This is a genomic window from Aporhodopirellula rubra (assembly GCF_014192335.1).
Taxonomy (GTDB): domain Bacteria; phylum Planctomycetota; class Planctomycetia; order Pirellulales; family Pirellulaceae; genus Rhodopirellula; species Rhodopirellula rubra.
Genome location: NZ_JACHXU010000008.1, coordinates 1 through 57671, shown reverse-complemented (window position 1 = coordinate 57671; position 57671 = coordinate 1). Strand labels below are relative to the sequence as shown.

Genomic DNA, 57671 nt, shown 5'->3' with positions numbered 1-57671 from the left:
TCGAGAAAATCACTCCGTCCGGTCACGAAACTGACCACAGAAATCAGGAGGACCGTCTTGGTACCGAACATGTTGAGGGCCAGCACACGGTCGAAAACCGTCGGTCCCAGCGTGGCGCGAACCAAAGCCAAAATCATCGTTAACAACACCGCAAACGAGGTTGCCATTAACACGCCCGACGTCAATTCACTCGGCAATAGATCCGGCGACATCAGGATTCTCCTTGGCCAGATGTGTTTGGTTGGGACTCAACAGAATCGTCATCGCACTCGTTGGCAGCGGCGTTTTCGCATCGCTCCAGGCGACAGACACGTTCACCCATCTCGCCCGCCATGTCGTCGGCAGACTCATCCAGTGAAAGCCCGTGAACGAGAATATTGTTGCCTTCCAGGCGTACCGAAACGGTGCCCGGGGTCAACGTGATCGAGTTGGCGAAAATGACTCGCCCGATTTCACTTTTTTGTTTCGCAGGAACCAAGATCAGGTTTCGCCGCAGTGGCATCACGGGAGACAAAATGATTCTCGCGACGTTGATATTCGACGTCACAATCTCCTTGGCTAACCAAGGTGCATACAGCAAGAATGGTCGCAAACCGAGATGTGCCGGGGCACCCTCTTCATCGACGATTTTCATTCGCGATGAAAGCCACAGGCAAAATAGGCACGAAGCCGCTCCTAACCCGATCAGGAACGGGTTGTCAAAATGCCCTGACCACAGCAACCAGTTGGCAACGAGGGCGACAAGAAGAGTTAAGGCGTATTTCACGTGCGAAGCATTCAATCCTTTGATAGACGCATGTCGAGCAGCCTGTCCTCAGGATGCCCACATTTGTTCGTCGGGCATAGCCTATACCGCGTTCCGGAATCAAGACAAGTCGGGCAATTTGTATGATTAACACCACCTTCTAAGCTTTAATCGTGACTTTGTATCTACTGAACTACCTAGATTGCCGAACCTGCCAACAAGACATCGCGGACCCTCGCCACCTGCCGGGTTTTCAATGAACTAAAATGGGCAAGTGGCGGTGACTTTCCGCTCTCGTTCTCTCCACCCCTGTCTCTGCAGCCAACACGCGAACCATGATCCGAGTGGACTCAATCCTCTTCTCGAACGTCTCGACCGCAATTCAACGTACTGCGAACCTGACCGGCGGTGCGGTGCGTGGCTTACCCGGTGGGAATGTGATCGAGGGACTCAAGGGCATCAATTCGTTCAATTCGGAATTGGCCGAAGCACAGAAGGAATTCAACCAAGGCCGCGCCCAGTCATCGTTGCAACGCGTCCGCCAGATGGAGATGACGTTTAACGGAATTTCTGGCCGTTGGAATTCGATGGTCGGATCGATCATCGCTTCAGCACGACAAGGAAAAGTGAACCTCTCTCTGCAAAAGCTCAATGAGGTCAAAAACGCCCAAGCCAAAATGCAGCAACTCACTGGCCCGGTTAATAAAACGTTTCGAGATTTGATCTCAGCCCTGGATCATGCCGTTTCCAACGAAGGACACGCGTCCGATGGCGAGACTATGTCAGATGACGATGCACAGAGTCCGTCATCGGGGACGAGCGAAGACCCGAATCAAACGACAGACGAAAATTCGTCCACGGCGAGCGTGCCCACCCCGCCCGAGACGCCTGACCCCAATCTTCTCGAACGATTTGCCGAGAAGTACCAATACGGTCCAAAACTGAAAATTGAAGCGGGTGCCGATCGAAAGGCACGGATCCGGCCCAAAATTGAAAGCGGTCAATTCTATTTCATGAACGGAATCGATCCGCCCGGTGTGGTCCGTGTTCGCGAGGTCCAACGTCAGTCGATTGTGATCTATGATTCGAGGCATGCGGCGGAAGCGTCCATCGACGCCGCCGAACTCAAGCGGCTTCTCAACGCCGGTATCTGGCTGTTAGAGCCAAAGTAATCATGGCCCGCGACGCGTCGGTGTGGACGGCTTTGGTATATTGCATCAACTGTTTGCAGATGGCAATTCTCGAACACCTGTCCCCACACCTCTTCGCTGAGCCTTCCACGCATGGCCAAAAAGTCTACTTCCCCAAAGTCGGCCGTTTCGGTTTCTAAGTCAAAAGGCAATCCAGATACTGCCGATGCTTCGTCCGTACTAAGGCAGCCCGCCGAATTGGCGTTTGCGGACGAGATCGACGCCCTCATTCGCGCCGAGAAAGATCCTTGTCCGGCGGGATGGAGGATGTCGCCACGGAGCGTTTTGACCTACATCATTGGTGGCAAAGTCGGCTCGCGAACGATTCTTCCAAAGTATGTCGGCAACGACCGTGTCGTGCAGATCGCCATCTCGACACTCGTTACCGATCGCGCGCTGCTTCTGATCGGCGAACCCGGTACGGCGAAGTCCTGGCTCAGTGAGCACCTCGCTGCTGCCATTAACGGTGACAGCACCAAGGTTATCCAGGGCACCGCGGGAACCACTGAAGAACAAATTCGTTACACCTGGAATTATGCGATGTTGATCGCGCATGGACCTAGCCAGGAAGCACTGATCAAAAGCCCGATCTACCGGGCGATGGAACAAGGCAGCCTTGCGCGGTTCGAAGAAATCACGCGATGTGCCTCGGAAGTTCAAGACGCAATGATCTCGCTGCTTAGCGAGAAACGTCTTTCGATTCCCGAACTTTCGACGGAACTGCCGGCAGCGAAAGGGTTCTCCGTGATCGCAACGGCGAACACGCGTGACCGAGGTGTTAACGATATGTCGGCAGCATTAAAACGACGTTTCAACATTGTCGTATTGCCAACGCCGGCAAAGATGGAAACCGAAATTGAGATCGTGACCAATCGCGTGAAAGAGTTATCGGCCGACCTCGCGTTGCAGGCCGAACTGCCTAGCGAAGATTCCATCGAACAGATTGTCACGATCTTCCGTGAACTCCGCGAAGGGCAAACGCTCGATGGTAAGAACAAAGTCAAAACTCCATCGGGTGTCCTGTCTACCGCCGAAGCGATCTCACTACTCACCGGCAGCATGGCGTTAGCGGGTAACTTCGGCGATGGCAGTGTGTCACCCGGCGATCTCGCCGCCGGATTGCAGGGAGCGATCGTACGGGACGAAGAAAAAGATAAACTCGTGTGGGCCGAGTATCTGAAAAACGTCGTCAAGAAACGCGGTTCGGCGTGGCGTCCGCTTTACACGGCGTGCGAAGACCACAATGGCTAAACGCAAATCGACCTCGCCGCGATCGACTGCGAAGACGACGAACCCAAACTCGGCGAGTATTGAGGCGACACGTCCGACCATCTCACGCGATCGTATCCACGTTTTCGGCGTGCGGCATCTCTCACCCATGGCAGCTCGCGATTTGCGCGACCTGCTCGACGAAGTGCAACCGACGATCGTGTTGATCGAAGGGCTGCATGACGCAACCGATCTGATTCGCGATATCGTACGCAAAGAAACACGACCACCGATCGCGATTCTCGCGTACACCGAATCGGTTCCGGTTCGGACGCTCGTTTATCCATTAGCCCGCTACAGCCCCGAGTATCAAGCGATTACCTGGGCCGATGATCACGATGCGGACGTACGTTTCATCGATCTGCCGTCGCACGTGTTTTTGGCACTGCAGCCTATCCGAGTACCTGCGATTGCACCGGAGGAACCCGCGACGTCGGAAGAACATTCAACACCGGCTGATGACGACGCAGACACAGATGAAACGAGCGACGCCGATTCGCCTGCACCCTTCGAACATACCAAAGGTGTGTATGAACGAATTGCGGAGTCCGCCGGGGAGTCCGATTACGAGGCGTACTGGGAACGTCGATTCGAACATCTCGACAATTCAGGGGCCTATCGGACTGCCGCAATGGCTTTTGGCGAACAGCTTCGAGACCTTCGAGAAGATCACCCCCGGGAGAACGCGGAAAACTTGATCCGAGAGTCTTTCATGCGGCGGTGCATCGACGAGGCGTTGGCCGAGGGACACCAACCCGAAAAAGTTGTTGTCATCGTCGGTGCATTTCATGCCAGCGTGCTCGGTGACGAACATCCGTCAATGACCGACGACGAACTCACGAGTTTGCCGAGTTTGAATGCGAAACGAACGTTGATGCCCTATTCGTATTTCAAACTATCTTCTCAATCAGGTTATGGCGCGGGCAATCACGCTCCCGCCTACTACGAACTGCTCTGGGATTGTCTCAATTCGCCATCACGTGTCGAGGCTGATCAAAAACACCGTGGCGTCGATGATCTTGCCGCGGGCTATCTCACGCGAGTCGTTCGGGAGCTGCGAAAATCGGGAACGCATCGCAGTACCGCCGAGGTGATCGAAGCGGTTCGACTGAGTCGGATGTTGTCGTCACTCAAGCAGGGAACAGCACCGGTACTTGAAGATTTACGAGATGCCGCCGTGGCGATCATCGGTCAAGGTGATCGTGGTGTTTTGGCGGAACCGATGGCACGCGTTGAAGTTGGGACAGCAATCGGAACCCTCCCAAAAGGGGTCAGCCAAACGTCGATTCAAGACGACTTCAATCAGAAGATTCAATCGCTGAATTTGGAAAAGTACCGTTCAACGGTGAAGCAGGACTTGTCTTTGGATCTAAGAGAGAATCGACGGGCAAAGACGGAGGCGTCCGCGTTCTTGGATTTGAACCGATCGACTTTTTTGCATCGACTCGCACTACTGAATGTTCCTTTCGCGACATTGCAAAACACACGGCAAGCCTCCGCGACCTGGGGCGAGTCGTGGCAATTGCAATGGTCACCCGAAGCGGAGATCGCTCTCGTTGAGTCTGTCTTGATGGGCGAAACCGTCGAAATCGCCGCGGCCTATCAACTTCAGCAAGGGATCGAAAACGCCTCGACCGTTGCCGAGGCGGCCGCGCTCGTGAAAGTCGCGAGCCGATGCGAAATGTTGCCTGGAATGTTGTCTGCACGAGGAAAATTGCAGGAGCTCGCGACGCAGTCCGCCGCGGTTGCAGACACCGCGGGAGCCGCTCACGAACTGACGACGACGATCCGATTCGGTGACGTACGGCGGCTCGACACCGCTCCCCTGTTGCCGTTGGTGGAGGAGCTATTCGTTCAGTCGGTGTTAGGTTTGATAGCGTCATCGGTTTGTGATACCGCCGCGGCGCAAAAATTGATGACCGCAATGGATCAACTCAACAACATCGCACTCGAGTTTGATGAACGGGTGGATGAAGCGTTGTGGATCGATCGGTTACGCGAACTCGCGCGGCGTGACGATCGCAACGCACTGTTGTCAGGCTACGCGTGCGCGATCTTGCTCGAACGTGGCCAGATGGACAACGACGAACTATCGCGAGAAGTTTCCCGCAGGTTGTCGCCTGGAATTCCAGCCGACCTCGGGGCGGGATGGTTCGAGGGACTCTCGGGACGTAATCGGTATGCGTTGTTAGCTCGCCAGTCGATGTGGTCTCAATTAGCCGAGTACGTTTCGCAGCTCGACGAAGAACAGTTTCGCCGCAGCGTCGTGTTCTTACGACGAGCATTTGGTGGTTTTAGTGCGAACGAGAAACGAACCATCGCCGAAAATCTGGGAGATCATTGGGGGATCAGTGCCGAGGAAGCGACGGACTTGATGCAGTCTGAACTCAGCGACGATGAACAAAATGCCTTGGAGGAACTCAATGAGTTCGACTTCGACGAATTCTAACGAGATCAATGAACAGGTCCGGCGATGGCGATTGGTGCTCGGACAGTCGGCAGATGAACAACTCGGACGCGCATGCGGGGGTGCATGTCCCGCGCTGTCGGAAGAACAAATTGCAATGGATGAGGCGCTCGCGGCGATCTATGACGAGACCGGTGAGGACGCTGATGGGCAGCGTTCCGCGGGACTCGGTGGTTCGTCACCACGACTCGCCAAATGGCTCGGTGACGTGCGAACGTACTTCACCGAGGATGTCGTGTCGGTGATCCAATCCGATGCGATCGAACGAAAAGGGTTGACTCAACTGCTGTTCGAGCCCGAAATGCTTAAAAACGTCCAACCCAACGTGCAGTTAGTCGGAACGTTGATGTCCCTGCGAGGTCAGATTCCCGAACGTACCAAAGAGACCGCGCGAATGGTCGTCCGTGCGGTTGTCGACAAAATTAAATTGGACCTCGATCACAAAATTCGCCGCGCCGTGACGGGAGCACTTAATCGAGGCGAGCACTCCCCGATTCCTCACGCCGATTCGATCGATTGGAAGTGGACGATCGGTCGCAACCTGAAGAACTACAATTCGCAGCTCGGCAAATTGATCCCCGAGCGGGTTTACTTTTTTTCTCGGGCCCAACGGCGACAAAGTTGGACGGTGATCGTCGACATGGATCAAAGCGGTTCGATGGCCGATTCGGTTGTCTATGGCGCCGTTGTCGGTTCAATTTTTGCGAGTTTGCCTGCGCTCAAAACCCACGTGGTCGCCTTTGATACAGAGGTCGTGGACCTGACCGAGCAATGCGGTGACGATCCCGTCGACATGTTGTTTGGGGTGCAACTCGGTGGCGGTACTGATATCAACAAATCGGTCGCGTACTGCGAACAATTTATCGAGTCGCCTCGCGAGACTCTGTTTATTTTGCTGACGGATCTGTACGAAGGCGGCAATCAATCCCAACTCGTCCGTCGACTCGGTGAGATGGTTGGTTCGGGAGTGAAAGTCCTATGCTTGCTCGCGTTGTCGGATTCGGGAGTTCCGAGCTACGACGCGGGCCTCGCGAGAAAGCTCGCCGACCTCGGAATTCCTTGTTTTGGTTGCACACCTGATCGCATGCCGGAACTCGTCGCCGGTGCCCTGAGAGGTGATGACCTGTCGAGCCTTGCGAGTCGATTGACCGCGGATGATTGAGATGCCGGTACGAAAAAGCCATCGTGTCACGTAAGTAAAACGATGGCTGATGAGTCGAGCGTAGCTCTATCCGATAAAGTCGCACCGCTCTACCACGACATTCGCCTGCCTCGATGCGTTTTGTGGTGCCCTCTCAATTCAGTGTTGAGTTGGGTTCAGTTTTTGCTTGGTCTTGCGGTGCCTCGGCGGCGTTTGGGTTGGTCGTCCAATGTTTGTTGGGCAAGCTCGATAAAGCTGTCCGTCTGCTGCTGCCAGACTCGTTCGAGCTCTTGAACTTTCTCAGGCATCTTTGACGCAAGGTTGTTTTGTTCGGCGCGATCCGACGTCAGGTCGTACAGTTCCCAGGGCTCACCTTTGGAACCGACCAACTTCCAATCTCCAACGCGTACTGCACGGTGCCCGTCGTGCATCCACCACAAACTCTCGCGCGGGATCGTTTGATCGACCGCGAATGCTGGCAGCAGACTCTTTCCTGGGAGGTTGGGTATCTCGGCGCCGTCCGGTCGTTTGGGTGTTTCGATTCCTGCGATTTCCAGTACGGTGGGAAGGACGTCGATGACGTGTGCCGGTGTATGCCGCAGTTCATTGGCGGACGAAATCCCACGAGGCCAATGGGCGATCATGGGAGTGCTAACGCCGCCCTCATGCACCCAAGTTTTGTGACGACGGTGGGGTGTGTTGCAGGCACTCGAAAATCCTGGACCGAGACACAGATATGTCGCGGCGCTGCCGGGTGCTGCATTGGGATCATGGCCACCGTTTCGAACCATGATTTCAGCGCTCGCACCGTTGTCAGAAGCGAAAAGGATCAAAGTGTTGTCAAACGCATTCATCACTTTGAGTTGATCAATGATGCGACCAATCTCATGGTCCATCCGATCGATCATCGCGGCGTGAATCGCCATTTTGGTTGCTTGGAATCGTTGCTGCGACTCACTCAATTCGTTCCACGGCAAGGGACGATTGACTTCGTCAGGACCGAGTTTTTCCATCGCATCGGGAAATGCGTATGGTGGGCCAAGATCGGGTTCGATCGGTGCCAGCGTCGTCGCGGTGATGCCCAGCTTTTTTTGACGTGCGAATCGCGATTTTCGCATCTCGCCCCAACCGTCGAGATAAGAGTCGCGATACTTTGTGATGTCTTCAGGAAGGACGTGCAACGGAAAGTGCGGAGCGATGAAGGCGACGTAATGGAAGAATGGTTTGTCTGCATGATTCGCCGCGTGATCCTGCAAGCAATCGATCGCATGATCAGCGGTCGCAACCGTCGTGTAGTAACCCTCTTCATCAGCCGGAGCCTTCACCGGAACGTCATCAATCAAGTTGCCGTTCGACGTGAAATAGTTACCTTGGTTTCGTACATCCAGCGAGCGATCAAAACCTGCGTTGAGCACTTTCCCGTCAATGTGCCATTTGCCACTGTGATAGCTGCGATAGCCAGCGGGGCTCAAATAGTCGGGCAGCAATTTGGCCCAACTCTGTCGCACGCCTCCCGCACCACCGCGGACGCCGGGCAACGCATCGCGATGGATCTGTTGAGCGTAGTAGCCGGACAATAAAGAACTGCGAGTCGGCCAACACCTCGCCGTGTTATAGAATTGCGTGAATCGCAGGCCGTGGTGGGCAAGTGAGTCGAGATGAGGGGTCTCGATCTCGCCACCGTAGCAACCGAGGTCTGAGAATCCCATGTCGTCGGCGAGGATGATCACAATATTGGGAGGAGTATCGCTCGCCGGAGACGCCGCGACAGGGCCACGACAAACGCCGACCGCCGAAATCAACAAGGACACAATGACAAAAGCGGGTTTCATGTTGTTTATCGAGGTAGAGGATCAAGTGGGAACCGGTGACGGACATCTCAGTTCTGACTGACGTTCGAGTCGCCTGTCCGAACAGTGCACTTCGGCACGCATGTCTACAGACGGGTGGTAAGACGAACGATTTCGTCTGAATCTTCCTTCGTTGTATCACGTACCGATGGGTCCATAAAACAATAGTCCGTTAGCCTCGATTCTAAAGTAGAACCGAGGCGAAACGGAAAACTGCTATCCAAGACTAACCGTTGATTCTTGGTTAGCGTTTTTAGAACTCTTCATCGATGATTTCTTTGGAGGCATGAGTTCCCAATGCACCCCAAAGCCCAAACGGGCTTTGACTGCCTGGTGTCTCGAGGTCCGTTCGTGCTCCATGAATACCGACATGACCACTGGCGCTATTTCCAACCTCGATGGAGTCGGTGATGAATTTCACCGCGCCATCGGTCATTAACACATGGCATCCGCCTTGATGGCGACTGCTCGGAGGGCAAATGCCTTCATAGTGGGGCGTTCGGATACCGAGACGCAACGAATGCCGCGAGTTGGCCTCAGATCAACTCATCGAGCTGTTTGGTGAGGTCGGCAAAGTGATCGAGTGTTGTCTTGACCGCGGCTGGTTGAGTCATGTCGACACCGGCTCCCTTGAGGAGATCAAGAGGGTCTTGGCTGCATCCACCGCGAAGGAAATCGAGGTAATCGTTGAGTTCCGCTTCGCCGCCACCGAGCACCCGGCGACTCAACGCGACCGCGGCACTCAGACCGGTTGCGTACTTGTAGACATAGAACGCACGATAGAAGTGCGGGATGCGGAAGCATTCGAGTTCCAACGCCTCGTCGACCACAAATTCAGGGCCGAAGTAAGCATCGAGCAATTCCCGATAGGCTGCACGCATCGACGCGACCGTCAGCGGTTCTCCTGCTTCGGCCATCTCGTGAGTCCGTTTTTCAAACTCGGCGAACATGGTTTGCCGGACAACGGTCGCTCGCAGTCCGTCGAGTTCGTTGTTGATGAGGTAGGCTCGTTCGGTGTCGTCGGTCGCTTTTTCGAGAAGGTGTGCCGTCAATAGTTGTTCGTTGAACGTGCTGGCAACTTCGGCGACGAAGATCGTGTAGTTGTAGTACTGGAACGGTTGATGCGACGCCGAATACCAGCTGTGCATCGAGTGCCCGGCTTCGTGAGCGAGCGTGAAGACGTCATTGAGAACCTCTTCTTTGAAATTCATCAGAATGAACGGGTCGCCGTCGAACGATCCGCAACTGAATGCGCCACTTTGTTTGCCTCGGTTCGGATATCGGTCCGACCAACGGCCCCGCAGTCCGCTTTCGAGGGTTCCGACATACTCACTGCCCAACGGCGCGAGCGATTCCAAAATCACTTCGACGGCCTGATCCCACGTGTGATGCTTCTTCACGTCCGAAAGGATTGGCACGTAGGTGTCGTAGTGGTGAAGATCAGTCAGACCCATTTTGCGCCGACGGACGTCGAGGTAGTGGTGTACGGCGGGCAAAGAATCTCGTACCGCCGAAATCAAATTGTCGTAAACGGTTGTCGGCACGTTGTCGGGGAACAGCGACGCTTCCAAACTGCTTTCGTAGTTACGTGCTCGGGCGTAGTAGACGTCCCGTTGAATGCTGCCGGCGAGCGTCGCGGCGAGCGTGTTTCGATGGTTATCGAAAACATCGTAATATTGATCAAAGGCCGCTTTGCGGATTTCGCGTTTCGGGCTTTGTAAGAACTGGCTGAATGTCGCGTGGGAGAGTTCGATCGTCCGTCCGTTTTCGTCGGTCAGCTCACCAAACTTCAAGTCGGCGTCATTGAGTTGACGAAACGCGTTGCCCGCGGCACCCGACATTTCGCCCTGCATGGCGAGCAGTCGTTCTTCGCGATCGGTGAGAGTGTGCGGCCGGTAGCGCACGATCCGTTCGAGTTGCAGCTTAAAGTCGGCGAGTTTCGGGTCCGCGAGAAACTTGTCCATCGTTTCGGGTTCGATGGCGAGCAGTTCGGGCCGCACGAAACTAGCCGCCTGCGACGCTTTCATGACGAGGTTTTGAAAACGCAGCTTGCGTGCTTGATGATCACTGTCCCCTTGGTCTTCGCTCGTCCGCAGGAACGCGTAGGTTCCTAACCGTTCGGCAACCCGGTCGACTTCGAGATCAAAGGTTAGAAATTCGAGCAGCGTGTCGACACTCTCACCCAATCGACCCTGGTACGTTTCGAACCGATCGATTTGGCCGGCGACCTTGTCGAAGTCCGCCTGCCAACCTTCATCGTTTTCATAGAGGCTAGACAGATCCCAGCAATCTTCGGCGGGGACTTCGCTTCGCAAAGGTAGTTTGGTCGTGGCGGCAGTCGTGGTCATGTTAGCAATCCATTGAAAAGAGAGTGGGTTCGATCGAAAGCGTTTGAGAGCTTTCGTGACGGGTGAGTTGGTTCGAAAGACGTCGAGACTTTCCCTAGCTCGCGGTTCGCATTTTTTCGCGAATCGCGGTAACGATTTCTTGAGGGACAAACTTGGCTAGATGCTCATCGTCGTCGCTAATCATCGCAATTTGTTTCAACAACGAACTGCTGACGTGAGCGAACCGTTCGTCTGCCATCAAGAACACGGTTTCGATTGCGGGATCGAGTTGCCGGTTGGCCATTAACATGGTGAACTCGCCCGCAATATCGGTCAGTGGACGAATGCCCCGGACCATCACACCCGCGCCGAGTGATCGCACAAAGTCAACGGCAAGGGTGTCAAACGTTTTGACACTCACGTTGGGCAGGTCACGCGTTACCATCGATACCAGATCAACGCGTTCGTTGATGTCAAACATCGGGCGTTTGTCGGCGTTGATACCAATTCCCACGGTCAGCGATTCGAAGATTTTCGATGCGCGTTCGATGATGTGCAAATGACCGGACGTGATCGGGTCGAACGAACCCGTGTACACGGCCGTTCGGTGGGAGAGCCCGTCCGGACCATCGGTCGGCTCGCCGGGACGCGCGTCATTGGTGGAATCAGGCAAAGGATCGGGTCCGTGCAGGTTGTGGTTTAGTTTGAAATGAGATCGGTCAGCCGTTGTAAATCGGCGTCATCATTGTAGACGTGAACGCTGGCCCGTACGCCCCCGCCTCGACAACTGAGGACGACGCCGTTTTCGAGACCGCGTGAACGGAAATCGGCGGGCGATTCGCCTGGGACTTCGAAAGTCACGATTCCGCTGCCGTGGGTTTCGGGGGGATCGTTTTTAAAAAGCAATTTCCCGCCTTTTTCGGCGATAAGTTGCCTGAGCCGGGCCGCCCGTTCGAGCACGCGGTCACCGATCGCAGTGGGGCCGTGGATCCGGCCAACCTGGACAAACATTTCGAGCGAGGAGGCAAACGCCATTAATCCTGACATGTTTGCCGAACCGGTTTCAAACCGCCCTGCGTCATCTCGCAGATCAAACGTGGCACCTGAGAACAAATGTGCGTTCCGGACACTGGCCCATCCGACGTTTTCGCATCGCAGTGTTTCGAGGTGCCGTCGGCGGATCACCGCCACCCCCGCGCCTTCGGGACCCAGCAACCATTTGTGCCCGTCTGCGGAGAGAAAGTCGACGTCACACGTTCGCAGGTCGAGCGGATAGATGCCCAGGCCTTGAATCGCGTCGAGGAACACGAGCACGCCGCGTGCGTGTGCTTCCTTGACCAGTCGATCGAGATCGATGCGGAAACCGCTCGCGTAGCCGACCCAGCTAACTGCGATCATTTTAGTGTGTTCATCAATCGCCGCGATTAAGTCATCTACTTCGACGTGACCGTCGCGCCGGGGAATGGTCTTCACCGAGACCCCGCGGTCAGCGAGGTTGAGCCATGGGAACCGGTTACTTGGGAATTCGCCCTCAGGCAAAATGACGTTGTCCCCCTTTTGCCATGGGTATCCATTGGCGACAAAATTGATGCCGGTGGTCGTGTTGGGAACCAAGGCCACTTCATCGGAACGGCACTGAATCAGTTCCGCTGTTAGCGTGCGAAGAGTTTCGACCTTCGCGGACCAATCGAGCCAGTGAACGTCGCCACTGTTCGATGCCGCCTCCGTGAATTGGCGCAGCGTTTGAGCAGCCGGTTCGCTCAGCGGGGCAACCGCCGAGTGATCAAAATAGGCCCACTGTCGTGCGACCGGCATTTGGTCTCGCCACCATGACCAAACGTCATCGAGTCGCGAAGGACAGGTCGTGGACGTCGATGTATCCCTCACGGCTTGCTTCCGATCATCATGCCCAAACCGATTCGGCTGGCGGCAATGAATGTGAATTGAATGTTCTCAAAACCGGCGTCCTTCATTCGTTGTTCTGCGACCGGAAGTTCAGGGACATCGCCGTCACTGGTTTGAATTTGCATTCGCAGGACTTCGAGTGATTCGGCGAGCATCGGTTGATGAGGACCTCGGAACGAATCGATCACGATCAAACGCCCACCGGACTTCAAACTCGCCATCGCGGTATCGAGAATCTTTCGAATTTGCGATGGATCAAATGCGTGTAGCCGTTGGGCGATCACGACCATATCGTAGGTCGTGTCGGGCAGAGAAACGCCGGGCACGTCTCCAACGCGTGTTTCGAATCGATCCGTCAAACCGATCGAATTCGCGGTCGCCGAAGCGGCAACCAGTGCCGCTTGGTTGTCGATCGCGGTGACGCGCATCGCGGGTTCGCGGAACGCCATCGCGGAACTCCACACGGCTGATCCGCAGCCGAAGTCGAGCAATTCGATCGATTCGTGTGGCTGTTCGTCAGGCAATGCTCCGTTGCCCTCGAGCGCCGCAGGGTCGGCTGGGCTGGAACCCAGGTCGAGAATTTCGGCGACCTGCATCGCTGCGGGAGTGTGAACCCACTGAGTCGCGGCGATCGCGTCGAACCTCTTTTGAAGTTTGGTGGTGATTGGGGAATCGTTCGGCGTCGTTTCGTCGGAGGGCGTGTCCGAAGGCGAACGTCGCAGTGCATCGGCGAGCCCGTTCCAGGTCACGTCTCCGAGATCCGCGTCGTACTGACAGAGCAGCCGTGCGGTGGATGAGAGTGCGTAGTCTTCCTGGTACTGCTCGATGATTCCGACGGCAATCAAGGACTGGATCAACATGAAGACGCGTGATTGCGGGATCTTCAAATTTTCAGCCAACGTCTCGACTGTTTTTTGACCCTCGGCGAGTTGATCGAACAAACCGATTTGTCGCGCCGCACGCAGAATGTGCGAGGTCGCGTTGATCGTCATGAGTTCTTGATAGTGATCAAGTGTGCGATCTTGATTCGACATGGATGGCGGTGATTGGGTAGATGAGGAAGAATGCGTACCGGTTTCAGTTTACGATATGACGGTCGCGTCAATAACCAGGGCGAATCGGGCGAGGTGAATCGCTCATCGAGAACTTAAAACCCTTCCCGGGAGACATCGACCTTTTGCGGTGATGTTCAGCATGGGAAACCCCCTGGATTTGGCCCAGGCGGACGTCCGGGGAACGGTCACGAACGTCTCTGGGTACCGGACGCTCTTTCGTTCCCAGCCGAGCAACCGCATCGAGGTCGGGTATTTGGTTCGTGCGGAAACCGACCGCGCCGTTGGATGGCGGGTGGTCGGTGAGCATGACGAGAATACGGAGCGGCAATCAATACTCGGTGGCAATCAATCAACAACGGCCGCTATCGCGAGAGCCGACGTTGGTCGAGCCAATGGCGTACTCATTACGTTGAATGTTACCACTCTTCGCCGCGGAGTCGTGCGATCTCCATCGCATCTTTGTCGCCGCGACCGGACAGGCAGATGACGAGGTGTTCCTTCTCAGACATCTTCGCGGCGGCCTCGATGGCTTTGGCGACGGCATGTGCCGTTTCGAGTGCACACAAGATACCTTCGGTGGTCGCCAGGCGTTCGAATGCTTTCATTGCCTCGTCGTCACGGCAGCCGATGTAGTCGACGCGATGCGTGTCTTTCCAGTAGCTGTGCTCGGGACCCACACCGGGATAGTCCAAACCGGCGCTCATCGAATGCACGTCGCAGGTTTGACCGTCATCGTCTTGCATGACGTAGCTGTAACTGCCATGCAGCACACCGGGGCTGCCGTAGGAAAGTGGCGATGCGTGATCACCGGCTTGGCTGGATCGACCGCCAGCTTCCACACCGATCATTCGCACGCCTTCGTCTTCGACAAACGGGTAGAACATCCCGGCGGCGTTGGATCCGCCACCGACGCAGGCGACCACGCAATCAGGAAGCCGTTCAAAACTGTCGCGGCATTGTTCACGTGTTTCGCGGCCGATGACAGATTGGAAATCGCGTACCATCATCGGAAACGGGTGGGGGCCGATCACGCTGCCGATGATGTAGTGCGTATCTTCGACCGATGACATCCAATCCCGCATCGCTTCGTTGACTGCGTCACGCAGGGTTCGTGACCCGCTCTCGACTGGTGAGATCGTTGCACCCAGCAATTTCATGCTGAACACGTTTGGTTTCTGACGACGGATGTCTTCGGCACCCATGTAGATCGTGCAGGGCAATCCGAAGTGGGCACACGCGGTCGCGCTGGCAACGCCATGTTGTCCGGCACCGGTTTCTGCGATCACGCGGGATTTGCCCATCCGCAGCGTGAGCAACGCTTGGCCGATCGTGTTGTTGATCTTGTGAGCCCCGGTGTGATTGAGATCTTCACGTTTGAGCCAGATTTGAGCACCGCCGACGCTGTCGGACAACCGTTTGGCGTGGTACAGCGGGCTGGGGCGGCCGACGAAGGTTTTTAGCAATCCGCTGAGTTCGCGTTGGAACTCGGGGTCCTTCTTGGCGGCTTCGTACTCTTCCGCAAGCTGATCGAGTGCCCGGGTGAGCGTTTCGGGCACGAAGCGGCCACCGAATTCCCCAAATCGGCCGTTGGGATCGGGAACGTGGGCGGTTGCGGGAGTGTTATCCGAAGCGGACGAATCGGCAATACTCATCAAATCTCAATCAGGTAAATAGGGATGCACCGGAAACAACCGATTGTCACTGGAGAAGAAAACTTGGTCAACGCGACGCAGGCTCGGATCTCGTGTTTTCAGCCTCAAACAATCATGGGGGTCGACTTCAGTGGTGCGGCGCAGGCGGGCAAAAATGCTTGGATCGCGGAATTACAGGTCTCCGAAGACGACGGGAGTCCCTCGCGGACTCAACCGCTCAAACTCGTTGATCTGCAACCGCTCGGACGGGCCGCGGGCGACCCGGCACGCGATATCGTGTGCAAATACCTGGCCGAAAAAATTCTCGAAAGCCGGCAAGCGTTGTGGGGAATGGACTTTCCATTCGGGCTGCCCATCGAACTCGGCCTCGGTGATTGGGAGGATCAGATCCGGCACGTCACCGACTTTGAGGGGGATGCCCAATCCTACGGTCGACATCTCATCCAGATCGCACGTGGTCTCGGCGATTCGATGCACATCCGACGGGCGACCGATCAGGAGACCCGAACCCCGTTTGACTGTTACCACTATCGAATCATCTATCAAACATTTCACGGAATGCGGGACGTATTGGCTCGGATCGCTGGCGACGCCCAGACACTCGTCCTGCCGTTTGATAGCAAACGTTTGGACCGCGGCGAACTGCGAGTGTCTGATGTCCACCGGATCGTGCTCGAAGCGTGTCCCTCGTCGACGTTGTGGCAGATGTCGCTGCCGCGTCAGAAGTACAAACAACCAGGAGGCAAACCGCCGGATGAAGTTCGCAGGAAAAATCGACGCGCGATCCTTGCTGCACTAACACCGACGGTTGAAATCTCTCCGTATCGCCGCAAAGTGATGATGGACAATCCTGGCGGCGATGCCCTCGATGCGGTACTCGCGGCGGTCGGTGTTTGGACGGCGTGGTATCGCGACGATCATGTTAAGATCGCCGAACATCCCCGTTACCGACTCGAAGGGCGGGTCTATTGTTAGTATTTTCGCAGACGAATTCTCCTATCTAGCATTGGTGGAACATGTCAACGAAGTCCGTCCCGCTGGCGGAAGCCGAGCAAATGAAGTGGCCTGTTTTTTCAGTCGCCCAATCACGCGAGGTCGATCGAGTTGCCATCGAACAGTACGACATCCCCGGAATCGATTTGATGCGAAACGCGGGCAGTGCCTGTGCGGATCGTCTCCTGAGCGAACTTCCCGGCGATTGTCCGACCACGCTCATTTTGGCGGGTGCGGGCAACAATGGTGGTGACGGCTACGTGATCGCTAAATGTCTCGCGTCAGCCAACCGACCTGTGTCGGTGGTTTCGTTAGTCGACACCGACAAACTGTCCGGCGACGCCAAACAAAGTCATGACGATGCCATCGAGGCCGGGGTACGGGTCGACATCGCTAATGCAGACGCGATCGTGGCGAGAATCAAGAACCACGAAGGGATGATTGTTGATGCTTTGTTGGGGACGGGGTCCAAAGGCGCCCCACGATCACCTTTTGCCGAGGCGATTCGGGCAGCGAACGAGACTCATGCACCGACAACCCATCGGCCCAGTCGGGTGGCGATCGATATTCCGTCTGGCCTCGACGGTGACAGCGGGGAACCTTCTCAACCAACTTTTCGAGCCGAACTGACACTCACGTTTGTGACTCCGAAAATTGGCATGAGTAATCCGGCCGCGGCGCCTTATTTGGGCGAGTTGGAGGTGATCGATATCGGGATTCCTGACGCGTTGAAACGGCAATTGGGAATCCCCGGATAGCCAGCTGATCGGATACTGCTAGGCTGTTCGTGGAAATATTCGACAGTCGCAGTTGCCGCTCCGCAAAACCAATTCTCACCGCTCAACCAGACAAAGAAATCGTTCACGTGGACAGCGTTCGCAAACTCGTCAAAGATCACGAACTTCATTCTCTCGGCAAATGGATTTTGCTTGCCTCCCTGGTGGGGATGGTCGCGGGTTTGGGGGCGATCGTTTTCGATGTTGTTGGCCAGAGCGTGACGCGATTCACGTTAACACAGTTTGCCGGGTACACACCTCTCGAAGCGGCGGGCGAGCATGCCCGGTTTGAGCACGCCCCTCACACGTTTTCGCCATGGATTTTGGTCGCGGTGATGACGATCGGCGGACTCGTGTCCGGCGTGATCGTGTACACGTTTGCTCCCGAAGCCGAGGGCCACGGAACCGATGCCGCGATCGACTCTTTCCACAACAAACGCGGCAAAATGCGGGCTCGCGTCCCGTTGGTGAAGACGATCACGTCCGCGATCACGTTGGGGACTGGCGGATCGGGTGGCCGGGAAGGGCCGATCGCGCAGATCGGCGCTGGCTTCGGGTCGTGGTTGGGTACCACGATGAAGTTGTCCAATCGTGAACGACGCATCATGTTGGCGGCCGGCATGGGGGCCGGGATCGGCGCCATTTTCCGCGCACCACTGGCTGGCGCCGTGTTCGCCGCCGAGATCCTCTACAGCGATGCGGACCTCGAAGCGGACGTGTTGGTGCCCGCGGCTGCGGCCTCGGTCGTCGCCTATAGCGTCTACGTTCAGTCGTTGCCCACGGAGATCCGATTCATTCCGATTTTCGGATCGCAATTGCAGCACAGTTTTGTCTCGCCTTTGGAACTGATCGCCTACGTCGCGCTGGCGATCGTGTTGGTCCTTGTGGGGATGCTCTACGTCAAGTCGTTCTATGGCACGCAGAAGTTGTTTCAACAGTTACCGAGCGTGCCTCATGTTCGGCCCGCGATTGGTGCAGCGTTGGCAGGGTTCATTGGGATCGGATTGCTGCAGGTATTCAACGGGGACCAGGCCATTCTCGGCGTGCTGGGAACCGGGTATGGAACGTTGCAGGTGGCCGTTACGTCGGCCACGCAGCTCGGAATTCCTCTGTTAGTTACAGTGGCCCTGGCCAAAATCGCGACGACGTCTCTGACGATCGGTTCGGGTGGATCCGGTGGTGTGTTTGGACCGTCCATGGTCATCGGAGGATGCTCCGGTGCAGCGGTTGGTTTAACGTTTCAGGCCCTCTTTCCTAACGTCGTGACCGAACCGGAAGCGTTCGCGGTTGTCGGCATGGCGGGTTTCTTCTCAGGTATCGCCCGGGCTCCGATTTCGACGATTATCATGGTCCGCGCGCTGACAGGGGATTACGGATTGTTGTTGCCGACCATGTTGGTTTCAACGTCCACGTTCGTGATGAGCCACCGGTTCCGTTTGTATCAAAAACAAGCTCCGACGCGGATGGATTCGATGGCCCATCGCGGCGACTTTATCGTTGACGTGCTCGAAGGATTGCAGGTCAAAGATATCTACCAGCGAGATCGCAAGGTCACGATGATCCCCGAAGGAATGACTGTCGAGGATATCGTTCATCGTTTGGCGTACAGTAACCAGCACTATTTTCCGGTCGTCAACTCGGATCAGAAAGTGGTGGGGATTTTCAGCGATAACGACGTCCGTGCGTATCTCTACGACGAGAGCCTTTGGAAGTTGGCAGTCGCTCGTGACGTAATGACAGACAATTTCATGTCGGTCGCGCCCGATGATGATCTCAACACCGCGTTGCTTCGCTTCACGTCACATGATCTTGATGAGTTACCGGTGATCGATCACGCTCGACCGGGCGTTCTGCTCGGGATGCTCCGGCGACGAGAAACGATCGCCGCCTACAACCAACGTGTCATGGAACTCAAACGAGAGTCCAAAGAAGAGGAAGACGTTCCCGCTTCCTAGGCACCGACCTCGTGTAGATACGAAAAAACGACCGCCCAGAAAAATCTGGGCGGTCGCTTCGTGACAATCTACCTTGGTGGGGAAAGACCTCGACTCGGTGGTTTAATACCGGGTCGTGTATTGGAAGTAGAAGAAGTCGGCATCGAAGTCGTTATCCAACGTCAAGCCTGCTGGTGCCGTGGTCGTCTTGTAGTAGTCGCCACCCATGAAGTGTGAATAGCCGAGCAAAACGTTGTTACGAGCATTCAAGTTGATATTGAACAACAGGTCGATCTCGCTACCAAGGTCTTTCGAACCGGCCGGGTTGGCAGCGGGGTCATTGTACGGAGTCATTACGACGCTGTATGGCGTGGTGGCTTGATCCATCCGGAAGTAGTGATACCACAGGATCATCGATACCTTCTTGTTCAACGGCGTTACCGTCAACACGTTGAAGTCGTGTAGGTTTCGGCGACCGAACAAGTCCATGAAACCATTGTACTTGTGAGCGAGTGGATAGAGGTGATCGTATCCACCGTCTGCACGCTGAACTTCGTTGGGATCGTCTTCTCCTGACGCCCAATCGTAATAGAGCCATACGGTTGGACTGAGGTGCTTGGTTTCGATCTTACGTCCCAAACCGGCGGTGATGAATCCCGCGCTGTGGTCGTTGGGAGTTTCGTCTTCACCAAACTGGTAGGCACCTTCGAATTCATACAACGTGCCGCCGTCGGTCTTACCGCTAATGCGACTGCCAGCGGTCTGATAGCTGTACCCGCGGGTACGGTCATCCGAGCCGAGCCAGTAGGCGTCCACATTGCCCAAGGCAGTGTTTTTGCGAGTTGCGTATGCACCGTAGAACTGGATGTCGTAGTTCGCTTCGTCGGCATCGTCCGGTTGCACTGGAACGAAGCCAGTCCAGAAGGCATCGATCGAAGTGTCGCCGTACTGATACATTCCGCGTACGCCTTCAAACGTTCTGCGGGTGTTGGCCCAGTCCAAAGGCGACACGGTACGTTGTGCACCGAATAGCAGTTCTTGACGGCCGACACGCGTCGTCAATTTGCCAAGGTCGCCATCGTACAGCTTCACATCGACGAAGAGGTTAAGGATATCAGCGTCTTGTTCTTCAATCGGCCGCGGTGCGAATTGTTCGCCCATCGATTCGGCGTTCAGCATTTCACCGTAGACGCGGATGTTGTCGCATACTTCCCAGTCTGCATACAAACGTGTCCGTGAGAGCCAGAAATTATCGTCACGTCCGGTGATTCCAACGCCGCGGTGATTGCGTTCGTTGTGATAGCGATAACGCGTTTCACCACCAAGGTCCAATTTGCCAAATGGCGTTTGGAGATTCTTAAAGTTGTCTGCGAAAAAGCTCGGACCGGCGTAATACGGATCATTCAAGTAGGAGAAGTCGTTGGCGTAGAAGACGCCCGCATAAGCGGACTTCATCTTTGCCATCGCAGCTTCTTTCTTCTTTGCAACGCCTGCTCCTGCGTTGCAATTGCATGCAGGTGCGGGAGCGTACGATACGGCTGGCTGCTCAACGTAGTAAGGTTCCGACATCGGAACGGGTTGAGCAGGTGCAACGCTCTCAGATTGCTCGATGACATCCGAGACGACTGCGGCTTCTTCTTCACCGGCGGTTTGCAAAATGACCGGTTCGAGTCCGTATTCGCTGATTTCTTGCGCCTGAACGGCGTCCGCGGAAAATCCGGCGATTGCCATAGTCGACAATGCTGCGAAAATCATTCGCCGTCGGCGGCTGATTGAGGAGACCATCAATGGAGTTCCTTCCCTGCAATGGGTGTTAAAGGCGATAACAAACCTCGCCGCCTGAGGAAACATGGGCCGGATTACCGGAGTGGGGTGCAGCGACCGGCCAACGTTTTGTCGAGGTATTTTTGGGCGTTACGATTCACTTGACGAGCATCGCCAATGAGAGAATCGTGTGGCCTACGGTTTGAGATATCGTCTTCTGGAATACCGTGGTTGGTCTAAAAGAATGCCTCCACTGTATTTTTCCCTTAAGACGGCCATGCGGAATCGCATGAAGCGAAAGAACCGGCAAAGTCACCTAAATTGGCGTGAAGCTGTAGCGATTGCGCAGAGATTCAGGTTTATCTTCTGTGCGATCGAGTCAACCGGAATGTGACACTCAGTGCTCAAGATGATCGCAATCGAGCGATCTGAGCGCATCAACGACTCGGTCCCGCGTCGACTGGTCAACAGCGGACCGGTGATTGAGGCAAAATTGTGTCGATTGCGCTAAATTCGACGGTCCAAATGGGTTCTGCTAACGCGATCTCACGACAGACGTGTGTGTCACACAGACCCACGGCGGCAATTACCGATACAAACTCATTGCAACGACCGCTTCAGAGTGGCTACTGACTCGGCGTGAGTGCGATGATTGATTGGGACCGATTCCTCGCTGAATGGGCGCGCGGAGTGAAACGAATCGGATACGGAATGTTTGCGAGATGCTTATCGCATTTCCGTTTTTGTTGGAGCCAACGTCACCGGATGGTGGACCGCGTTCTAGCGAACGAGAGATACCTATCGAGTGCCCAGGTCTTTTGCGGCGATGCTTTAGCCGCTTAGTCCGGGATAACGCTGTTGAAGCTCTCCGCGAGCTTGAGCGGCTCGGTCTGGTTTGCCCACCTTCGTCCACAGTTCAGCGAGTTTTTTGAGTGCCTCAGCGTGTTCGGCGGCGTGCATCGAATACATCAACTGAGTATGCAGGTACGCGAGCAGCGCACCTTCATCGTCGCCTAGTGCTGCGTAGCTTTCGCCCTGGGCGTTGTAGATCGTTGCGGCGGTCTGCGTGTCCGTCGGGTTTAGATTCTTAATCAAATCGTTGACCATCTTGATTGCGTCATCGCCTTGTCCCTTTTTGGCATTGACGACGGCGATGGCGGCCTTGGCAAGTGTTTGTAATCGCTTTTCCTCAGGGCTGTTCGGTTTCAGGCCGGCGACTTTGCTCAGGTCTGATTCCGCACCCTCGAGGTCTCCTTCGGCGACCTTGACCACGCCGCCTTGGTAGACCGATTCGATCTGCAGGCTTCGGGATGGGCTGTTGCGTAGATACCCATAAAACTGAGCCGCTTTTTCATGGTTTCCCAACGCTTTGGCGAGATCTCCGAGCAGTCTCATTGCCGGGTAAAAGTGCCATGAATCTGAATTGTTTTTTGCAAACTCGATTGCGTCCGCGGTCGATTTGTTGAGATCGCCTTGTCCCGCGAGCGCCATCTCTCCTTGCGAAAGCACGAGATAGAATTGCGCATCGGCTTTCATGAATTCGCGAGGCATTTTTCCCATGTCGAGTTGTTTGAGTTCGTCAAACGCTTGATCGTACTGACCGTCCATGACGAGTTCACGGCCTCGGGTGAGTTCAGCCGGGTCACCTTGAAAGAGCAATCGACGCACGTCGCTCGATGGGAAGGATTGTTCTCTCCCCCCCACCGTCATCACGATTTCGTTCTTCGTGATGTCTTTGACTTTGCCGATCACTGCCTCGCCATCGTTGCGATACAAACGATCGGTCTGTGCGTGAACCGTGTTAGCAAAAGCCAGCGCCACGATCAAAGAAAGGGGAACAATTATGTGTTTTGAAAAAGGGGTCATGGATGCCAATTTCTATTTGTAATTCGACGTGTTTGATTGGGAATGATGGTTGAGCCGCGTGTGTTCCCGAGAATCATCCAGGAGCCGCAGCGGGTGCCGCCGCAGGAGGTGCCTGAACAGCGGGAGGCGGCGGCAGGCCATCGGGATCTTCGCCTAAGTCGACCTGGATTTTTTTCAATAGAGCGTTGAATTCGCGATACTGGTTCGGCCCACCCATGTCAGGATAGAGAGCAGCGAGGCTGGTGATATCGCGGGCCGCTTGCTGAGTTAGTTTTTTGTCGTTGGCGGCTTGGGCCTGTTTGAAGCGGCATGACGCGACGTGGTAACGTGCCGTGAAAAAACGTTCGCGAAACGCGGGGTTACGCTGCGTCATTTGGCTAATTTTTCCCCAACCCCAGATGATGCCTTTTTTACCGCCACCGAGTGCGGCTTTGTACGCACTCGCTCGATACTTCGGCGCCAACGTCGCGGCCCATTGTTCATACGCCAACGCCCCTTCTTCCTGGGCGTCAATCATCGTCGGCTTCTTCGTCAGGATTTCGCGAAACTCGGTCAACGCAGCCGAATACTCACCCTGCAAACGCAGTGATTTTCCCAACATGAAAGGGACAGAATTGGACGCGTCTGGTTTTTGTTTGAGCGTCTCGAAGGTGGTGATGGCAGTCGCCAACAAATCCGCGGACTGACCTTGCGCTTTGACTTGACCGGGTGGGATCGCGGACTCGGCCATTCCTAGCATCGTTTGTCCGACCCACAACAACGTGATGTCGTCTTGGGCGATAGATGCGATTCGCGACAGGAATACGTTGAAGGCGGTGATAAGCTGTTCCTGTCGAGCCGGAGGAGCACTCGCGATCTGATCCTGAATGTCGGAGGCGAGTGCTCGAAAGGTACCAACCAACTTTTTCTTGCCGGCTTCGTCTGCTGCCGTTTTTTGCAGTTTGTCGATCGCGTCAGAGGCTCGTTTGAGCAGCTTCTCTTGATTTCCGCTGGACGAGGTCATTTGACCCACGACGGCTTGTAACTCGGTTCGATACAGATCGAACAGGAAATCGTCGGAGGGTGCATCGAGTTTCTGGAGGACGGTGATCGCACCGTACTTAGGATGATCGAGTGCCTTAACCGCTTCCACCGGTTGATCTTGTTTGAGGCGGACCTTCGCCAGAACGACGGCCGCTTTCATGGCCTCTTCGCCGACCAAGCCACCCGAAATTTGTTCGAGGCCCGCGGTGAGTTCTTTCGAGGCGATGGTCAAGTATTTGTCAGCTTCGTCGGCTTTCTCTTCGCGCCGAAGTTTGAGTGAGTCATTCCAATACAGTTGTCCGAGTAGCCGTCGGAACTTCGCCTGTTCCGGACTGTCCGGCATCGCATCGATCAATCGTTTGGCCTCGGAAAGATCTCCCTTTTCCATCGCCATCACGATGGAAATTCCTTGGGCGGAAGCCGCCTTAGGGTTGTCTGGCCATTTTTCAACCAGGAAGTCACCGAGCTGTTTGATTTGGTCGACCCAAAAGTTATCACTGGTCCCTTCTGTTGAAATGATTTGTTGAGCGGAATTTAACGCGATTAACCCACCGCTCAATCCGGTCTCTGTCCCAGGGGCGAAATGTGCCAAGAAGTTTCCGACGACGAAGCTATCTCGATAGTTCTGATTTTGTAGTAAGAGGAACGCGAGGAATTGACGGGCTTCGTTGATCTGAACCGATTCGGTGTCTGGTCTGATCATCGATAATCCCCGGCGCAGGATCACGATGCCGGTTTGACGAGCGGTGGAAATCGTCTCTTCGAGCGATTTGAGTTGATCCGGTTTTCCGCCTTGTTTCTTCAGCGACTCGAGTTGTTCGGAGACGGTTTGAACGGTTTGGAAGACCTGACGTGCCGCACCGAGTGCGTCGTCAAAGCTCTTGGGATCGTCTGCCGTTGGCATCTCGGCGATTTCGTCAGGTGCGGCGGCGTCGATACCGAGTTCGGCGAGTAGATCGATTACCGCGTCTTCGTGAGTTCCGGGAATCTTCTTGGCGTGTAGCAATAGCTTGCGTGCGTCGGAAACCGCACGTTTGCGTTCGTTTGGTTTAGTGTTTTTTTTGTCATTGTTTTTTGCGAGGTGGGCTCTCGCGAGCGCGACGCGGAGGTCTTGCGCAGGTTGCGTTCGATCTTCGTTAGGGCGTAACGTTCGCTCGATTGGCGCACCGATGTTGATCGCCTCGGCGTAGTCATTTTTTTCATCGGTGAGGATCAAATCGATCAGTTCCGTAGCGGCCCCTATCTTTGCTTCCCGCAGTTCATCAACGTCTGCTTGTTCGAGCATTCTCGAAAAGCTGTCGTAGGCTTGGTCACGCTTTCCGAGGGTTTTTTCAACACGGCCGCGCGAGTAAAACGCCGTGGCGCCCTGAACATAAGAATCATATTTCTCGCTCAGGTCGGTGTAGATCTGCAACGCATCGTTAAGCTGCTTGGTGGCGTCCTTTGCCGGATTCTTGAACGTCTCGGCCGCCATCAAACGGGCCTCACCCGCGTTGTGCTGTGCCATCAAAAATTCAAACCGATATTGGTCGCGCAGTGCCGCCTTCTCGGGATCTTTGTTGGGATCGATTTTCGCTCCCTGCATCTTCTGCAGTTCGCCCTTGAGTTTCTCGATGATGCTGTCGAACGTGTCCGCCGCAGCTTGATAGAGTTCTCTTGCTTTGCGCCGACTCGTGTCATCGACATCTCCGATCATGAACTGGGATGCACGGAACATCCGTAGTTTTCCTAGCTGCGATCGGGCTTCGGAGGCTCTCTCGTTGCTAGGGTGATTCTTGAGGAACGATTGGAGTTCCGTTTCGGCGTTTGAGAAAAGTTCGTCACGACGATCGACCGAACGGGCAGCGACGGCCGAATCGATATAAGTTTGTGCCTTTTCGAGTGGAACGGTCGTCAGGAACGCCGAATCCACACCGGGGTACTGATCGAGCCGATCCAAATAGGCAAGTGCCATGTCGTAATAACCAACTGATCGAAGTTGGTTTACGAAATCGGACGCGGCCTCCCCTTCGGCCCGCGCGACGACGCTTCCCATCAATCCACTCAATACCAATGAAATTGCCAAGGGCAGAAATCTACCCCTCTGCCGTGGCGGCTGGAGTGGGGACGTTTCTGAGCGAGCCAAGTGGTGCGATGGCAGCATGGGGAGCTATTGCAGAAGAGTTGAGTCGGAGGGTTGTCGCCATGTCGAGCGACACTCCTCTAGGGTAAAGTGCGGGTAGCGGACTAGCAACCTTTTGAGAGGTTTGCATTCGAGTAGTTTGCCAATACGGTGGCCCGCTTTTTTTAACCTTCCATGGCCCATTAGCGATGCGAATCCCCAGTGAACTTCATGGCGAACCTCTCTATGGCAGGACGCGAAATCGCCAGCCAGGTCCTCCGGCGAGACAATCGTGGCGACGTGTGATTCGATTGACCATCGTGTTGGCACTCGTTGTGGTTGTCATGCGACAAGCTTCGCGGCCGGGGGTCTACCAGGTGTTTTTTCCAGAAACAGCCCGTCAGGTAGCCGTGGCCCCTTCTGGAAAAATGAAGGAGTCGACACGACGACTAACCGCCAACGGGGCGTCGTTCCAACCCGGGTCAGAATCTGCGTCAAATGAGCAAGCCGCAACCGAGTCGAACACAACGCCTGATAGATTGACGCCGGAAGTGCGTCAACGGTTCGAGCGTTGGGTGAATGCGAAGTCGGAGGATGAATTGACCGCGACGTTGGCTTCGTGGTTAAAAGGTGACAAAATGGCGGCCGAAGACAATGAAGGATCTGTCGTGGATACCGAACGCGAGGCAGCGTTTTTGGTACTCACGATTCAGCAAAAATTGATCGAATCGGCGAAAGACGGAACGGTTTGGCGGGCTGCCGATGGGCCTGCATTGTTGGCGACGCTCGCGATGCATCGGTCCGAGGGTGTTCGCCGTGACGAGTTGTTGCCGATCCGGACACCGGCGGCCGTCGCTGGTGTGTTGCCTCTGCTGCAACAACCAGAGGTTTACCGCGGTGATCGTTTGATCGCACGCGGAGAAATCGTTCGGATCGAGAGAGTCGCCGCGCCCGATAACGTGTACGGACTGGAAAGGTATTGGAATCTTTGGCTGCTGCCACTTGATGCGAGTCGCCGGCCGTGGATGGTCGTTGTGGCGGACCTTCCAAAAACGTTTGATGCTCTTTTGTCGATTGCCGACCACGACCATTCAGAATCCAGTGCTGATTCCGATAAGCAAACCTTTCCCGTTGGTGCACCGCGACCGATCGTGGAGGTCGAGGGTGAGTTCATCAAACGGTTGTCGTATCAATCCGAGGCCGGTGCGGAGCTGACTCCGGTGATTGTTGGACACGTTTCCTCCTACCTTGCCAACGGGAACCCTGTCATGAATGCGGCAATTCGTGCTGCCGATCCATCGACAAGAACACGCGAGGACCAGGACGAGGAAATTCCGTTGTGGTGGATCGTTGCCGGTTCGGTCACGGCCGGGTTGCTGTTTTCCGTTTGGGTGATGTGGCGAACCGCGGTGTTGAATCGACAGCTTCGCGAGCGCCGTCGCCGAAACGAGGTCGTGTTGAGCCTTCTCGTCGTGATCGGATCCATGGCGGGCGGTTCGCATTTGTCGGCACAGTCGTTGGCCGATCTCTTGCCTGGCTACGATCAGCAGCGAATGAAGGACATCGCACGTCCAGCACAACCGTCGCTCGATGATCCTGGAATCAACATCGACGAAATTGCAAAACTCGTTTTCCGGATGGACCGGCTCAGTGATGCGGTTCTGCAAGAGCGGCTCAGAAAATCCGAGTCGCTTGCCGTGTTGGGTGATGCCGTCTCCGTCGATGAAGCAATCGTCGATTCGCGGTCGTTGACGGTCAGCTCAACGTTGCAGGAATATCTCAATATCGATTGGATTGAGATGGTGGAGCTCTCTCCCATCGACGGAGTTCCTCGTGTTCTCCTGGCACGCTCGTTTGCGAAGGCGGCTGAACCGGGCGATCGTGTGTTTGGGGTTGCTGTGAGGATCCGCCGACCTGACGGCGATGGTCAGGATGAACTGATTGTCGATGTTGCCGGTCGGTTGGGTTGGATTCCGTCCCAACCGGCATCACCTGCAGATGAGGTGCTGTCGATCGAGGGAGTTGATTTGGGACGGCTTGCCGATGTTGTCTCGCTCGACCGCGAACCACTCTCGGAAGCAGATTCATCCGTTTTCTACCCAATGATTGGCGCGGCGGCATCGGTTTCGGACCTAGCGTCGCAAAGTGACCAGTTAGCCGATGCCGTTCGCAGGATGCGATCATCGGTCACCAACGCGTCCCCGGTCGATTTACTGCAGAATCCAAAGGGTTTCACCGGAGAATGGATTCGCTTGCAAGTGGAAACTGTCCGGATTACCCGTGTGGCCGTTGAGACACAGCAGCGTCAACGAGAGATCGGTAGCGACCACTATTATGAAATCGACGCGATTGGAGATCTCGGCAAAGTGCAATTGCAGATCGAAGTTCCCGACGGTGATCCCGTCGTGATGGAAAATCGCTATCCCGTCACGATCGTGACTGCGGAAGTGCCTGAGTTTTTGACGGGCGACTCGGGTGATGGAGAACAACTCGTCACGACAATTAATCGAGCCATCCGCGTGGAAGGATTCTTTTATCGGTTGTGGAGTTATGAGTCGGATTTCATGAAACAGCGAGGTGGCAAGCAATTCGCGCCCCTCGTGATTGCAGGCGTGATCGAGGATCTACGTCCGAATTCCGGCGACCCGATGGGCGTGCAGGCGATCGGACAAATTGCGGCAGTCGCTATCGTGGCCGCAATCTTGGCCGTAGTCGCGTTTCACTTCATCACAAGGCGTGGTGACCGCGCATCACGCAAACGCAGGTATTAACCTTGCATGGATTAGCACCGCCGATCGAGTTTTGTTGTGCTGGGATGCGGTAGTGGGTCGCGGCAATGGGCAGTGCTGCGAAAAGGTTCCACCACAACGAGACTCTCACTGCAACGATACAGTCCAGCCACAACACATTCCGTAGTTGAACCGTGCCCGTCGAACCAGGGTCGGATCAGCGTCGTTTATTGCCCGGAGGTACCCGAAGTAGGCATTTGCTGAAACACCAGCGGCGTTTTCGGTCGCGAGCGGAATCTGTTCCGCGTACACAGGGTGACACGCAACGCACTTCCAACCGCGCAGCAAAAACGTTCGCCCGACAATTTCTATCCGGCGAACGTTCGCGTTAGGTTTCCGAAACCACCCGGGTGAACTACTTGAGTTCGACGGATCCGCCGGCTTCTTCGACTTCGGCTTTGACCTTCTCGGCGTCTTCTTTCGAGACACCTTCTTTGAGGGTCGCTGGCACGCCTTCGACCATCTTCTTGGCTTCCATGAGCGAAGCACCGGTGATGTTCTTGACGACCTTAACGACGTTCAGCTTCTTATCGCCGAAGCTGGTCAGGACGACATCGAATTCGGTTTGCTCAACAGCAGCGGCGGCACCGCCACCGTCGCCAGCGGCAACCATCACAGCTCCACCGCCGGAGGCAGGCTCGATGCCATGCTCATCCTTGAGGTAGTCGCTCAATTCTTTGGCTTGCTTCAGGGTCATGTTGGCGATCTTGTCGCCCAATTCTTTGGCTTCGGCGCTGTACTCGGCGACCGCAGTTGCTTCTTCGGACATGTCAAACTACCTCAAAAACGAAAAAGGTGATTCGGAAAAGTTGGATTGTGAAAGTGCTCGGGTTTGATGAAGGAGACGTTACGACTCGTCGCCTTCGCCCTTGCTCTTGATTTGGCTGTTGAGCGTTCGACCTGGGCCGAGCATCGCGGCGCTGAGAGTCGCCCCTGGTCCCAGGATTTGGCCGACCAGCATCGAGATTTGCTCTTCGCGGCTAGGCCATTTGCTAATTGCTTTGACGCCGTCCTCGTCGAGACGTTCTCCGTCCATGACTCCGCCGGTGGCGGTGAACTTGCTGTACTTCTCAGAGTCTTTGTCGAGGCGAACGGCTTCCTTGACGAGCGACACGAAATCGCTCGCACCCCACATCAACGCGACTTGGCCGCGAGTGTCTTCGAATACTGGTGCCAGCGTCGAGCCTTCGGTCGCACGACGAGCCAGCGAATTTTTAACAACCATCATCTGGATGTTTTTTTCGCCGAGTTCACCACGCAATTCGTTGGTCGTGTTCGCGTCCATGCCTGTGCAAGTAACGAGCACCGCATCGGAGACCCCTTCGAGTCGACGCTTCAGGTCACGCGTGACCAGGTCTTTAACGTATTTACTCATTTGATTTTTTCGCTGTCTAAACTCATCTCCGCGTTAACCGCGGCTGGGCAAAAATTCAGGTTACCGACTCGCTTGAACCGCAATCACCTTGAAATCTCGTGGGACGTTGTCACGTTCACTTTGGATGAAGCGAACCGTGCGTCGACGGAGAGGCGGTGGGCTCGAAGAGCGGCTTTGCTTAGGTCTGGACTCGGACGCTCGGGGTCATCGTTGCACAAATGGCAACGCCTTTGATGTACGTGCCCTTGATCGTCTGGGGCTTCATGCCAGCGATGTAATCGACGAAGGCGGTGATGTTTTCTTCTAGCTTTTGTGGCTCGAAGCTCATCTTGCCGACCATCGCGTGAACGTTTCCGCCCTTGTCGTTGCGAAACTCGACTTTACCAGCCTTGTACTCGCCAACGACCTTGGCGACGTCGGCGGTAACCGTTCCCGCACGCGGGCTAGGCATCAGGCCACGAGGACCGAGCACACGACCGAGTGGACCGACGAGTCCCATCATGTCTGGGGCAGCGATACAAACGTCAAAGTCGGTAAAGCCATCTTTGATTTTTTTAGCCAAGTCTTCCTGGCCGACTTCGTCAGCACCCGCGGCTTCGGCGGCTTTCGCAGCATCGCCTTTGGCAAACACAACAACCCGTTGAGTTTTACCAATGCCGTGAGGAAGAACGAGCGAACCACGAATGATTTGGTCCGCCTGGTTAGGATCGACACCCAAACGCATGTGAACTTCGACGGTTTGGTCGAACTTCGTTGCGTCGTATGTCTTCAGCGTCTCAACCGCTTTGGATAGCGGCTGGAGCTCTTTAGGTTGCTTTGCAAGCGCGGCGCGATACCGCTTGGATTGTTTTGCCATATTGGTCACGACTCAGGTTGTCGGGTGGTTCGGCGAAACGACTCTATCCTGGAAAACACGGCAATCAGATTGCCAAATTCCCTCAGTGGTCGGTTCTCCCACTTGTGGTCTCTCGAGATTCCGACTGGCCTAATGGCGTGGTCGACTCGGGAGAAGTGGCGGAGTTTGGCGAAGTTGCCGAGAATCGTCAACCTCAACTTTCCCTGCTTATTTGTATTTTTTCGGGAAAAGCGATGTAAGCTACCGGATCGGATGGTTGTGGAACACCGCTTGCTCCCTCCCTACCATTGATTGGTTCGCTGCTGTCGACGTGGCAGACGCGTTCGAACCGATATGCGATCGATCACCCACATGAGGTAGATCTCCGATTCCATCACGAAGGACTTCCATGGCCGACTCCGTTCCTAACGACGACCCAGCAACTGACGGATATCCCCGCTGCGTGACTTCACGTTGGTTGACTGCTCTGCCGGTCTTCAACGAAGTCAATTACGTCGACGATGTTCTCGATCAAGTGCTCCGGTACAGCGACCGGATTCTCGTTGTGGACGACGGTAGTACGGACGGAACCTCCGAAAAACTGGATGCTCGCCGCGCCGCCCAACCTGAACAGATCGAAGTCATTCACCATCCGAAAAATCGCGGCTACGGTGCTGGGCTGCAGAGTGCTTTCCAATACACGCTCGAGAACGACTACGAGGGTGTTGTGACATTGGATTGCGACGGACAGCATCAACCACACCGGATTCCTCGTTTCATCGAAGCGGCTCGGTCAGCGGACATCGTTTCAGGCAGCCGATACCTCAAGAAATACAAGGGCGACGACGAGCCACCTGCGGAGCGGATGTTTATTAACCGCCGGATCACCGCGGACCTGAATGAGCGACTCGGGTTTGCGCTGACGGACGCGTTTTGTGGTTTCAAAGCCTATCGAGCCGACGCGCTTCGGGTGATGCGAATCACGAATGACGGATATGCCATGCCGCTGCAGTTGTGGGTGGAAGCTGCCGCCGCGGGATTGAGCGTGGTCGAAATCCCCGTGCCGCTGATCTACCTCGACTTGGATCGATCCTTCGGCGGTTCCTTGGATCATTCGGAGACCCGGCTGAACTATTACAACGAGGTCATCGACGACGCGATTGCCAAGGTCCGCGGTGAAGGACGGTTGCCCGACACCCCGTACTTTCGTGCCCAATCGTGTGGTTGAACCTTCCGCTCGACCGAATCGATTCTTTATCGAACTAAGTAGAATCTGGCGAGTCCGCATCAATGCCTGAAGGTCATAAAACACACTTTTTGGCCGCGGAACATGGACGCCAGTTCGCGGGACTATCGCTCAAGGTCACCAGTCCCCAAGGACGATTTTCTGCGGATGCGAGAAAGGTGAACGGACGGATTTTGGAATCCGTCATCGCCGCGGGCAAGCATCTCTTTTACGAATTCGAAGGCGACCGGATCGTGCACGTGCACTTGGGTCGCTACGGCAGTTTTGTGAGTGAGCCCTCTCCGCCCGCGGCCCCACGGGGTCAGGTGCGGATGCGTGTGATTGCGCCGGAGGCCACTCTTGATTTGCGTGGTCCGACACAATGCAGGGTGATCGATTCGGATACACGTTTGTCGATCACCAACAAGCTCGGTCCGGATCCTTTGGCGGGTGGAAAAAAGGCGGAGTTCTGGGCGAACGTGTCCGCCAGTGGCAAACCGATCGGCGGTTTGCTTTTGGATCAATCCGTTATCGCGGGCATCGGCAACATTCTTCGAGCTGAAATACTGTTCGAAACTCGGATCGATCCCACACGGATTGGTAATGAGTTAACGTCAGAGGAGTTCACCCGTTTGTGGAAATCGCTCACCAAGATGATGAAGGTGAGCCTGAAGCACGGTCGCATCATCAGCGTGACGGCGAGCGAAGCAGGAAAGCCACTCACAAAATTGAGCGACAAGGAACGGTTTCGAGTTTACGGCAAATCCGAATGTCCTCGGTGCGGCGGACGCGTCACGAATGAACCGGTTGCCTCCCGCAAGCTCTACGCGTGTCCGAATTGCCAGGGCATGAACCCTTAGCGCTCTCGTCTGAGCTGGAACGCCACCTGATCGATGTGCGAACTACGGTTCCAATGACGATGGACGGTCGTGGGTGTCGGTTGTGATGATTGGGCTGCATGTGTCGGGTATTGTGGCAAGTGCAGTTCGTTGCTCAAGAGAAATGAAACGATGATCGGGGGAGTGTGACCTAGCGTTGATCTCCGGAGTGACACGATTCACGTGCCGCTCGGTCCTCTGAATCGTGGAGATTCCCTTGGCTCGTCACACGCTCTCTACCGTCGCATTTTCGGTTGTCGCCGCGTTGCTGTTTGTTGTCGAAGTATCACCTGCCTCATCGCAAGGGTTTTCGCGATCAGGTTTCGGGTACGGTTACAACGTGCCGATGTACAACACGCGATTCGGTGCTGGTTACGGGATAGGTTATGTCTACGATCCCTACGCGACTGGCAGTTTCGAACCGCCGGACATGCACAACGATCCGATGTTTCGAGCCCAGCACAAATTCGATAGTCACTATCCAGGGCGTTACTCGAATCATCGTCCGTTGGAGTTCAAAGCGTCGGTGACGCATCATCCTCATCACGCACCGCAGCGTTACGTGCCACAACAGCGGCATCGTTCGACCACGCATTACTATCGCGGTTGGTGAGAGGCTCGTCGTGTTCACCGAACCAACGGTGTCCGCTCGATCGCATGAGCAACAAGAAGATCAGCGAGAAGAAATGGAAGCCGATAAGAATTCCGCTTGCTCTTAGTATTTGTGCCTCCGAGTCGCGACTGCGGAGTTCGATCAACGAGAGAACAAACATTCTGAAGACGAAGCCGATCGGGATAAGGATGAAGATGAGTGCCCACCATCGTCCGAGGGTGATGATCAACATTGCGAGCCAACTGATTGCGATGCAAACGAGCAGCACGGACGCGGAGGCCGTCAATCCAAGGGAACGCTCGTAGAGTTTCAGAGACGCGATCGCGACCGCAATCGTGAACGCGATTCCCAGGATTTGGCGAATGCTTTGACGCTCGGTCGTTTGGGATTCACCACGGTGGATCCGTCGATGAGACCACTGATAGGCGATCAGTGGCCCCGTGATCCCGAGTCCAACGATCGCTAAGAGTTGGGCAATGAGATCGGTATCTTGCCAAATGAGGGCGACAAGAAGAATCAGGTTAACGATCCAAGCGATCGCCACCGCGACGCGAGGTTGCGTTTGCTGCGGTGCCACCTCATCGCGTGCATGCAAATCATTTCGCTTTGGCAAATGGATCAATGCGACCCACGAACCGAGGGCGATCCAGGCCGCACACAAGCCTCCCATTGCCATCCCGAGCACCGATTGAGACTCCTCAGGCAAACTGCGGCTGGTTTGGCCATTAAGGACACCGCCGATAGCGAATGTCAACACGAGCGACCACACCCCGAGCCAGCCTAAAAGACCCCAATCCGCTTGGGCGTCCGCAGGTGCCCGACACTTCATTGGACGCTTTGGCGACGCAATGTTTCAAGCGATTGAAACTGCTGTGGTAACTGACCGTCGCGGCGGTCGACCATCTGTTCCAGAATGCGTTGATCGGTTTCATTGGCCGTAAACCGAATCTCGCCCGATCCAAAGAGCATGTGCACTCCTGCCGGATGATGGCTGCCGATGGATCCGACCGTTGACGGCGGCGGTGATGCAAACGGATCTCCCGACGCAACGATCCCGCCACCGACATTGCGGAGCGTCGCGCGCGTTCCGCTGAGCCAGCCCAGGTCATCGAATGGCGTTTGTTTTTCGGACACAAACGCGGTGTTCGATAACCCGTCGGTGATGTCGTCACGACTGATCGGAAGGTTCAAAACAAACACCCCGTGATCGTTTTCATCGATCGACTTTTCGGTCGGATGATGGAGCCCCACAAAACTGCTCGCGTTGTTCGGATCGAGGCCCGCCGAAGGGCATTGGACGCCGGAGTAGCTGAGTTCCATCACCGCAGCGTTCGCTTCGTCGTAAACGCTTACGGACCGATCGATGCGTGCCGCGATGACAGGTTGATCTAGAAGATCGAGTAAACGGCCGAGCCAAGTGTGATGATCGCCCTCCGCGACGCTTGAGACCGGCCCGGTTTCCGCTACCGTGCCGACCGGATAGTGCAGCCATCGATCGTGGTAGCTCTGCATCGCCATTCCGATCGGAATCAAGCGAGATTGACACGCCGCACGGCGGGACGATTCTCGCATCGTTTGCACCGCCGGCGCCGCGAGACCTACCAACACACCGATGATGGCGATAACGACCAAAAGCTCAACGAGCGTGAAAGCGAGACGATGAGAACTCATGAGACTGTAAAGTGGTAGAGGTGACGGTCGAATGAAAATGCAAACGAGATGAACGTGTTCTACGAAATGTCCGACGCAACGAAGTCATCGCCCACGAAGTGAATGCTCCGCATGGATGAGATGCGACGCTAGGTGTTCTCCGCAGGTCGGCGAATCGTGAGTCCCGGTTGGCTGTTGTGAAAAAGTGTGGCTTGGTACATCTGAGTTTCATCGGGCTGCGAGAGCGTTTCAACGATGATCCAACGACCCGTTTCTCCCGCCGACGGGGAACCATCGACGGGGAGGCGAATTTTGGATTCATTTACCACGCCCGATCGAGCGACCGCTTCGATCGCAGTTTCTAAAGTTGCTATCCAACCGTGCTGCACTTCGGTGCGCCGTTCATGCGATGCACGACTCGTGACGGAAGCGGCAAACGTGCCCACGAGCAACGCCAAAATCAATACGAGAACCAATGAAACCGATCCCCACCGGGTTGATTGTTTGCATCTCAATTTTGGAGGGAGTGCAATGCGACTCATGGTTCGATCCTGGTTGCCGTGATGATCCTGATGGGGAGGTTCGGGCGATCTGATTCCGTGATCGTCCATTGCACCAAATTACCGTCGCCCAGCGACTCAATCTGCATCACAGCGTCGCGTCCGATCGTGTACTCATCGCGTGCCGCGCTCGATTCGTCCGCGTTCAAGATCACGCGGCTCACGTTCGTTTTCGAATCGACGCGGTAGATGATCGATTGTTCGGATGATGCACGTGATAATGTCAAGATTGATTCATCAATGCTCACGTCGTTTGCCGCGTGGATATCGCGGCGAATGTCATCCGCGAAACGGCGAAGTTCCTGGCGAATTACAAAGCTTTGTTTGGAATTCTTGTCACTTTTTTGCACGATCGACATCAGTCCGATCGTGCCGCCTAAAAGTGAACTCACCAGCGAAAGCACCAACAGTACCTCGATGAGCGTGTATCCCGCGGGAATTCTTTTTGTATCACAATTTCTTGCTCGAATCATGGCGTTTCCTCGAACCGCCAAAGATGGTGAGTCAACGGACCACTTTCCGATTCGATCGAAATCAGCAGGTGGCGACCTTTTGCGGAACCCGACTCGAATGGCTCGATTTCCGCTCGAGCGTCTGATTCTTCATTAAGGCGCGAGACGGCATCGGGGATGTCCGAATAAGGGACCACTGACAATTGTTCGGCAATGTTTTCAATCATGAATTGGTCACTCAATCGATCCGTCGAGACGCGATCAAAGTCGAGCCGTGATTGATGCAGTTTGAGCGTCAATCCAGCCGCGACCGCCAAGAACGCCAGTGCAATCAACGTTTCCAGGAGCATGAAGCCCCGATTACAGCGGGGACGGTGAGGAGTGGTTCCGGGTGTCATAAGCCTGGTTCGTGATTCCTAAGCCATCATGCGAATAAAGGAATACAAAAAGTGGAACATATACATCGCGTGAGCCAATATAAAAACACCCACCAACACCGTTGCTAATGGCACCAACCATGCCATGCGGACTTTCCATAATAGCGTTTGCCGGCGTTGAAGGTTGCTGACTAAGAGCTGAATCGATTCAGCGAAATTTCCGTTCTGTTCCGCACTGGTCAACCAAACCTGTTCACGAGCGGTGATCAGTTTCGCGTTCCGCATTGCCGCAGGCAGTGGCACGCCGTTTTCAACCGAGCGGTGAGCGGCATCGCATCGCAGACGGATCCACCGCACTCGCGCGGTTTGACGAGCGAGTTCAAAAATCTGGCTCGCAGGTTGTTCAGCACGGATGCCACGTTCCAACGATCGCAGGACGTCGCACCGCCATCGTGTGATTGCCTGGTTACCGAACCAGGGGACCCATCTCACCATCCATAGCGGTAGCCAACGAATCACGATCGAAAACACAAGCCAAACCGCGATGAAAGCGATCAAGAAATTGCCAATGAGCGCAACAGAATTGAGAGCGTTGGTTGCAAACTCAGATTCGAACGCAAACATCTCAAACATTTCTTCGAACAAATGCGAAAGATAAGTTCGAATGGTGGTGCCAAACAACCACGCCAAAAATGCCGTCACCACGACATAGACAAATTGTTGCGGTACGAGCGAGGCCGACTTTGATGAATCCTCGTCTTGCGACATCTCCTCAATCGAATCATGCGTCAGAGATAGGCGTGTGGCATCGGCGTTTGTCGCAACCTCGGTTTGTGGTAGGAGAAACGCACCGAGCGTGTCGGCGTCGAGCGGCAATCGCGAACGCCGGGCGGCGTCCACAATCGATTCGCCTCGATTCAAACGCATCGCAAACACTCTCGTTTGATTGGCGATGCGGCTACGGAATCCGACCGACAAATTCTCGCTGAGGGTGATGATCGAGGTGCCCGATTCAGCTCCCAATCGCATCCAACGATTCAGCGAGTCTGCCTCTTCGCGATAACGGAGTCGCGCAGCCGTTACGATGGACACGGCGAACATCACGAATAGCAGGATTGTGATGGGATGGGGGGCTGCAACAGCGAGCGAGATCAAGGCGGATGTCCATAGCAACCACTCGATCACTTCGAAGGAAAAAATCGCAATACGTCGTGATCGTGTACCCGGGTCCAGTAGCAAGTTCAGGCGAATCGATCGAAACGTGCCGGCCAGTAACGCGAGCACAAATGTGGCAGACAGAAGGGGTAGGATCTGTTCCATGGTTAGGAAAGCCCCGACATAACAACAGACATGAACATCGACGCGGACAACATTGCAAACGCCGCCAGGAATACCGAAACCAACAGCGCAGAAACCGAGAGAACCTGCGTCGCCCGCATGAGGCGTGAGCGTGCCAAACTGTGGCATTCCGCCGTCGCCTGGTGCCAGACACGGACCGATTCCTCCATTGATCGCGGGTTCTCAATCATCACGCTGACCGCAGACAGCGGTTGATCTCGCATCGGGGACGACCGTAGGACATTGCTCAGCGATTGTCCTGATCGGATTCTCTGAGCCGCCACTGCAGACCACTGTCGCAACGCGGCATCGCTGACTTCCTCCGCTGCGGTCTCTAAGGCGTCGCCATACGTTCGCGATCGAGCGACGGACTGATAGATTGACTGACAAAAACTTCCCATCGAAACCATTCGCATGGTTGAACCGATCCAGGGCATTCGGTTCATGGCGGCGCCAAGTTGTGCGGGTAGTTTGTCATGGATCAATAGCATGGTCAGGACATAGGCAATTGTCGCGAGCAATGCCAGCACGGCATAGCTCCAAACGAATTGCGTCATCCAATTGACGTTGAGTTCCGTCTCTTTCCATCCGACGTAATAAACGGCGCCACGTCCCGCTTCGATCACAGCATTGATTAAGTACGATCCCACTGCCAAAGCCGCTAACAGGTAGAGGAAACTGACGGTGACCGTTTTCGTGAGCCGATGACGTGTTTCGTTGCGGATATTTCTCCAAAGCTCCGCTTCCGCGGCTTGAGCAATGTTGGCGTCAGGCACGACGTTTGTTGAGTTCATCGTGCCACCTCGCCGACAATATCGAAGAGTGGCAAAAGGATGGTTCGCAGCATGATCACCATCATAGCAATCATCAGGATAGCACTGACCCAACGTGGTACCACGTCGATCCACCAGTTTTGGCGACGACGCGACGTTTGCCCGTACAGGTCACTCAGACGAATCATATCGAGAGCGACCGATTGGCCGTCTCGTTGTCCTGAAACTAAATCGACCACGCACTGCCCGACCGGTTCCGGTGCGGTGTCAGGCATTGCCAATGCGGCGGAAGTTTGTGACCCGCGACGGATATTATTAATAGCGGGTGACCACGACTCAGCGAACCTCGGGCCGACCACCTCGGCGGCCATCTCGATCACGTGCCCGGCATCGGCGTGGTTCGCGTTTGACGAGTGGGGAAGTCCAACACGCATCGCCACCCAGCGACAGAACGTGGCGTAGTCTTGCATTGTGTTACTGAGGCGGAGCGATCGTGTTAGATTCCAATACAGTATTGCCGCGAACAAACCAACAACGACAATCGTTGCGGTAGCGGCGAGTAGAAAGTTCCGCGCGAACGTGTGCCAAATTTCCGTGACGGTCGGGGAGAACGCGGTCTTGATCAATTCGGCTTCGGAAAGAGACACCATGATCCATGGCAGAACGAAGAACGTGACCACCGCCGCAACGATCACGTTCAACATCGGATTGATCACCGACAGTCGGACTTGTTGTCGAGTTTCGTTTGCCCCACGGATCAAACGCACGGTTTCGTAGATCGGCTGGGTCGATCCGGTTTCAGCCATCATTTCCATCGCGACACGAATGGGGGCAGCATACTTTTCCGACAACGAGGCCATCGCCGTGGCAGCAGGTTCCCCGTTTTCGATCCGGGTTCGAACGAGTTTTGCCGCACGTCCAATCTTTCCCATCGTCCGGTCGTTGTAATCGGCTAATCCGTTGACCAGAGAGCGGCCCGCCCCGGCCATCGCGGATACTTCTTCGAGCAGCATCGCGAGCGAGTCGTTGTCCAGCTTTGGTGTCGAATCGGAGGCTTTGTTCATGACGCTCGCCCCAGCACACGAAACACTTCGGCGGCGTCGGTTTGGCCTTCGTCAACCAAACGATTGGCTTGATCTCGCAACGATTCGCTACCGGCTTGAGTGGCGGCCGAGTCGATTTCGTGGGCCGGACAATGGTTGATCAATGCATCGAAAACCGATTGTCCGACTGAGGACCCATCGAACGTAACCATTTGTGCGATCGGGACGCGTCCGTGGTAGCCGGTCCCATGGCAGCGATCACACATGGAATCATTATCGTTCTTCGCAACGCCACCGCAAAGGCTGCACGACCGTCTTAACAAACGTTGGCAAAGGACACCTCGAAGACCACTTTGAATTGCGAACGTCGGGAGTTCCATCTGCACCAAACGGCGAAGCGTTGTCCCGACGGAGCCCGCATGGATCGATGAAAAACAAAGATGCCCTGTCATGGACGCGACCAAGACAGCTTCGGCGGTTTCAACGTCCCGGATTTCACTGACCAACAACACTTCGGCGTCTTGCCGGACGGCGGCCCGCATTGCCGAAGCCAGGGTCAGGCCGCTGTTTTCTCGCAATTGGCTTTGGCTGATCGAATCGATCACTGACTCGATCGGGTCTTCGATCGTCAGCACGCTACGGCGAAACTCACTCGCGGCGATGTGCGATAAACAGGCATAGAGTGTTGTTGTTTTGCCGCTGCCTGCGGGGCCGGCGACCAATAACCACCCGTCTCGCGTGTCGCAAACCGACCGCAGTTGCGACAGTGTTTTGGAATCGAAACCGAGTTGATCGAGGTCACGAATGGACTCACGGTCGTCCATGATCCGGATCGCGGCCCGATTGCCATGTACCGTTGGGAAAATTCCCACTCGCATCTCACGTTCTTCGCCATCATCGACCTGCCAGCGCAAAGGACCTTCCTGCGGGACTCCTGCCCGATACGATGGCAAACCTGCCAAAGCCATCAAACGCGCCACCGGGTCACTCGCTTCGCTCCTCTCGAACGAATCGACCGGTTGCAAGACACCGTCAATGCGGAACGAAACTTCCCAACTCCGCGAGCGTGGTTGAATGTGCACATCGCTGGCACCACGCTGAATCGCCGCCGCTAAACAGTCCCGAACCATCTCGGTAGCAAAGCTCGGATCCGAGGGTGATGGACGCGTTGAGGAAAGGGAAACGGGCATGACTCTTTCTGAAAAGTTTGCATCAGGAACCCGCAGCACGTTCGGGATCGCTAAACTGATGTTTTCAAAAAAACGGGGACATCATGAAACGATATCGACATCGTAACGGATTCACGCTGCTGGAGTTGCTCGTCGTTGTGGGCGTTATCGGAATTCTCGTTGGGCTGTTATTGCCTGCGGTTCAAGCGGCACGTGAGGCGGCGCGGCGCATGAGTTGCAGCAATAATTTTAGGCAAATCGCCTTGGGTGTGGCTCAATATCATGATGCGTTCGGTCACCTGCCTCCTCACGGAACGGGCACGTTCAGCAACGTCAACGATCCCACCAACACCAACCAGTTTCGGTTGAGTTTCTTGGTTTCAATCACTCCCTTTATGGGCACCAGCCCGACTTGGTCGGCGATCAGCGATGAGCTCGTTGGTTTGCCGCCGGAAGATGACGTGAACCAGGAAGAGGACTATGACGGGATGATGGGCATGATGAGTATGGGGGAATACGAAGAACCGAGTCACGTCTATCCCGCCATGGGACCGGTCCCCTCGATGAGTTCCTACGAGCCTTGGGCCAATGAGATTCCTTCGTATCGTTGTCCATCCGATCCAGGTATCGGATTGCCCGCGTTGGGACGAACCAACTATACCGCTTGCCTCGGCGATGCAATCGAAGGTTTGGACGATGGTCTGTGGCGGTACGAAGCCGGTCAGTGGTCACCCAGTGGTGAAGCACAAGTGAGAGCGACCGGTCGTGGCATGTTCGTGCCGCGAATGGTGACCACGTTCGACGATGTTACCGATGGGTTGTCGACGACGATCATGCTCGGCGAAATTGCCACGGATCTGGGCGACAATGATATTCGAACCGTTCCCTCGATTAACAATGGTTGGGCGGGTGGCGTGTTGGATGACGTTAGAATTTGTCGGAGCCACATCGACGGCACGCGCCCTCAATTTTGGGATAGCGGTTCATCTATTCAATTGCCGACGAACAATGCCCAGGGTCGGGGCCATCGATGGGCTGACGCGAATCCTTTGATGACGAGTTTCAACACGGTCCTCACCCCAAATCGTGAACTCTGTTTTGGCGGTGACGAAACGACGATCGGAACACTGACGATGAGCAGTCGACACCAGGGCGGAGGTCACGTCGCGATGGGTGACGGTTCGATCAAGTTCATTACGGACTCGATCGAATGTGGCGATAGCGATGGCACGGTGACTCAAAACGGTCAAGCCGAACTCGCGCCGGGCAGTCCCAGCGTTTTCGGATTGTGGGGCGCCTTAGGAACCCGTGATCAAGCCGAAATCGTTGGCGAAGAATTCTAAAACGGTCACTCCGTTTGGTGCCGCCTTATGATTCTTTGGCGAGCTTGATCAACATCTCCGCACCGCGGCGAAGCGTTTCGTCGCTGGCGGCAAAGCTGATTCGGAAATGCGAATCGCGTCGGCTGAAAATGTTGCCCGGAATGATGAGCAATCCTTGCGAAATCGCACGTTCAACGAACGCGGCCCCACCTTCATTTCCCGGTGCTTTGGGGAATAGGTAAAACGCTCCGCCGGGCGAAGTCAACTCATAGTGTGGCGACAATTGCTCGACGAGATAATCACGTTTGGCGCGGTATTCGTCGACGTTCGCTTGCATGGAAACTTCCATCGCACGCAGTGCACCCCACTGTGCCGGTTGAGGCGAGCACACGAAGGAATACTGTTGGATCTTCAGCATCGTCGAGATCACTTCGCGAGGCCCGTGCACGTAGCCGACACGCCACCCGGTCATCGCGTGCGATTTGCTGAACCCATCGATCACGATCGCGTCGGGGTTGTCCGAGGCGGGTGAATAGAAATCGCCGTCGTAGAAAAAGCGGCTGTAAATTTCATCCGAAAGGAGTGCCACGTTGTGCTTGGCCGCGATTTCGGCGACCGCTTTCAAATCGGCTTCCGTCGCCGTCACGCCGGTCGGGTTGGCGGGGCTGTTGACCAAGATCATTTTGGTCTTGGGTGTAATGGCGGCTTCGATTTTTTCGGGATCGAGACGGAAATCAGGATAGGAATCGACCATCACGGGGACGCCACCGCACAACCGAACCAGTGCCGGATACATGACGAAGTACGGGTCGAGGAAGATCACTTCGTCGCCCGGGTTGATCATCGACAGCATCGAAAGCACGAGACCGCCGCTCGTGCCGCTGCTGACGAAAACGTCCCGATCCTGGCCTGGGAACTTTTCGTTCACCTCCGCGAGAATCGCTTCCCGTAGCGGGGCGATTCCCTGAGTCGGGGAGTAGGCGTTGCGGCCCGACCGGATCGCCTCGATCGTGGCCTCTTTGATTTCGTCAGGGACGTCAAAATCGGGTTGGCCGATCGACAGGTTGATGGGATCCTTCAATTTCGCGGCGAGATCAAAGACGCGGCGGATCCCGCTGCTGTCAAAGGAGGCCGTTCGGTCGGCGATCCATGGGTGCATGATGACGTCGATGTATAGTGGGTGAAACGGATTGGAAAGCCCTAGTATCGACGTTGTTGTCCCTTTGAACAGTGATCTGATTTGAAAATCGTCTATCTCACCGCCGGTGCCGCCGGAATGTACTGCGGCAGTTGCATGCACGACAATTCACTCGCTAAGGCGATGCGGATGCTCGGTGACGACGTCCTGTTGCAACCCGTCTACACGCCGATCCGCACCGATGAGGTCGATATCGCGTCGGATCAAGTCTTCCTCGGCGGGATCCAGGTCTACCTCCTGCAGCAAATCCCCCTGATGCGATGGGTGCCCCGTTTCATGCGGTCATGGATGGATCGACCGGGCATCATCTCCGCGGCGACACGCCGAGCCGTCGGAACGGATCCGGCAAAACTCGGCGATCTGACCCTGTCCATGTTGCGTGGATCTCACGGACGCCAGGCGAGCGAGATCGAACGGTTGGTTCAGTGGCTTGAGACAGAAATTCGTCCCGACGCGATTATCTTCAGCAACCTACTCATCGGTGGCATGGTCCCGGTGATCGCCGAGCGGCTGCCGCAAACCAAGATCGTTGTCGTGTTGCAAGGAGACGATTTGTTTCTCGATCAGCTACCCGGCGAGGTCCGTTCAGAGGCAATCTCGCTCTGCAAAAATTTGGCAGCGGAGGTCGATACCTTTGTCACGTACAGTCGTTTCTATCGTGACAAAATGAGTGAGCTGTTTGAAATTCCCGAATCAAAATTCGACATTCATCCGCTTTCGATTGATTTAAAACCGTTTCGCGAAAGTACTCCCACGACCGAGTCGGCCGGCGCGACGGGAGTCGAGTTCCCTCACGCCAAATCGCCGGACGAGTTTCGCGTCGGTTTCTTCGCACGCATTGCTCCCGAGAAAGGGCTGCACGTACTCGCCGAAGCGTTTGAACGATTGTCGCGGGATTCCGCGAACTCCCACATCACGTTGCACGCGGCGGGATGGTTGGGCGAACATCATCGGTCTTACCTGGATAAGATCCTGTCTAAGATCAGCAACGCGGGTTTGGCAGATCGCTTTCATTATCACGGCAGTCCCTCGCTCGCCGAAAAGGTGTCACTGATGCAATCGTTTGATTTGCTCAGCGTGCCGTCGCCGTACGAGGATCCCAAGGGGCTGTTCTTACTCGAGGCGATGGCCTCCGGTGTCCCGGTCTTGCAACCCGCTCATGGAGCGTTTGTGGAACTGATCGAAGCGACGCAAGGAGGCGAGTGTTTTCCGCCCGAAGACATTGATGCCCTGTCTCACCAAATCGTCGCACTGAGCCAGGACCGAGAGCGGTTGATGAAGTTCACATCGGTTTCTAATCGTCTGCTCGATCAAAACCACAGCATCGAGGCGGCGGCGATTCGAATGCGGGCGACTTGTGGCAGGTGAGACTCGCTGTTGGCCGATCTTCAACCTTTACCGAGTGAGAATCGGATGGTGAAAATTCTGAAAACAGAACCGATGACGTAACACAGTGGTAACATTCGGTTCCTACTCTAGGCGTTGTGGGTCTCGGCGGTGGTCACCGTCGGCAGGCCAATGACCTGAACAGTACGGCCCACAACGTGTTCGAGAGTAGAAAGGAACCTGAAATGCGATTTTGTAATTTAACGCTTTTGCGAACCGGGGTGGCCCTGATGTTGGTCGCCGTTTGCACGCTTCTGTTGCCCCCAAACGCGACCGCTCAGAGTCCGTCGGAACTGTTAGAAAAAGGGATCTACGCTGAGGAAACGGTCGGCGATTTGGCCGAAGCGATTCGGGTTTATCAACAGGTCGTCACGGCGGCGAATGAATCACGAACCGCGGCTGCCCAAGCACAATACCGGATCGGTTTGTGTTACGAAAAACAAGGGAAATCAGCCGAGGCCGCCAAGGCATTTCAGGTGGTCGTTGATGAGTATCCAACGGAAACGGACCTCGTCGCTCAGGCCAAAGCTCACCTGCCGAGCGAACCCGAACTGCTTCCCGTGCCGTGGGGCGATGGTGACGAATTAGTCTTTGAGATGAAACTCCAAACCGGTCTCGGCGTTGGGATGCAGGTCTACCGCGTCGCAAAATCGAAGATGGATGGCCGTGACGTTTGGGAATGTCAGAATTGGCAAATTGTGACGATTAATGGACAGCGAGGCAAAAGCCGCGTCGTCGCCGATGCCGAAACCTTCGCTCCGATCGAAAGCACGTGGATGCACACGATGCTCGGCAAAGCGTCGGCAAAATATCAAGACAATCAGGTCACCGTGCAATTGGCGAACAAGGATGAACCAGTGGTTCTGAAATCAAGCGAACCTATGTTCGATAACGAACAAGCCGCGGAAGTCTTTCGCCGGTTACCGTTGAAAGAGAACTATGAAACGACGTTGCACGTCATCTCGTCACTCGGTGCGACGGAGGTACCGATTGCTCTGAGCGTTCCCAAAATGGAAACGATTGAGGTTCCAGTCGGAAAGTTTGAGTGTTTCGTTGTTAAACTTGAGATCGGACAAACGTTCTGGATCTCCAACGACGAACATCGCTACATCGTCCGGTTCCAAGCCGGTGGTGTGACCGCTGATTTGACCGAAGTGCGGAACCTTCAGGAGGCGACTCGCACGTCGGTAGAGCGAAAACGGTTTACCGCGGAATTGCCTCCAAACTGGTTTGCCTACACACCGGAAGATCTCGGTGACGATAACAAGTCGACGCAGATTATCGACCCGAATGCGACCATGGACGCGAGGATTGAGGCTGGGCCGCTGAACGAGATTCGCTCGAAGCACAAAACCGTTCGCGAGTGGTTGGAGACGTCGTTGGGAGAATACCGAAAACGTATCTCGTCGTTTGAGCTCAGCGACGAAGGGATTCAAACCATTCAGGTAGGCGACCGAGAAGGTGTCGTCGCGGTTTTTGAATACTTCGAAAACAACAAACCCAAGAAGGCTCGTCGGGTCGCAGTCTTCGGGGATGATTCAGCGGTGAATGTGCGTTTTACTGCTGACAAAGACATCTTCGATGCACTGCAGCCGTCGTGCGACGAAATTCTCGCCAGTCTCGATGTGAAATAAGGGCACACGAGAATGCGTGATGATCGTCTGGCGTGGCCAATCCTGCTGCTCTTGCTAATCGTACTAGTGCCCTCGGTGGGCATGATGTGGATGATGCGCGAAGCGATCCGGAACGAACGTCTGGCAGCGGATCAACGATTGCAAGAGGCTTACGATATCCAATTGCAATCGGCCAGCCAGATGATCCGTGATCGGTGGACCGACCAGATCGAACGTGAAGCAGAAACGCTGGACGTCGAGCAACCTGGAGTCGATTTTGAAAGATTGGTTTCAAAGGGTGCCGTCGACAGCGTTCTGATTTGTGACGAGCAAAGAAATCTGATCTATCCGGACGTGCAGGGTTTGAATCAGATTGCGGCGACGGAATCAGATCCTCGTTGGCGACAGGCTCAACGCCTCGAGTTTGCGGAACAACAATACGATTCCGCGCGAGACGTTTATGCTGATCTATCTCGTGACGAGGACACTCTAGCGTCACGTTGCCGAGCACAGCAGGCTCAGGTTCGGTGTTCTCTTAAGGCCAACGAAACCGCCGCCGCATTGAACCTGCTTGAAAAACTCGCCCGACAAAGCGAAACCCTCGACGAACAGGGACGCTCGTTCGCGGCCGCTGCCGAATTGCAGATGCTCGAAGTGCTCGAACCCGACACCGATCAATGGAACGATGTTTCTCGACAACTGCAGTCACGACTAAATGATTATCGCAATCCGATGTCATCTTCTCAGCGACAATTTTTGATGAACCGGCTGAAGGACTTGGACCCTGAAGACGCTCGCTTGCCGACGCACGGTGCCGAGTTGCTCGCCTCCGAGGCGGCCGCTGTCTATGACAGTCAGTTTGCGACTCCCGGGTTGAAGTTGACTTCATTGCCGGGGGTTTGGGGGCGAGTGTCGTCGGACGGCCGACTCATCGAACTGTACAAAACCAAAACCTTGAAGCAACGATTGCTCGAGTTAGCCGACAACGTGCCATTGTCTAAGAACGTTAAATTTGTGATGTCGCTACCGCAAGAAGTGTCGACGGGCATGATGGACGTCTCGCTCGGAGCCGATTTGGGTGGATTGCGATTGGGGCTGGCGAGGTTGCCGCAAAACGGGGCCGACGACAGCTCTCAACAACGTCGTGCCGTGCACGTTTGGATCGCATTGCTCGTGTTTGCGGTCACGTGCGTTTTGGCGTGGTTGCTCTCAATGGTTCTTCAACGCAAGCTGCGTTTGGCGAGGCTCAAGAACGACCTCGTGGCGACCGTTTCGCATGAACTCAAAACGCCTCTTTCTTCGATTCGGCTCTTGGTGGACACGTTGCTCGAGTCTGATCAAGACGTTTCCACCGCGGAATCGCAAACGCGAAATCGTGAATATCTTGAGTTGATCAGCCACGAGAACGCGAGACTCACTCGGTTGATCGACAATTTCTTAACGTTTTCGCGAATCGATCAGCGGCGACAGAAATTTGATTTTCAGATCATTGATTTCCGTGACGTCGTCGAACAGGCTGTTGCTGTCTTTCGTGAACACTGGAGCGACGTCGATTCTTGTTTGAAGATCCACCACGCACCGTCCGCGTTCATTTCGGGCGACAAGGATGCGTTGGTAACGGTAGTGGTCAACCTGTTGGAGAACGCGTGGAAATACAGCGATGAGAACCGGCAAATTTCCCTCGCGACAAGCACTGACGGAGCTCATGTTATGCTCGCCGTGCAAGACAACGGCATTGGGATGAATGCTCGTATGACGAGCCGAGTCTTCGAACGTTTTTTTCAGGTCGATCAACGTGTCGCACGGTCCCGAGGCGGGTGTGGGCTGGGGCTGAGCATTGTTCACGCGATCGTCGATTCACACGGCGGTAGCATTCGTGTTGAGAGTGAACCCGACGTCGGCAGTACGTTCACGGTCCGGTTGCCGGTGGCGAACAAGTCTGAGGAACATAGAAATTTAGTTGGGGACGAGGGGATGGTTAGATGACGCAAACGCTTCGGATTTTAATTGTCGAAGACGATCCCGCGTTGATTCGTGGTCTCAGTGATAACTTTCGTGCGGCCGGATTCGATGTGACGACGGCGACCGACGGCCAACTCGGATTGACGCATGCACTGACGCAACCACCGGACCTTATGTTGCTCGACATCATGCTTCCCAAAATCAACGGTTACGACCTGTGTCGTCGTGTACGGCATGCCAAACATGATTTTCCGATTGTGATGCTGACCGCGAAAGGCCAAGAGGAAGAGATTGTGCGTGGGTTGGAACTCGGGGCCGATGACTACGTCACTAAACCCTTCGGGATTCGCGAGTTGCTCGCCCGAGTCAAGCGACTCCTTCGCCGCGAGATGAGCGATAGCAAAGAGCTCGTTGTGCTCGGTGAAATGGTTCTCGATCGCGACGCACGCAAACTAACTCATGATGGGGAGGAGATTCCGTTGACGCAGAAAGAATATCGCCTGCTCGATTACTTCGTCACGAACCCTCATCGAGCATTGACCCGCAGCAGCATCCTCGATGCGGTGTGGGGCCGTTCGATCATCGTTAGCCACCGCAGCGTCGATCGATGTATCACCACTCTGCGAAGCAAACTCGAAGCCCAACCCTCTCAACCTAAATTCATCCACACCATCCGCGACATCGGTTATCGGTTTGAATTACCTGCGGGTTGACCTATCAATTATTTCGCGCGACGCGGCTTCGTTCTGCTTATTCGGGTCAACCGAAGGTTTTTCGCGTTGCCAACGCAGACTGCACCCCGTCAAACGGCAGGTCGCGTGGTGCGTGACACGGAATCGATCAGAGTTTGCAGCCAATCACCGCCAAAAATCGCGGCTTCATGGAGGGCCCGATTCAGACTCGGTTGCACATCGGTAGCTGGTGTCTGGTGAATACGCATGATAGATCGCGGCAACTCGACCGCCACTGAATCGACATTCGTTCCTACGACGAGTTGACGCAAGGCTTGATCAACGATGGCATCACTGACGTCGCTATCCGGAGTTTCGCGAACCGTCGTCTCTGTAAACGCCGCATCCAATGTCGTCGCAGCGAACACCGCCTCACCGGACGGTGAATCAGGCTCACTTAAAATTTGATCTTGGTTGTTGAGGTAATTGATGACCCGTAGTGCATCCAACGCCGTAACGCGGTCATCACCCGTGACATCAAAGAACAGCCAAGGATCGGTTCCCGCAGGCGTCGCATCTGGTTGCAATACACTGTCGGTCGAATACTGTTCGTTGTTGAGTTCGTTGATTATCCGCAGCGCGTCGACCGCCGTCACCAGAGAATCATTGTTTACGTCGTTAAACGAAATCGGATTTTGCCAATGATGAGGCAAGTCGAAATGAATCATCTGACCGCCAACCTGGTTGATGCCTCGGCGAACGAAGCGGCCGTCGACGACACCAGACGTCGTCATGATCCATGCGTTTTCGCTATTGCTTTCACAATGAACCGTATCGTTCTCACCACCGACGACGAGAACCGTGTGATTGGTTGGCGATAGACGTTCGATAGCATCGCCGTCAAGGTAAACAGCCATAGGCGTTTCCTCGTTCGTGTCATCCAAATCAATCGTTTGAAAATTCCACAACTCAATGGAATTTGCGTTCACGATCCTCTCGCCTGCGAACCTGCGTTGCACGACTTGCTCGCTTGAAACTTCACTGGTCATCACGATCGCCGCTCCGCTTCCAGCTAGCGTCAATCGGTTTTGACCGTCCCCGCCATCGGCAACTAATCCGTCAGGTGGCACGATGGGGCCTGCAGAAAATTCAACAACAATGTTCTCATCAAGGGCCGATCCGACCAGCGTCATTTTCCCGACGCTCGTTTGTGACGCCCGGAACAATTCGCCAGTTTGCCCTCGAACAACCAGATCACCGTTCTCCGACAATAGTGATGATGTGGAGTCTTGCAGATCGATCCAGATCGGCGGAGAGTCTACGCTGCTCAGTACCGAGACGAGGTAATCTTCGACCTCCCCGTCGTTCGCCTCACCCGTTGGCGAGAGACCACCCACGCTGCTCAGTCGAAAACGGGCGGCGGCCGTTGCAGACGAATGACCTGCCGGTACGCGATAACTCACACCATTCATCCCAGCAGAAAGCGGCAATGCGTCTACGATGTTTTCGTCGATATCCTCCCAATCGCCATCGGCATTGAAGTCGATCCATGCGTCCAATCGGCCTGTTTCCGAGGCGTACACGGTAAAGCTCGAATAGGCATCTGAACCGGTCAACGACAAAATACTCGCGACCTGCACCACGCCATCTTCATCAGCTCCATCACCGTCTGCCATTAGAGAGGGTTGCCCGTCCGCTTCGGTATCGATACTAAGTCCGAGAATCAATGAAGAGGAGCGATGTCGGGCGCCGTTATCGACCAATTCAACGGGGTACGGACTCGGTGCATCGCCGAAGTCCCAAAGCTCTAATTCGATCGCTGCGACGTTGTTGTCCTCTGACAATTCGTATATTTCATCTTCGCCAGTTTGGTCGTTGATCGGATCGGCAATCAAAACGAGATGACTGATGGAGTTGGTGAATTCGCCAACCGGTCGATCGGGCACTTCGAACTCATGTGAAACGTTTGCGACGTCCATGCCGGTACTCCACTGCGCGACCGGGGCGAGGCCTGCAATGATGTCGCTGCGGTTTGGTCCTGTGGCCCAATACAAACCGACGTTCGTGCTCGTGACCAGAGCTTGCGACTTGCCAGGCAATGGGTCGGTGACAGCAAACGAAACGTCAAGAACACCGTCTCTCGCCCAGTGCAACCCATCCGTAGCATCGATATCACCAACCAACGTCAGTGAGGTTGTCGACCAAGTTCCACTGAGGCTTTCGCTCGACGAGAGTCCGACGGGGCAAGGTGGCATCACACCAGAGGGAAGCGTGACGGTTGCCATCCAGTCTCCCGACGCGGCTCCATTGGGATCGACGCTGGTCGGCATCGAATCGAGTGATCCACCAAATGACCCGGTAAACGTTGCACCATTCCCGCTGCCCGTCATCGTTCCTGTGATCGATTCATTGCCAACGGTACCGGAAAGGGAAAAGCCGCTCAGCGTTGCCGAGCAAGAGGCGGGGTCTCCCTGTGCATCGACACCAGTAATTTGGACCAAACCCGTGCCGTCACCACTGAGCGGCCCGGAGCCGCTGGTGGTGTCAAATTCGACTGTTCCCGACGCATTCCCACTACCTTCGAATGAAGGAATTCCCGAATCTGGTGACCCGTCGATTTCGATCGCAATATGCCAGAGCGCGGCCGCGAGTACCCGGCGCTGTTCCAGGGATTCCATTCGAAGTTGTCGATGGCAAAGGTGCGGCGATCGTCGCCGTTCCGATGATGGTTGAGTTCGTGAACGCCTTCTTACGCAGAAATTTCTGGCCACATCCCGAGATGAAGTAGACATTTGACTTGCTCCGAAGCGATCACGTAGCGTCGTTCGCTCACCAGTCCTTTCGCATTTTGCGAATGACGTTGTTGACCTGATAGATAGCGTCCAGCGCGAGCAGCCGTCACGAACACAACCACATTCACGCACCGAGTCGAGGCCGCAAAAACAGTGCCGTCTGTTGTTGGTTGTGTTTTAACCAAGAGGGAGTGCAAATTCGCACGAATCGTGCGTATCTACCCCGCAAGCCATTGCAATCAGTGACACCCGATGGGGCTGGGAAAAACAGGAGCCCCATGCTCGTAGTATCAAAAATGCATATCCGTGATCATCTCGTATGTGGATTCAAAGCGTGGGTGTCTATCGTTTCAATATCTGTGAATGTAGAAGCACTGGTGCTAGCTCTCGCAATAGATGCATTTAAGCGCGAGTCAGGGCTGCTCAATCGGAGAACGCTCAACCGGAGAACGCTAGTTCGCGTGGATGTCGATGCGTGACTGTTGGTACTTTTTGCGATATTTCGTAGGTGTCATTCCGGTGTGACGTTTGAATTGCCGGGTCAAATAGCTTTGATCCGAAACGCCACACGCTAGTGCGATTGACGAAATGCTTTTGTCTGTCTCGACCAGCATCCGTCGGGCGGATTCCATGCGAGTGTGCAGAATGAACTGCTGCGGTGTCATTTCAACGTGCTGTTTGAAACGGCGATCAAACTGACTAATAGACAATCCAGTGATCTCGGCTAGCTCGGTGACTTTGATCGGAGTGTCGAAGTAACGAATGACGTATCGGATCGCTTCGTCGAGTTCATGATAAGGCGAAAGCAATGCCGACACTTTATGAAGATCACGCATCGCACCGGCAACTCCGATGATCTGATTCTGGTCGCCGTACAAAGGCACTTTGCTGGATAAATACCAACCCAGTGAACCGCGATGGTCTGCAACTAATTCCGAGCGGTTAAGGACAGGTTGGCCGGTTGTCATGATCCGACGATCTTCGTCGCGGTATTGGTCGGCGAGGTCCGGGGGGCAGAGGTCGAAATCTGTCAAGCCGATCATCTCCTCGATGGACGAGGCGCCGAGCAAGTCGGCAAGCCTCTGATTGGCCATGACAAATTGTCCCACCAGATTTTTTGCGTAGAAATAGGTGTCCGGCAGGCACTCAAAGAATTGATGCAAATAGCTAGGGAAGCTGATTTGAGCGGCGAAGGCTGGATGGAGTATAGGAGGCGGAGGCATGCGCAAATAGTACTAAAAAATGAGCCGATCTTTCAAGACTCGCCGACGATGGGGTGCCTATTGTGGTTGGATCGTTTGCCGTTGAGGCGTGTTTGTTTGGTTTTCCTGCACATTACGCCGTTTCGACGACAGATCCCGCCGCCTCTGGCCAAACCGATTTCCCCTGGTTTTTAAGAGTCATTTCGATGAAGACGAACAAGCTTTCACGGCGTCGTGCCATTCAGGTTGCTGCCAGCAGCATCGCCATCCCCTATTTCGTTCCAAAGACCGTGCTGGGTTCTCCCACACGTGCAGGGGCAAATGATCGAGTTCGCATCGGGTTGATCGGGCTCGGGGCTCGCTGTCGTTCGCTCGCACAGGATAGCCTCGCGATTCCAGATGTTGAGGTCGCGGCCGTTTGTGATTGTTTTGCTCCACGCGTCGATTCGATATTGAACGATCTCGGAAAAGACCAAAGTTGGACGGGCTACACTGACTTTCGAAAGATGATTGAAAATGAAGATCTCGACGGTGTGATGGTCGAGACGACCACCCACGCTCGGGCGTGGGTGGCTTGTCACGCGATGGCGATGGGGATGGATGCTTACATCGAAAAACCCATGGCACTGACCATCGCAGAAGGTCGCCACATGGTGAACATTGCTCGCAAGTTCAACCGGGTTACCCAAATCGGTACCCAGCAACGATCGATTCCATTGAACAATTGGGCCAGCGATCTGGTTCAGGACGGTGCCATTGGCAAGATTAATGTCGTGATGGCGCCTAACTTTGTTGGGCCTGTTGAATGGACACCGAAGCCTGGACAACCACTGCCCGCCGGTGGCGATGAAGGGTGGTGGGACGTATGGACCAACCAAGCAGAAATGCGTCCGTATCACGCAGAGTTGCAATACGGTTGGAATCGATGGGCGTCTTACGACCGCGGTGGACGTTGCTTTGGCGTGACGGGCTGGGGAACACACAGCTATGATCAAATCCAACGTGGACTTGGAACCAGCGAAACGGGGCCTGCCGAAATCGTGTTGGACGAACCCGTCCGCGTGGAAGATTGTGGGAAGTTTGATCCTCGAAAATCAACCGATGACGAGACCGGTGCTCAGTACTACAACATGGCCAAAAATGTGGTCGGCCCTCGCGGCAAAGTCACCATGCGTTACGCAAACGGAACGGAACTGCGATTGCACTTGGATGGTGATTGGGGACCCGGTCTTGGTTGCATTTTCATAGGAGAAAAAGGCAAAATCGAGATTAATCGCGACAAGGTCGCCGCCAATCCGAGACGTCTCGTCACGGGGTCCGATAACCCCGGACACCTGACGGTATCTGAAAATACTCCTCACATCCGCAACTGGATCGATTGCATTAAAACTCGCGAACGATGCAACGCGGATATCGAATATGGGCAGCGAAGTTCATCGTTGTGCTATCTCGTGAATATCGCCAGAGCGGTCGGCCGAGTCGGTGAACCACTGAAATGGGATCCCACTACCGAACGCTTTACGAATTGCGACGAGGGCAACGCGTTGCTTTCACGCACAAGGCGTGCGGGCTACGAATTACCAACCTAATTCGGTTCTATTTGCTGTGACCGATACCCGATTTGCCTCTCCCTATCTGGAATGACCTGATGCCTCGTATTGTGTGTGCTGTTGGCTTGTTAACGGTTTTGACTGTTGCCACCGTTGCCCGTGGGCAAGCCATAGTGGATAACATTGAGACTGGTTTTGTTTCCATGTTCAACGGTGAAGATTTAACCGGATGGTCGGGGCAACCCGGGGCATGGCATGTTGAAGACGGCGCCATCACAGGGGAGAGCACGCCTGAGAAACCATGCGTCGCTTCACACTACTTGTATTGGACGGGTGGAGAGCCCGCCAATTTCATCATGCGTTGCCAGATTAAACTCTCAGGCGGCAACTCCGGGATCCAGTTTCGCAGCGAGAAACGCCCCAACTTTGACACGTTTGGGTATCAAGCCGATTTTGACATGGACAACCAATGGTCGGGCTGCCTGTTTCAACACCTCCGCGGCGCCGTCGTTACGCGGGGGACGATGGCAACCGTACTGCCCGATGGGACGCGTCAAGAAGAACAGTTCGCGTCGATGCAGTCACTCGTTCCATTCATCAAGCCGAATACGTTTAACGACTACGAGATCGAAGCGGTTGGTAGTCGCGTCACACTTAGGCTCAATGGGCAGTTGATGTGTGAGGTCAACGACATGGACTCCGAACGGGCTTGTCGCAAAGGCGTGATCGCCCTGCAGATGCACCAAGGTGATCCGATGAAGGTGCAGTTTAAAAACCTACGAATCAAGTTACTCACCGAAGAATCAGGCCCTGACACGAATGAGTAACGTGTTTTCTTGCGAGCTGCTTTCCCGGCAATGCCGATCAAAAAAAGCTGATCAAGTACTCTGGTTGTGTTCTGCGAATGACTGTCGTCTCATTATCCACGCTAGTGGATGTGCCCGTGTGCCTTTGGCCGATGACTGCAGATAAGGTCTACCTTTGCGGCGGGATGTTGCAACGAACACACACGCGAAATTTGGCTGGGTGCAGTCGGCAAACTGAAACCGGAAATCGCCAATCAGGAATGGTTAACAATAATGGGGCGTTGTTCGTGTGCAAAATTCGTGGCGAATTCGTTTGGAATAACGCAATGGTCTACGCAGCGCGGTAGAGATGTTCTCGGGTTGGGGGCATCCCTGAAAGACCTTTGGCCGCACGTTTGGTGCCGACGACTTGGAAGATCTTGATTGATCCGGCGGCGAACCCCGCAGATCCGCCTGCGAGATAGGCGACCCATAATCGGTATCGTTCTTCGCCGACGAGTTCGATCGCTTTCTCTTTATTTGCCGATAGGTTCTTGCACCAGTACTTCAGCGTCAACGCGTAGTGTTCACGCCATGATTCGACATCGTGCACTTCGAATCCGCTACGTTCCATGAAGTCGGTCGTCATCCCCACGGGCGTCAGTTCGGAACCGGGGAAGATGTACTTGAGGATGAAGGCGCGTTCGGGACGAATCCGTTTGGCGAGTTTCTTGGATGCCTTCGCACGGCTCGCGATGGCGTGATTGAGCATGATGCCTCGGTCGCGAAGCATCGAGTTGATTTTGCCGAAGTAACGCGGATAGTTAGCGACACCAATGTGCTCGGACATCCCGATGCTCGAGATCTTGTCGTACTGTCCTTGGTGGTCGGCGTAGTCACACAACTCGACGGTGACCTGATTCGATAATCCGAGTTCGTCGATTTTGGCTTTGGCGTAATCGATTTGTGTTTGCGAAAGCGAGATGCCGTGAGCTTGCACGCCGTAATGCTTTGCCGCGTGGCAGATCAAACCGCCCCAGCCGCAACCGATGTCCAGCATTTTGTCACCGGGTTCCAGCCGCAGTTTGCGACAGATCATGTCGAGCTTGTCATGCTGAGCTTGGTCGAGCGTGTTGTTCCAATCTTTGAAGTAAGCACAGGTGTAAACCATCTCGGAACCGAGAAAGAGTTCGTAGAACTCGTTGCTGACGTCGTAGTGGAATTGGATATAGTCCTTGTTGTTTCGCCTTGATTCGACGCGACCAACCATGTCGTCCTGGAAGGCGTCTTTCAAATCGCGGTCGTGTGTTTTGGCAAAGATGAATGGGAGCGTTCGACGAGCCACCATCGTCTTGCTAATGGTCTTGAGACGCTTGCGATTGGATCGTTCGGTTTTCAGAGCAGCCGTAAAGTCGATCAGGTCGCCACCCTCAAAGCTGATGTGCCCGGTCGCGTAGAGCCGCACGAGCGTTTCGAGACTCGGGCGGCGGATCAACGAACCGATCACGCCGGGACCCGAAAGGGCGATGGTGTATTTCCCATCCGTTTTGGTGCCGAGCGGTACGAGTTCACCGTTCCAGAGTCGGACGGAGGTATTGAGGTCCAACGGTTCGGCAACAGTTCTCAGGAGTTCCTTGATCGAATCTAACTGAGCGGCCGCTGAAAATGGGTGTCCCATCCTTGGAATCTCCGACGTTTTTGCGTTTTCTACGGGCTTGGCTTGGATCGCTGGCGACAGCGATTCAGAATCGCACAAACGGTCGATTCAATTGGGTGCTTCGCCCTTGGACGGGCGACGGTAGCAAATTGGGATCATGTTCCTTAAGCCCAATTCAGTGAATGCTGGGTGTGGGGTGCATGACCGGGTTTGCAGCTTGAATTGGGGTCGGCTTAGAATCTCCGGTGATTTACAATCTCGAGCGTACAGCAGGGGAAGCTAGGGGCTTTGGGTGACTCTTTAAAGGATATTTGCCATGGAATCGGCACCGAACCAACCGACCGCTGAAGATATTGCTGACCTCGTCGTGAAACGACTTGTCGAAGGTGGCGGGATTC

At 55.1% G+C, this 57671-nt stretch carries 44 protein-coding genes and 1 pseudogene (1 of these 45 running past the window's edge); 17 read left to right on the top strand and 28 right to left on the bottom strand.

Annotation, left to right across the window (positions count from 1 at the left end; all coding sequences use genetic code 11):
• Positions 1 to 212 carry the 5' portion of a monovalent cation/H+ antiporter complex subunit F gene (locus tag FHS27_RS12600; RefSeq protein WP_009100933.1) on the bottom strand. It extends 118 nt beyond the left edge of the window, so only the first 212 of its 330 coding nucleotides appear in the window; it begins with the start codon at positions 210 to 212; the stop codon falls past the left edge of the window.
• Positions 212 to 766, bottom strand: coding sequence for a Na+/H+ antiporter subunit E (locus FHS27_RS12595; protein WP_184305298.1), 555 nt, complete (start codon positions 764 to 766; stop codon positions 212 to 214). Before FHS27_RS12595 ends, FHS27_RS12600 begins: the two co-directional genes overlap by 1 nt.
• A 314-nt stretch (positions 767 to 1080) precedes the next feature.
• Between FHS27_RS12595 and FHS27_RS12590 the strand changes: the two genes are divergently transcribed.
• From FHS27_RS12590 to FHS27_RS12575, 4 genes are all read left to right on the top strand, one after another.
• Positions 1081 to 1917, top strand: a complete 837-nt coding sequence (locus FHS27_RS12590; protein ID WP_184305297.1) for a hypothetical protein — start codon at positions 1081 to 1083, stop codon at positions 1915 to 1917.
• 111 nt (positions 1918 to 2028) lie between these two features.
• Positions 2029 to 3186, top strand: a complete 1158-nt coding sequence (locus tag FHS27_RS12585; protein WP_246419699.1) for an AAA family ATPase — start codon at positions 2029 to 2031, stop codon at positions 3184 to 3186.
• On the top strand, positions 3179 to 5653 hold the full coding sequence (locus FHS27_RS12580) for a DUF5682 family protein (protein WP_184305296.1): 2475 nt from the start codon (positions 3179 to 3181) through the stop codon (positions 5651 to 5653). The genes FHS27_RS12585 and FHS27_RS12580 overlap by 8 nt, the downstream gene beginning before the upstream one ends.
• Positions 5628 to 6833, top strand: a complete 1206-nt coding sequence (locus FHS27_RS12575) for a VWA domain-containing protein (RefSeq protein ID WP_184305295.1) — start codon at positions 5628 to 5630, stop codon at positions 6831 to 6833. Before FHS27_RS12580 ends, FHS27_RS12575 begins: the two co-directional genes overlap by 26 nt.
• Before the next feature lie 155 nt (positions 6834 to 6988).
• Here FHS27_RS12575 and FHS27_RS12570 read toward each other — a convergent pair whose 3' ends face one another.
• The 7 genes and pseudogenes from FHS27_RS12570 to trpB all read right to left on the bottom strand — a co-directional run bounded on the left by FHS27_RS12570 (position 6989) and on the right by trpB (position 15601).
• The gene (locus FHS27_RS12570) at positions 6989 to 8644 is read right to left on the bottom strand and encodes an arylsulfatase (protein ID WP_184305294.1); all 1656 of its coding nucleotides are present in this window, start codon (positions 8642 to 8644) and stop codon (positions 6989 to 6991) included.
• 271 nt (positions 8645 to 8915) lie between these two features.
• Positions 8916 to 9158, bottom strand: a pseudogene (locus FHS27_RS12565) (DUF1559 family PulG-like putative transporter); the annotation flags it as partial.
• A 40-nt stretch (positions 9159 to 9198) separates the two neighbouring features.
• On the bottom strand, positions 9199 to 11010 hold the full coding sequence (pepF, locus tag FHS27_RS12560; RefSeq protein WP_184305293.1) for an oligoendopeptidase F: 1812 nt from the start codon (positions 11008 to 11010) through the stop codon (positions 9199 to 9201).
• A 94-nt stretch (positions 11011 to 11104) separates the two neighbouring features.
• Positions 11105 to 11587 carry a pantetheine-phosphate adenylyltransferase gene (gene coaD / locus FHS27_RS12555; RefSeq protein ID WP_184305425.1) on the bottom strand — a complete coding sequence of 161 codons (483 nt, stop codon included), beginning with the start codon at positions 11585 to 11587 and terminating at the stop codon, positions 11105 to 11107.
• 101 nt (positions 11588 to 11688) lie between these two features.
• The gene (locus FHS27_RS12550) at positions 11689 to 12876 is read right to left on the bottom strand and encodes an aminotransferase class V-fold PLP-dependent enzyme (protein ID WP_184305292.1); all 1188 of its coding nucleotides are present in this window, start codon (positions 12874 to 12876) and stop codon (positions 11689 to 11691) included.
• The gene (locus tag FHS27_RS12545; protein WP_184305291.1) at positions 12873 to 13928 is read right to left on the bottom strand and encodes a methyltransferase domain-containing protein; all 1056 of its coding nucleotides are present in this window, start codon (positions 13926 to 13928) and stop codon (positions 12873 to 12875) included. Before FHS27_RS12545 ends, FHS27_RS12550 begins: the two co-directional genes overlap by 4 nt.
• Before the next feature lie 437 nt (positions 13929 to 14365).
• Positions 14366 to 15601 carry a tryptophan synthase subunit beta gene (trpB, locus tag FHS27_RS12540; RefSeq protein WP_184305290.1) on the bottom strand — a complete coding sequence of 412 codons (1236 nt, stop codon included), beginning with the start codon at positions 15599 to 15601 and terminating at the stop codon, positions 14366 to 14368.
• Positions 15602 to 15625: 24 nt separating this feature from the next.
• Here trpB and FHS27_RS12535 point away from each other — a divergent pair, with 24 nt between their 5' ends.
• The 3 genes from FHS27_RS12535 (at position 15626) to FHS27_RS12525 (ending at position 19325) form a co-directional block, all read left to right on the top strand.
• Positions 15626 to 16576 (top strand): DUF429 domain-containing protein, encoded by a 951-nt coding sequence (locus FHS27_RS12535; RefSeq protein WP_184305289.1) that lies wholly within the window; start codon positions 15626 to 15628, stop codon positions 16574 to 16576.
• A gap of 41 nt (positions 16577 to 16617) precedes the next feature.
• Positions 16618 to 17352, top strand: coding sequence for an NAD(P)H-hydrate epimerase (locus FHS27_RS12530; protein WP_184305288.1), 735 nt, complete (start codon positions 16618 to 16620; stop codon positions 17350 to 17352).
• Between the two features lie 188 nt (positions 17353 to 17540).
• Positions 17541 to 19325: a chloride channel protein gene (locus tag FHS27_RS12525; RefSeq protein ID WP_246419729.1), complete on the top strand. Its 1785-nt coding sequence runs from the start codon at positions 17541 to 17543 to the stop codon at positions 19323 to 19325.
• A gap of 102 nt (positions 19326 to 19427) precedes the next feature.
• On the opposite strand, the gene FHS27_RS12520 is transcribed toward FHS27_RS12525, so the two are convergent.
• The 3 genes from FHS27_RS12520 to FHS27_RS12510 form a co-directional block, all read right to left on the bottom strand.
• On the bottom strand, positions 19428 to 21089 hold the full coding sequence (locus FHS27_RS12520; RefSeq protein WP_184305424.1) for an alginate export family protein: 1662 nt from the start codon (positions 21087 to 21089) through the stop codon (positions 19428 to 19430).
• 810 nt (positions 21090 to 21899) lie between these two features.
• Complete coding sequence (locus FHS27_RS12515; RefSeq protein WP_315854542.1) at positions 21900 to 22889, bottom strand: hypothetical protein; 990 nt, start codon at positions 22887 to 22889, stop codon at positions 21900 to 21902.
• A gap of 118 nt (positions 22890 to 23007) precedes the next feature.
• A complete protein-coding gene (locus FHS27_RS12510) occupies positions 23008 to 26022 on the bottom strand; it encodes a hypothetical protein (protein WP_246419697.1) in 3015 nt (1004 codons plus the stop codon).
• 245 nt (positions 26023 to 26267) lie between these two features.
• Between FHS27_RS12510 and FHS27_RS12505 the strand changes: the two genes are divergently transcribed.
• Positions 26268 to 28829 (top strand): hypothetical protein, encoded by a 2562-nt coding sequence (locus FHS27_RS12505; RefSeq protein ID WP_246419695.1) that lies wholly within the window; start codon positions 26268 to 26270, stop codon positions 28827 to 28829.
• A gap of 373 nt (positions 28830 to 29202) precedes the next feature.
• On the opposite strand, the gene rplL is transcribed toward FHS27_RS12505, so the two are convergent.
• From rplL to rplA, 3 genes are all read right to left on the bottom strand, one after another.
• The gene (rplL, locus tag FHS27_RS12500) at positions 29203 to 29616 is read right to left on the bottom strand and encodes a 50S ribosomal protein L7/L12 (protein WP_009100976.1); all 414 of its coding nucleotides are present in this window, start codon (positions 29614 to 29616) and stop codon (positions 29203 to 29205) included.
• Positions 29617 to 29694: 78 nt separating this feature from the next.
• Positions 29695 to 30222, bottom strand: a complete 528-nt coding sequence (gene rplJ / locus FHS27_RS12495) for a 50S ribosomal protein L10 (RefSeq protein ID WP_044255436.1) — start codon at positions 30220 to 30222, stop codon at positions 29695 to 29697.
• A gap of 178 nt (positions 30223 to 30400) precedes the next feature.
• Positions 30401 to 31078, bottom strand: coding sequence for a 50S ribosomal protein L1 (gene rplA / locus FHS27_RS12490; RefSeq protein ID WP_009100981.1), 678 nt, complete (start codon positions 31076 to 31078; stop codon positions 30401 to 30403).
• Between the two features lie 442 nt (positions 31079 to 31520).
• Here rplA and FHS27_RS12485 point away from each other — a divergent pair, with 442 nt between their 5' ends.
• Both FHS27_RS12485 and FHS27_RS12480 read left to right on the top strand, forming a co-directional pair.
• Positions 31521 to 32285 carry a glycosyltransferase family 2 protein gene (locus tag FHS27_RS12485; RefSeq protein ID WP_184305421.1) on the top strand — a complete coding sequence of 255 codons (765 nt, stop codon included), beginning with the start codon at positions 31521 to 31523 and terminating at the stop codon, positions 32283 to 32285.
• A 62-nt stretch (positions 32286 to 32347) separates the two neighbouring features.
• A complete protein-coding gene (locus FHS27_RS12480) occupies positions 32348 to 33142 on the top strand; it encodes an Fpg/Nei family DNA glycosylase (RefSeq protein WP_184305285.1) in 795 nt (264 codons plus the stop codon).
• Positions 33143 to 33675: 533 nt separating this feature from the next.
• Here the strand turns inward: FHS27_RS12480 and FHS27_RS12475 are convergent.
• The 9 genes from FHS27_RS12475 to FHS27_RS12435 all read right to left on the bottom strand — a co-directional run bounded on the left by FHS27_RS12475 (position 33676) and on the right by FHS27_RS12435 (position 41156).
• The gene (locus tag FHS27_RS12475) at positions 33676 to 34530 is read right to left on the bottom strand and encodes a hypothetical protein (RefSeq protein ID WP_315854540.1); all 855 of its coding nucleotides are present in this window, start codon (positions 34528 to 34530) and stop codon (positions 33676 to 33678) included.
• 68 nt (positions 34531 to 34598) lie between these two features.
• Positions 34599 to 35444 carry a DUF1559 family PulG-like putative transporter gene (locus FHS27_RS12470; protein WP_184305283.1) on the bottom strand — a complete coding sequence of 282 codons (846 nt, stop codon included), beginning with the start codon at positions 35442 to 35444 and terminating at the stop codon, positions 34599 to 34601.
• Positions 35445 to 35572: 128 nt separating this feature from the next.
• On the bottom strand, positions 35573 to 35965 hold the full coding sequence (locus FHS27_RS12465) for a hypothetical protein (protein ID WP_246419691.1): 393 nt from the start codon (positions 35963 to 35965) through the stop codon (positions 35573 to 35575).
• The gene (locus FHS27_RS12460; protein ID WP_184305282.1) at positions 35962 to 36456 is read right to left on the bottom strand and encodes a prepilin-type N-terminal cleavage/methylation domain-containing protein; all 495 of its coding nucleotides are present in this window, start codon (positions 36454 to 36456) and stop codon (positions 35962 to 35964) included. Before FHS27_RS12460 ends, FHS27_RS12465 begins: the two co-directional genes overlap by 4 nt.
• Positions 36453 to 36785: an acyltransferase gene (locus FHS27_RS12455; protein ID WP_184305281.1), complete on the bottom strand. Its 333-nt coding sequence runs from the start codon at positions 36783 to 36785 to the stop codon at positions 36453 to 36455. The genes FHS27_RS12460 and FHS27_RS12455 overlap by 4 nt, the downstream gene beginning before the upstream one ends.
• A gap of 66 nt (positions 36786 to 36851) precedes the next feature.
• Positions 36852 to 38132: a type II secretion system F family protein gene (locus tag FHS27_RS12450; protein ID WP_246419688.1), complete on the bottom strand. Its 1281-nt coding sequence runs from the start codon at positions 38130 to 38132 to the stop codon at positions 36852 to 36854.
• Positions 38133 to 38134: 2 nt separating this feature from the next.
• Entirely contained in the window at positions 38135 to 38944 is an 810-nt protein-coding gene (locus tag FHS27_RS12445) for a hypothetical protein (protein ID WP_184305280.1), read from the bottom strand.
• A complete protein-coding gene (locus tag FHS27_RS12440; protein WP_184305279.1) occupies positions 38941 to 39987 on the bottom strand; it encodes a type II secretion system F family protein in 1047 nt (348 codons plus the stop codon). The genes FHS27_RS12445 and FHS27_RS12440 overlap by 4 nt, the downstream gene beginning before the upstream one ends.
• Complete coding sequence (locus tag FHS27_RS12435; protein WP_184305278.1) at positions 39984 to 41156, bottom strand: GspE/PulE family protein; 1173 nt, start codon at positions 41154 to 41156, stop codon at positions 39984 to 39986. The genes FHS27_RS12440 and FHS27_RS12435 overlap by 4 nt, the downstream gene beginning before the upstream one ends.
• An 83-nt stretch (positions 41157 to 41239) precedes the next feature.
• On the opposite strand from FHS27_RS12435, the gene FHS27_RS12430 reads away from it, so the two are divergent.
• On the top strand, positions 41240 to 42478 hold the full coding sequence (locus FHS27_RS12430; RefSeq protein WP_184305277.1) for a DUF1559 domain-containing protein: 1239 nt from the start codon (positions 41240 to 41242) through the stop codon (positions 42476 to 42478).
• Positions 42479 to 42503: 25 nt separating this feature from the next.
• Here the strand turns inward: FHS27_RS12430 and FHS27_RS12425 are convergent, their stop codons facing one another.
• Positions 42504 to 43616 (bottom strand): pyridoxal phosphate-dependent aminotransferase, encoded by a 1113-nt coding sequence (locus FHS27_RS12425; RefSeq protein ID WP_184305276.1) that lies wholly within the window; start codon positions 43614 to 43616, stop codon positions 42504 to 42506.
• 81 nt (positions 43617 to 43697) lie between these two features.
• On the opposite strand from FHS27_RS12425, the gene FHS27_RS12420 reads away from it, so the two are divergent.
• From FHS27_RS12420 to FHS27_RS12405, 4 genes are all read left to right on the top strand, one after another.
• Positions 43698 to 45023: a glycosyltransferase family 4 protein gene (locus FHS27_RS12420; RefSeq protein ID WP_184305275.1), complete on the top strand. Its 1326-nt coding sequence runs from the start codon at positions 43698 to 43700 to the stop codon at positions 45021 to 45023.
• Positions 45024 to 45226: 203 nt separating this feature from the next.
• Positions 45227 to 46675, top strand: coding sequence for a DUF3108 domain-containing protein (locus tag FHS27_RS12415; RefSeq protein WP_246419685.1), 1449 nt, complete (start codon positions 45227 to 45229; stop codon positions 46673 to 46675).
• Between the two features lie 12 nt (positions 46676 to 46687).
• Positions 46688 to 48640, top strand: coding sequence for a sensor histidine kinase (locus tag FHS27_RS12410; RefSeq protein WP_246419682.1), 1953 nt, complete (start codon positions 46688 to 46690; stop codon positions 48638 to 48640).
• Entirely contained in the window at positions 48637 to 49329 is a 693-nt protein-coding gene (locus FHS27_RS12405) for a response regulator transcription factor (RefSeq protein ID WP_184305274.1), read from the top strand. Before FHS27_RS12410 ends, FHS27_RS12405 begins: the two co-directional genes overlap by 4 nt.
• A gap of 89 nt (positions 49330 to 49418) precedes the next feature.
• On the opposite strand, the gene FHS27_RS12400 is transcribed toward FHS27_RS12405, so the two are convergent.
• Both FHS27_RS12400 and FHS27_RS12395 read right to left on the bottom strand, forming a co-directional pair.
• Positions 49419 to 51965 carry a GEVED domain-containing protein gene (locus FHS27_RS12400; RefSeq protein WP_184305273.1) on the bottom strand — a complete coding sequence of 849 codons (2547 nt, stop codon included), beginning with the start codon at positions 51963 to 51965 and terminating at the stop codon, positions 49419 to 49421.
• Between the two features lie 566 nt (positions 51966 to 52531).
• Positions 52532 to 53302: an AraC family transcriptional regulator gene (locus FHS27_RS12395; protein WP_184305272.1), complete on the bottom strand. Its 771-nt coding sequence runs from the start codon at positions 53300 to 53302 to the stop codon at positions 52532 to 52534.
• A 185-nt stretch (positions 53303 to 53487) separates the two neighbouring features.
• Between FHS27_RS12395 and FHS27_RS12390 the strand changes: the two genes are divergently transcribed.
• Positions 53488 to 54870 (top strand): Gfo/Idh/MocA family protein, encoded by a 1383-nt coding sequence (locus tag FHS27_RS12390; protein WP_246419679.1) that lies wholly within the window; start codon positions 53488 to 53490, stop codon positions 54868 to 54870.
• A 59-nt stretch (positions 54871 to 54929) separates the two neighbouring features.
• Positions 54930 to 55658 (top strand): 3-keto-disaccharide hydrolase, encoded by a 729-nt coding sequence (locus FHS27_RS12385; protein WP_184305271.1) that lies wholly within the window; start codon positions 54930 to 54932, stop codon positions 55656 to 55658.
• A 310-nt stretch (positions 55659 to 55968) separates the two neighbouring features.
• On the opposite strand, the gene FHS27_RS12380 is transcribed toward FHS27_RS12385, so the two are convergent.
• Positions 55969 to 57294 (bottom strand): SAM-dependent methyltransferase, encoded by a 1326-nt coding sequence (locus FHS27_RS12380; protein ID WP_184305270.1) that lies wholly within the window; start codon positions 57292 to 57294, stop codon positions 55969 to 55971.
• Between the last annotated feature and the right edge of the window lie 377 nt (positions 57295 to 57671).

Bases quoted from the DNA above. Each gene is read 5' to 3' on its own strand.
- rplL (WP_009100976.1), bottom strand. From the start codon at position 29,616: ATGTCCGAAGAAGCAACTGCGGTCGCCGAGTACAGCGCCGAAGCCAAA.
- FHS27_RS12430 (WP_184305277.1), top strand. From the start codon at position 41,240: ATGAAACGATATCGACATCGTAACGGATTCACGCTGCTGGAGTTGCTC.
- pepF (WP_184305293.1), bottom strand. From the start codon at position 11,010: ATGACCACGACTGCCGCCACGACCAAACTACCTTTGCGAAGCGAAGTC.
- FHS27_RS12455 (WP_184305281.1), bottom strand. From the start codon at position 36,785: ATGCTCCTGGAAACGTTGATTGCACTGGCGTTCTTGGCGGTCGCGGCT.
- trpB (WP_184305290.1), bottom strand. From the start codon at position 15,601: ATGAGTATTGCCGATTCGTCCGCTTCGGATAACACTCCCGCAACCGCC.
- FHS27_RS12525 (WP_246419729.1), top strand. From the start codon at position 17,541: ATGGTCGCGGGTTTGGGGGCGATCGTTTTCGATGTTGTTGGCCAGAGC.
- FHS27_RS12415 (WP_246419685.1), top strand. From the start codon at position 45,227: ATGCGATTTTGTAATTTAACGCTTTTGCGAACCGGGGTGGCCCTGATG.
- FHS27_RS12440 (WP_184305279.1), bottom strand. From the start codon at position 39,987: ATGAACAAAGCCTCCGATTCGACACCAAAGCTGGACAACGACTCGCTC.
- FHS27_RS12580 (WP_184305296.1), top strand. From the start codon at position 3,179: ATGGCTAAACGCAAATCGACCTCGCCGCGATCGACTGCGAAGACGACG.
- FHS27_RS12590 (WP_184305297.1), top strand. From the start codon at position 1,081: ATGATCCGAGTGGACTCAATCCTCTTCTCGAACGTCTCGACCGCAATT.
- FHS27_RS12530 (WP_184305288.1), top strand. From the start codon at position 16,618: ATGTCAACGAAGTCCGTCCCGCTGGCGGAAGCCGAGCAAATGAAGTGG.
- FHS27_RS12570 (WP_184305294.1), bottom strand. From the start codon at position 8,644: ATGAAACCCGCTTTTGTCATTGTGTCCTTGTTGATTTCGGCGGTCGGC.
- FHS27_RS12405 (WP_184305274.1), top strand. From the start codon at position 48,637: ATGACGCAAACGCTTCGGATTTTAATTGTCGAAGACGATCCCGCGTTG.
- FHS27_RS12390 (WP_246419679.1), top strand. From the start codon at position 53,488: ATGAAGACGAACAAGCTTTCACGGCGTCGTGCCATTCAGGTTGCTGCC.
- FHS27_RS12395 (WP_184305272.1), bottom strand. From the start codon at position 53,302: ATGCCTCCGCCTCCTATACTCCATCCAGCCTTCGCCGCTCAAATCAGC.
- FHS27_RS12575 (WP_184305295.1), top strand. From the start codon at position 5,628: ATGAGTTCGACTTCGACGAATTCTAACGAGATCAATGAACAGGTCCGG.
- FHS27_RS12465 (WP_246419691.1), bottom strand. From the start codon at position 35,965: ATGAGTCGCATTGCACTCCCTCCAAAATTGAGATGCAAACAATCAACC.
- FHS27_RS12470 (WP_184305283.1), bottom strand. From the start codon at position 35,444: ATGAGTTCTCATCGTCTCGCTTTCACGCTCGTTGAGCTTTTGGTCGTT.
- FHS27_RS12400 (WP_184305273.1), bottom strand. From the start codon at position 51,965: ATGGAATCCCTGGAACAGCGCCGGGTACTCGCGGCCGCGCTCTGGCAT.
- FHS27_RS12385 (WP_184305271.1), top strand. From the start codon at position 54,930: ATGCCTCGTATTGTGTGTGCTGTTGGCTTGTTAACGGTTTTGACTGTT.
- FHS27_RS12425 (WP_184305276.1), bottom strand. From the start codon at position 43,616: ATGCACCCATGGATCGCCGACCGAACGGCCTCCTTTGACAGCAGCGGG.
- FHS27_RS12460 (WP_184305282.1), bottom strand. From the start codon at position 36,456: ATGATTCGAGCAAGAAATTGTGATACAAAAAGAATTCCCGCGGGATAC.
- FHS27_RS12545 (WP_184305291.1), bottom strand. From the start codon at position 13,928: ATGTCGAATCAAGATCGCACACTTGATCACTATCAAGAACTCATGACG.
- FHS27_RS12435 (WP_184305278.1), bottom strand. From the start codon at position 41,156: ATGCCCGTTTCCCTTTCCTCAACGCGTCCATCACCCTCGGATCCGAGC.
- FHS27_RS12505 (WP_246419695.1), top strand. From the start codon at position 26,268: ATGCGAATCCCCAGTGAACTTCATGGCGAACCTCTCTATGGCAGGACG.
- rplA (WP_009100981.1), bottom strand. From the start codon at position 31,078: ATGGCAAAACAATCCAAGCGGTATCGCGCCGCGCTTGCAAAGCAACCT.
- FHS27_RS12535 (WP_184305289.1), top strand. From the start codon at position 15,626: ATGCACCGGAAACAACCGATTGTCACTGGAGAAGAAAACTTGGTCAAC.
- FHS27_RS12410 (WP_246419682.1), top strand. From the start codon at position 46,688: ATGCGTGATGATCGTCTGGCGTGGCCAATCCTGCTGCTCTTGCTAATC.
- FHS27_RS12520 (WP_184305424.1), bottom strand. From the start codon at position 21,089: ATGGTCTCCTCAATCAGCCGCCGACGGCGAATGATTTTCGCAGCATTG.
- FHS27_RS12450 (WP_246419688.1), bottom strand. From the start codon at position 38,132: ATGGAACAGATCCTACCCCTTCTGTCTGCCACATTTGTGCTCGCGTTA.
- FHS27_RS12380 (WP_184305270.1), bottom strand. From the start codon at position 57,294: ATGGGACACCCATTTTCAGCGGCCGCTCAGTTAGATTCGATCAAGGAA.
- rplJ (WP_044255436.1), bottom strand. From the start codon at position 30,222: ATGAGTAAATACGTTAAAGACCTGGTCACGCGTGACCTGAAGCGTCGA.
- FHS27_RS12585 (WP_246419699.1), top strand. From the start codon at position 2,029: ATGGCCAAAAAGTCTACTTCCCCAAAGTCGGCCGTTTCGGTTTCTAAG.
- FHS27_RS12480 (WP_184305285.1), top strand. From the start codon at position 32,348: ATGCCTGAAGGTCATAAAACACACTTTTTGGCCGCGGAACATGGACGC.
- FHS27_RS12445 (WP_184305280.1), bottom strand. From the start codon at position 38,944: ATGAACTCAACAAACGTCGTGCCTGACGCCAACATTGCTCAAGCCGCG.